The sequence below is a fragment of the Mesorhizobium sp. B3-2-1 genome (assembly GCF_006439515.1).
Lineage (GTDB): Bacteria > Pseudomonadota > Alphaproteobacteria > Rhizobiales > Rhizobiaceae > Mesorhizobium.
Map to the genome: position 1 here is coordinate 1 of NZ_VFTI01000022.1, position 55,032 is coordinate 55,032.

Consider the following 55,032-nt stretch of genomic DNA (forward strand, 5'->3'; position numbering starts at 1 on the left):
CCCGGCGGACAAGAAAACTGTCACCCATGCTATCGGTCCATTCTGTTACCTATCTATCCGGTTCGGACACCGGCACCCTCTCCCCGTATAGTGACGGGGAGAGGGGCGCTGTCACCGTCGGCTTGGCCAATCACCTGCGTCGCAAGAAGGGCGCCGACGATGCGGCCAGCCCCTTCTTCCCGTCACTATACGGGGAGAACTGCCCGGCAGGGCGATGAGCGGCAGCGCCGACTCGGCAATCGAACGCTCCTAACCCAACAACGTCCGCTGCCTTTTTGTCCCGCCCAGCTTGCGCCAGCTGTTGAACCGATGCGTGGCGGCGGCGAACGAGATCTTCATCTGCTGGGCCACCGAATAGCGCGACTTGCCTTCGTCGAACATGCGGTAGCAGCACTCGACGCCTTCCTCGGTCAGTTTGCCGTCCGGCGCCTTGTTGTGCGGGTTGGCGGGGTCGAATTTCTCGACCTGTTGCTCGACCAGGCCTTTCAGGCGTTGCATGTCGGCCTCGATGCTGGCGATGAGATCGAGGACCGGTTTCGGGTCATAGGCGTGCGGAGGCTTCTTGGCCGTCATCAGCTCGTTCCTTTCATGGCTTGGTCCGATATATAGGTGAACATTCACTGCTAATGAAGAGCGATGCCCTGAACCGGGGCTTCAACTATTCTTGACCACGGCCAAGCGGGCGATTGACCATGCACGCCGTAAACCCTAGTTTAGAACAATTCTAAACTAGGGTGATTTCCTCATGCTTTCCCGTGTTTTCGGCTTCGGCCGCCGCCCATTCGAATCGCTTTCCGAAAAGGAGATCCTGGCGCTGGCCATATCGTCGGAGGAAGACGATGGGCGCATCTACCGGGCCTACGCGGACGGACTGGCCGAGAGTTTCCCGCAATCGGCCAAACTGTTCGAGGCCATGGCCGAGGAGGAAGACGGCCATCGCGACTCACTGATCGAACTCTTTCGCAAGCGTTTCGGCGAGCGCATTCCGTTGATCCGCCGTGAACATGTGAAGGGCTATTATGAGCGCAAGCCCGACTGGCTGGTGCGGCCGCTCGGCATCGAGGCCGTGCGCGGCCAGGCCGAGGCGATGGAGCGGCAGGCCTACCTGTTCTACGTCGAGGCCGCCAAGCGCACCACCGATGCCTCGACACGAAAACTGCTCAATGATCTGGCGTTGGTCGAACAAGGCCACGAGACGCTTGCGCAGCGCCTCGAGCACAAGCATGTGCCGGGTGACGTGAAGGATGAAGAGGCCGCCGCCGAGCAGCGCCAGTTCATCCTGACCTATGTGCAGCCGGGCTTGGCCGGATTGATGGATGGATCGGTATCGACACTGGCGCCGATCTTCGCCGCCGCCTTTGCCACGCATGACACGTGGCAGACCTTTCTGGTCGGTCTTGCCGCCTCGATTGGCGCCGGTATTTCGATGGGCTTCACCGAGGTCGCCTCCGACGACGGCAAGCTATCGGGCCGGGGCTCTCCAATAAAGCGCGGCATCACCACCGGGGTCATGACGGCGTCGGGTGGGCTTGGCCACGCATTGCCCTATCTCATCCCGCATTTCTGGACGGCGACCGGCGTCGCCGCCGTGGTGGTGTTCTTCGAATTGTGGGCCATCGCCTTCGTCCAGAACCGCTACATGCAGACCCCGTTCCTGCGCGCCGCCTTCCAGGTGGTTCTGGGTGGCGCCCTGGTGTTCGCGGCGGGTGTGCTCATCGGGAATGCTTAGACAAAGTGGCGAAGGACAGCGCTGCCCCTCATTGTCCTGCCGGACATTTCTCCCCGTATAGAGATGGGGAGAAAGGGCAGCTTCAGCGCGGGCGCTCCTTCCGGCCGCGCTGGTGACTGGCGAAACCATCGATGACAGCGCCCCTCTCCCCGTGACTATACGGGGAGAGGATGCCGGCAGGCAGGTAGGGGCGGCGCCAACATCAACCCCAATGGCCCTCACCCATTCACCGCCCGGCTGTCCGCCGGCGCCTCGTCTCTCTCGGTCAGCCCATAATCCCGCACCACGTGGGCGATCCGCAATCTATAGCCGGCAAAGATACCGCCTCGGCCTGCCTTCTGCGCCTGCCGGTGTTCTTCCGTATTGCGCCAGGCCTTGACCGCCTCCTCGTCACGCCAGAATGACAGCGACAGGACGCGGTTCGGGTCGGCCAGGCTCTGGAAGCGCTCGATCGATATGAAGCCATCGATGCCGTCGAGCAGCGGCCGCAGATCAGCGGCGATGCTCAGATAGGCCTCGCGCCGGCCCTGTGCGGGCTGCACCTCGAAGATGACGGCGATCATACCTTCACCAGAGGCGCATGCGGGCCGGAAGCCAGTTTCAGGAACATGCGGTCCTCCCTGAGGATGAAGCGTTCACGGCGGGCGAACTCGTAGTTTGCCTTGCCGGCGGGGTCGGCGGCAAGCCGGGCGCGATAGGCCTCGTAGGCGGCAAGGTCTTCGATGTTGTAGGCGGCATAGGCCGTCGTGGCCGAGCCCTCGTGCGGCGCGAAATAGCCGATCAGATCGGCGCCACAGCGCGGAATGGCCTGACCCCAGTTGCGGGCATACTCCTCGAAGGCGGCCTTGCCGAACGGGTCGATCTCATAACGGATGAAGCAGGTGATGGTCATCTCGGTCTCTCCTTGAAGAGTGTTTTCACGTCGATGGTTCGAGCGGCGTCGAAACGTCGTGCCGTCCGATCTGCTAAGGCAAATGACCCGATGTCACGCCTGCCAGAAGGATTTCGCGCATTCGCGGCGCACGTCCTGCCGTGTCAGGCCGAGGTCGCGCAGCAGATGGTCGTCGATCTCGCAGAGGTCGCGGCGCTGCAAATGGCGGTCATACCAGCGGGCCAGCAGCCGCGAGCGGACCCAGATGATGAACGGGAACGATTGGCGGCGGGGCAACGGCGCAGGGGCGGAAGCGGTTCGTGCGGTCATCGTCATCTCCTTGATCTGGTCGGAGAATAGTGGTTATCTGACAAGAATGCTTCGATGAGGACCGAACTATGCGTGAAGGACCCGACATTGCCCGCATCGCCAGCCTGGTCGGCGATCCCGCCCGCGCCAACATGCTGAACGCCCTGATGGGCGGCACGGCATTGACCGCGAGCGAACTGGCGCTGGAGGCCGGCGTGTCGTTGCCGACCGCGTCCTCGCATCTGTCCAAACTGATGGAGGGTGGGTTGCTGACCTTGGCCAGCCAGGGCCGGCATCGTTATTACGGGCTGGCCGGCCCGCAAGTGGCCGGCATGATCGAAGCCATCACCGGTGTGGCTGAAGCCGTTGGCCCCAAGCGCGTGCGGCCGGGCCCCCGCGACGGCGCGATGCGCATCGCGCGCGTCTGCTACGATCACCTTGCCGGCGAGCAGGCCGTTGCGATGCTGGATCGCCTAGTCGATAGAAACATACTGGTCCGCGATGACAAGGAGATCAGGCTCGGGCCCTCTGCGGCCTCGCACTTCGCGGCGATCGGCATCGACGTCTACACCAAGCCGCGGCGGCCGGTGTGCCGCGCCTGCCTCGACTGGAGCGTGCGGCGCTCGCACCTCGCAGGCACACTGGGCGCCGCCATCCTCGACAAGATCCTTGCCGAGAAATGGGCGCGCCGCCAGAAGGACAGCCGCGCGGTGATTTTTTCACCGCCGGGCAAGCAGGCGTTCGAGAGGGTGTTTTTGGCCTGAGAGGTCGGCGGCGCTCCTTTAGCGATGCCGGCGGGACAGCGCCCCCTCTGCCCTGCCGAGCATCTCCCCTCAAGGGGGGAGATCGGATGTGACGACAGCTTTCGCCAATTTCCAACATCGGAAAGAAAGTTCCGGCATCGAAACTGCCAATCTCCCCCCTTCAGGGGGAGATGTCCGGCAGGACAGAGGGGGGTGGTGCCCCACGGCGTTGAAGTCGAGTTAGCCCCGCTTCAACACCTTGCCCTTCTTGAAGAAATCCACCCACGGGTCGGCTTCCGAGAGCCGCTTCAGCGTCGTCTTGTCGCCGATCGGAAAGGCGTTTGGCGGCAGGCCGGCCTCGATCTCGGCCCAGGTCACCGGCATCGACACCGTCGCGCCCTTCTTGGCCCGCGACGAGTATGGTGCGACGGTGGTCGCGCCGCTGCCATTGCGCAGATAGTCGACGAAAATTTTTCCGGTGCGCGCCTTCTTCGACAGCGTCGCCGTGTAGCGGTCCGGCGCGCCTTGCTCCAGCGCCCCGGCGAAATCATGGGCGAAAGCTTTGACCTCGGCCCAATCCGCCGATGGTTTCAGCGGCACCATGACATGAAAGCCCTTGCCGCCGGATGTCTTGACGAAATTGGGCAGCGACAGCTCGTCGAGCTTGGCCCTGATGTCGAGCGCCGCCTCGCGGACCGCCTTCACATCGACGCCTTCGTCGGGGTCGAGGTCGAAGACGATCTGGTCCGGCTGTTCAAGCCTGTCGATCGTGCAACCCCAGATGTGGATCTCGACCACGCCGAGCTGGACCAGCGCCGCGATGCCATCGAAATCGCGGATGAACAGGATTTCCTCGCCATCGGTCGGATCCTTGGTCTTCTCGATCTTCGCATGCATGCCGGCCGAGGCATGCTTCTGGAAGAAGCGCTGGCCGCCGACGCCATCCGGCGCCCTGACCAGGCTGAGCGGACGATCAACCACGAATTGCTTCATGCGTGGCCATACCAGCGCGTAATGATCGAGCAGGGCCTGTTTCGAGATCTTTTCGTCTGGCCACAGAAGCTTGTCCGGATGGGATAATTTCACCGTGGTTTTCGCCGTTCCTGCCGTATCGGCGCTGCTTGCCGCCGGCTTGGCCTTGGCCGGGCTCTTCTCTGTCGCTCCCTTGCCTGTCGCCGCCTTGGGCTTTTCCTGCACGACTTCCTCCGCCGGCTTGTCCTCGCGCAGCCCCTGGAACGAGGCATGGCGTATTATACGGTCCGACGTCCAGCTGCGGAACTCCACTTCGCCGACCAGTTCCGGCTTGACCCAGACCAGGCCCTTACCCTTCGGCACGGCTGCATCGAAGGGCGAGGCTTTTGCCTTCAGCGCATCGAGCTTCTTTTTCAGGTCGTTGGCGCCCTTGGTGGAGAAGCCGGTGCCGACCCGGCCGGCATAGTGCAGGCTGCCGCCTTCGAAATAGCCGACCAGCAGCGAGCGCAGGCCGCGTCCGGTCTTGTCCGACGGCAGATAGCCGCCGATGACGATTTCCTGCCGTGCCGTGCATTTCGATTTGACCCATGCCGGACCGCGGCCGCTGCGGTAGGGCGCATCGGCGCGTTTCGAGACGACGCCTTCCAGCCCCATGCGGCACGCATGTTCCAGTATGATCTTGCCGGGTTCGGCAAAATGGTCGGAGAAACGCAGCGCCGCGGTGTCGGCCCTCTCGCCGAGCAGGTCCTGCAAGGCCTGTTTGCGCTCGACAAGCGGTTCGCGGCGCAAATCCTTGCCGTCGAGCCGCATCAGGTCGAAGACATAGTAGAGGAAGCGATTTGTCCGCTTCGCCGACAAATCCTGCTGCAACAGCGCGAAGGACGACACGCCGCTATCGGCCAGCACGACGATCTCGCCGTCGATGATGGCATCGCTGCATTTCAGCCCAGCGAGTTCGGCCGCGATCTCGTCGCCGAATTTTTCCGTCCAGTCGAGACCGGTGCGGGTCAGGAGCCGAACGTCGGTGCCGGCGATCTGCGCCTGCATGCGATAGCCGTCGAACTTCACCTCATGCAGCCAGTCCTGGCCCGACGGTGCATCCCGCTCCAGCGTGGCGAGCTGCGGCTCGATGAAGTCGAGTTTCCTGGCCCCAGCCTTCGCCTTGCCGGCAGCCGGCTTGTTGGAGTGCCAGACTTTGGGTTTCTCGCCCTTGGCCGCCTTGCCTTCGCCGACCTCCTCGATCGTCAGGCCTGATTTCACCGACTTCGGCTCGTCCTCCAGAACATCCTCGCCGGGGCGTGCGGCGGCATCGTCGGACTTGATCAGCAGCCAGTTGTCGCGCTTTTCGCCCGGGCGCGGCCGCAACCGTACCAGATGCCATTTGCCATGCAGCTTGTGGCCCTCGAGCTCGAAATTGATATGGCCCTTCTTCATCATCTTCGCGGGATCGCCCTCCGGCGTCCAGGTGCCTTCGTCCCAGACGAGCACCGAGCCTCCGCCATATTCGCCCTTGGGGATGGTGCCTTCGAAGCCGGCATAGTCGATGGGATGATCCTCGACATGCACGGCGAGCCGCTTTTCGTGCGGGTCGAGGCTAGGACCGCGCGTCACCGCCCAGCTCCACAGCACGCCGTCATGCTCGAGGCGAAAATCGTAATGCAGCCTTGTGGCGGCGTGCTTCTGGATGACGAAGATACCGCCGGCCTTCTTCCCGCGCGCAACCTTGCCGGTCGGCTCGGCGGTCTTCTTGAAGTCTCGCTTCGAATGATACTGTTCGAGGCTGGCCATCTCGTATCCTCAGGCCGATTTGCGCTTCGGCGCAACGCTTTTCGCCTTGGCGCGTTTGGCGGCAGGCTTGGCTTTCGCCGAGGATGACGCTTTCGACGAGCCTGAATCCGACGACAGGCTTTTCTTCAGCGCGTCGAACAGGTTGACCACGTTGGATGGTTTTGGGGCCGCCTTGGCCTTCGGCGCCTTGTGCCCCGCCTTCTTGGCGCGGATCAGTTCGAGCAGGGCATCCTCATATTTGTCCTCGAATTTCGAGGGATCGAACTTCGCCTTCTTCTTGTCGATGATGAGCTCGGCCAGATCGGTCATGTCCTGATCGGTCTTCACCGCCTTGATGTCGCCAAAGACGGTCTCCGGCTGGCGCACCGTGTTGTCGTAGCGCAGCGTCGTCAGCACCATGCCCTTGCCGAGCGGCTCGATGACGACAGGCCGTTCGCGTTGATAGAGCACGATGCGGGCAAGCCCCGCCATCTTCTTGCCCGCCATGGCGTCGCGGATGACGGCGAAGGCCTCTTCCGAAACCTTGTCGGCAGGCGCGACATAGTAGGGCGTGTCGAGATAGATCTGCTCGATCGAGGCTTTGTCGACGAAGCCGTCGAGGCTCATCGTGTGCGAGGATTCGATCTGCACCGCCTCGATCTCTTCCTCCTCTATATGGACGAAATCGCCCTTGTCGATCTCGTAGCCCTTGATCTCGTCGCCGTCCTCGATCGGCTTGCCGGTCTCGGCATCGACGTAGATCCGCTTCACCGTATTGCCGGTCTTGCGGTTGAGGATGCGGAACGAGACCTTCTCGGCATGGGTGACGACATTGGTTAGTTCGATGGCGCAAGTGACCAGCGAGAGCTTCAGATAGCCTTTCCAGGCCGGACGCGGCGCCATAGTGATTTCCTCTTGAGAAGATCAGCTGGAACGGACGACCACCCGGATGGGTTCCAACTCCGTCCGGCCGGGCCGGCGCTCTGCCGCCGGCCCGGCTTTCAGCCCCTATTCGGCGGCGTGCAGGTTGATCTTGCTTTCCGCCATTTCGGTCAGCTTGCGATCTGTCGCTTGCTCTTCTTTGAGGTTCTTGGCCAGCACATTGGCGCAGTCGCTGCGGCCGAGCTGCTTGGCCCAGGCGATCAAGGTGCCGTAGCGGGTCATTTCGTAGTGTTCGACGGCTTGGGCGGAGGCGATCAGCGCGGCGTCGAGAACATCCTTGTCGTCGACGTCGCCGCTGACGTCGTCGGCTTCCTCGAGAATGCCGTCGATGGCCGGGCAATTCACCTGCTTGGCCTTCACGCCAAACAGCTCGAACACCTCTTCCACGCGTTCGACATGGCCCCTGGTCTGTTCGAGGTGTTTTTCGAAGCCGGCCTGCAGCTGCGGGTCTGTTGCCTTGTCGATCATCTTCGGCAGCGCCTTCTCGATCTGCTTCTCGGCATAATAGATGTCGCGCAGCGTGTGCACGAAAAGATCGTCCAGCGTTTTGATGTCCTTCGAAAAGAAGCCCATGATCTCAGCCTTTCCATTGCTCTTGCTTGTGTCGGGAGTTGCGGCCTGCCAGTGGCAATGCCTCCCAGCCGGCAATGCCGGTCCCGGGATCCCAACGTCCGCTGCGCGGGGCGGTTCCGGGCCTAGCGGCCATCCGGCAAGGAAATTCCCAGGGCGGCACGAAAGTTGAAACACAAGCGCGCCAAGGCGACATTCAAACGAAACATATGTGATGCAAAAGTCACACCAGACGAAATGCCGACAAAAGGCACCGAAACACCCCGAATCAGCCGCATTCCGGCCACGAAGCGACGGGTTTTCGACCAGAAATTAACATCACGTTCATCGAGTATTCACGCCTCGATGCTATCGTTCTCGCAATTCGGAAGGGACATCCGAAAATCGGGACAGGGACAGGTAAAATGAACTTCCTCACGCACCTCGTCGGCTATGCCGCCGCCATCCGCGAGTTCGTCGCGCCGACCTATCGGCCCGAGCGCTATTACATGCGCGGCCCCGGTCCGGCCTGCGCCCGTCGCGGCACGTCACTGGGCGCGCACTGACCATGACCTTCGAGAGCCGCCACAACAGCCGCATCTGCAGGCCGGGCGTCGAGACCCGAGCCACTGCCTATCGCGCCGAACGCCCGGTCCTCACTGACGGGCGGCGTGCGACATCGCCGCGTCTTTGACGTCGCCATCGGCTGGCTTAGTGTCCCAGGGACATGAGCAGCCGAGGCCAGCGTGACCGACCATCCCAAGCCGCCTTCCCTACCCTTTGATGCAAGCCATCCGCTGATCGTCTTCGACGGCGTTTGCGTGTTCTGCTCGGGCTTCGTGCACATGGTGGTCCGCCTCGACCGCAAAACGCGCTTCCGCTTCGCCACCGCGCAATCACCGCTCGGCGAGGCACTGTTCCGCAAATACCACCTGCCGACCAACAGCTACGAAACCAATCTCGCCCTTGTCGGCGGCGTCCCCTTCACCCGTCTCGACAGTTTTGTCGCCGTGATGGCCGAGCTTGGCTGGCCTTGGCGCGCGGCCAGGGTGCTGTTGCTTTTGCCGCGCCCGCTGCGCGACTGGCTCTACGATCGCATCGCCAGGAATCGTTATGCCCTGTTCGGCAGGAAGGACAGTTGCGACGTCCCGTCGGCCGAGCTGCGCGGGCGGCTGATCGGCTAGAGCGGTTCAGCGTTTGATAGAATCGCCGAACCGCTCTAACTCTTTGTTTTAACGCAATTCCCTAGGGAAAGCGCTAGCGCTTTTCCCGGGAAAACCGTTACACACTTTTCCTGGAATTGCTGTAATGCATGTCGAGATTTCGGATCCGCTCACCAGCCTGATCGTGCGCTATCGCGGCTGGCTGGAGCCTGTGGCTTCGCACGGCTCGAGCGAGATCGTCTCGCCCGCCGTCTTGCCGAGTTCCAGGCAGCCCTGAACCGTGCACAGCGTCCAGCCGCCGCCGGTCGCGCCGGAGGCGGCGAGCATGACGCGACGCTGGGCGCCCACCCTGGGCGCATAGACCCACCAGCCGTCGCGCAGCACGGCGCCTTCCTGCGGCTCCATGCCGGCCCCCGAGCCCTCGACGCGGGCCTCGACCACTTGCAGGCCGGACGGCGTCACCTTCCAGTCCTCCTCCCAGCGCGTCCGTTCCACCGAATGGATCCAGGACAGTGTGAAAGCTGCGACCGTCAACGTCACCGTCTTGCCGGCGGCGAGGATGCACAGGCTCATGGCGGCGGCGATCCAGGCCGGACATCCGTCGTTCCACGGCTGGCATCTGCCATGCCCCGGCTGGCGCTTGCCGTGCCACGGCTGCGATACCAGTGCGCCGCGATCATCAAGAGGGAAAGCGCAAAGCCCGCTTCATCGGTCATCGGCAGCGCGGCGACCAGCATGAAGGCGGCCAGCGCGGCAAGCAGCCGTTCCCAGGTCAGCAGCCGCGTGCGCAGGAAGCCGATCACCGCCGCGCCCCACAGGCCGATAGCCAGCACCGTCTTGACGACGATATAGGCTACCGCCGGCCAGTAGCCGATTTCGGTTGCCAGAACGCCGCCGTCCTGCAGCATCAACGCCGGCGTGTACACCGCCATGAACGGCACGACGAAGCCGGCGGCGGCGACCTTTATCGCCTCGAACGCGATCTTCAGCCCGCTTTCGCGCGCGATCGGGGCGGCCGCGAAACAGGCCAGCGCCACCGGTGGGGTCAGGTCGGCCAATATGCCGAAGTAGAAGACGAACATGTGGCCGACCAGAAGCGGCACCCCAAGCTGGAGCAGCGCCGGCCCGGCAATCGATGCCGTGATGATGTAGTTGGGGATGGTCGGAATACCCATGCCCAGCACGATGCAGGTGATCATGGTCAGGATCAGCGACAGGAACAGGCTCGACTGGCCGATCGAGACGATGAAGGCGCCGAAGGTGGTCGCCGCACCAGTCAAGGTCATGGTGCCGACGATGACGCCGACGACGGCGCAGGCAATGCCGACTGGAAGCGCGGTGCGGGCACCCTCGGCCAGCGAATCGCGGCAGGCGGCCAGCGTATCGCGCCCGCCCGCGACGAACAGATTGGCGACGATCAGCACCAGCGCCGCGACAAGGATGGCGTTGATGCCGATCTTGAAGAAGCTGGCGGCGACCAGGCCGAGGCCGATCCAGAAGATGACGCGCAGCGCCATCGACGAAAACCCCAGCGCCACCGAGCCGCCCAGGATCAACAGCACCGTCATGGCGAGACCGATGGTGCCGGAATAAAGCGGCGTGTAGCCCGAGAACAGGAGATAGATGAGGACGCCGAGCGGCAGGATCAGGTACCAGCGCTCGCGAAATGCCTTCAGCGGCGACGGCAGGTCGGCGCGCGGCAGGCCGAGCAGGCCATGTTTGCCGGCTTCCAGATGCACCATCCAGAAGGCCGAGGCGAAATAGAGCAGGGCCGGGATGATCGCCGCCTTGACGACCTCGTAATATTGGACGCCGAGCGTCTCGGCCATGATGAAGGCGACGGCGCCCATCACCGGCGGCATGATCTGGCCGCCCATGGACGCGGTCGCCTCGACGCCGCCGGCGAAGGCGGCGCGGTAGCCGAAGCGCTTCATCAGCGGAATGGTGAACTGGCCGGTGGTGACGACATTGGCGACGCCCGATCCCGAAATCGTGCCCATCAGGCCAGAGGCGATGACCGCCACCTTGGCGGCGCCGCCGCGTGCATGGCCGACGAAGCCGAGCGAGACGTCGGTGAACAGCTTGATCATGCCGGCGCGTTCCAGGAACGAGCCGAACAGGATGAACAGGAAGATATAGGTGGCCGACACGTAGATCGGAATGCCGTAGATGCCTTCCGTGCCGTAGGCCATCTGGTCGATGACCTGCGAAAAATCATAGCCGCGATGGTTGAGCGGCCACGGCAGATATTGGCCGAACAGCGCGTAGAGCAGGAAACAGCCCGATATGATCGGCAAGGCCGGCCCCATCATGGCATAGGCGGCGGCGAAGATGGTGACCAGCGCCACGACGCCGAAGACGAGATCGAGCGTGTTGAGGTCGCCGGCGCGGAAAATCAGCGGCTGGTATTCGATGTATTGATAGGCCGCGACCGCCACCCCCGCGAGTGCCAATGCCCAGGCAAATGCCTTGCCGGCGGCGGGCAGGCCGCGCGCCGAAGCGACGAGCGGGAAGGCCAGAAGCATCAGGAAGCCGACATGGACGGCGCGCAGCACCTGGCTAGGCACGGTCAGGACATGGGCGGCCGTTGCGATCTGGAACAGCGAGAAGGCAACCGCGATCCAGAACAGCAGGCGGCCCTCGAGCGTGTCGGCGAAACCGCGTCCGGTCGGATCGTGGAAATCGTCCGTGACGGCCTGCTCGTTATGGCTGTCGGTCATCGGCGCCTCGAAAAGAGAGTTCCATCAACGGGAAGGGGCCGGCCGGCGGCCGGCCCTTGCCGTTCGCAGCGCAATTCGCGCTGCTACAGCAGGCCCTTTTCCTTGTAGTAGCGCTCGGCCCCCGGATGCAGTGGAATCGGCAGTCCCTTGATCGCGTCTTCCAGCTTGATCGATTTGGCCGCGCTGTGCGCGGCGACCATCTGGTCGAGATGCTCGAACAGCTGCTTGGTCATCTGATAGGCCTCGTCGTCCGACAGGTCGGAACGCGTGACCAGGATGTTGGTGATGGCCAGCGTCGGCACGTCTTCCGTCTGGCCCTGATAGGTTCCGGCGGGAATGGTCGCCGCTTTGAACGGCGCGCCGAGCTTCTGCGCGACTTCGGCCGGCACCGCCACCACGGTGATCGGCACCGAGGATGCGAGGTCCTTAATCGAGGCGACGCCGAGGCCGGCCGACTGCAGCGTGGCATCGAGCTGCCGGTTCTTCATCAACTCGACCGATTCGCCGAACGGCAGGTATTCCGTCCGCGACAGGTCCTGGTAGCTCATGCCGAGCGCGCCGAAGATGGCGCGGGCGTTGAGTTCGGTTCCTGATTTCGGCGCGCCGACCGACAGGCTCTTGCCCTTCATGTCGGCGAAGGACTTGATGCCGGCCTCCTGGCTGGCGACGATCTGCACATAGTTGGGATAGATGGCCGCGATCGCGCGCAATTTGTCGAGCTTGTTGGGGAAGCCGGCTTCCTTGTCGCCCTCGGCCGCCGCCTTGACAGAGTCGCCGAGGGCAAAGGCGATCTCCCCCTTGCCCTGCTGCAGCAGGTTCAAATTCTCGACCGAGGCCTTGGTCGCCTGCACCTGGGTGCGCACGCCTGGGATATTCTTGCCATAGATTTCCGACAGCGCCACGCCGAGCGGATAGTAGACGCCCGAAGTGCCGCCGGTCAGCACATTGATGAATTCCTGCGCCATGGCTGAGGCCGCACCAAGGCCAAGTGAAAGCGCCATCGCGCCGACAGCAACGAATTTCGTTCTGAAATTCAACATCTGGTCTCCTCCCTCAATGGTGGCCGCATCACCTCCCTGACACGAACAGAGGCGAGTTTAGACAGCGGAAGAGAAATGCCAACCCGCAATTCCACGCTTTAGACAAATGGTTGAGAGGTCGCGAAGCACATGCCCGCTTGCACAAGGCGCGGCCGGAGACGAAAGTTTTTCCGCAAGCTGTCGAAATCGGTCGCCGACGCGCGACATACGTTCGGCCCGCAACGAAGCGGCCTTCCAAACCACGGGAGAAGACCCATGCGATACATGCTTTTGATCAACAATGACGAAGCCGCGCTGGCGAACACGCCGGTCGAGAAAGCCCAGCAGATGAGCGCGGCCTATGCCGCCTACACCGAAGCGTTGAAGAAGTCCGGCGCGTGGCTGGCCGGCGAAAGGCTGCGTCCGACCCAGGCGACGACCTCGGTGCGGATCGCCGACGGCAAGACCAACGTGATCGACGGTCCCTATGCCGACACCAAGGAGCAGCTTGCCGGCTTCTACATGATCGAGGCGGCCGATATCGACACCGCCATCGACTGGGCGGCGCGTTGTCCGGCGGCCAGCACCGGCACGGTCGAGCTGCGGCCGATCTGGGAAATGGCCGACTATATGCCCAAGAAGTGACGGCGTGATGGACACTCGCCCGGAGATCGCCCGGGCGGCCGCCGAGGCCGCCGCCCGGCAGAGCTATGGCAAGCTGGTCGCCTGGCTCGCCGCGCGCACGCGCGACGTGGCCGCCGCCGAGGACGCGCTGGCCGACGCCTTTGCGGCGGCGCTCGAACGCTGGCCGCGCACCGGCGTGCCGGAAAAGCCGGAAGCCTGGTTGCTCGCCGTGGCAAGGCGGCGGCGTGTCGATGCGGTGCGGCGGCGGCTGACCAGCGAAGCCGGCCGTGACCATCTCAAGCTGATTGCCGAGGAGGCGGAAGCGCGCATGACCGACGAGGACCTGCCCGACGAACGATTGCGGCTGATGTTCGCCTGCGCCCATCCGGCGATCGAACCCGGCGTGCGGGCGCCGCTGATCCTGCAGACCATCCTTGGATTCGATGCCGCGACGATCGCTTCCGCCTTCCTGCTCTCGCCGGCCACGATGGGCCAGCGCCTGGTGCGCGCCAAGAGCCGCATCCGCGAGACTGGCATTCCGTTCCGCGTGCCGGAGCGGACCGAACTCGGGGAAAGGCTGGACGCGGTGCTGGAGGCGATCTACGCCGCTTTCGCGGAAGGCTGGTCCGACCCGGCCGGCACCGAGACGCGGCGCCGTAACCTCGCCACCGAAGGTATCTGGCTCGGCCGGCTGGTGGCCTCGCTGCTGCCGGACGAGCCGGAGGCACTGGGCCTGCTGTCGCTGATGCTGTTCGCCGAGGCGCGGCGCGCCGCGCGGCGCGACCCGGCCGGAGATTATGTGCCGCTTGCCGAGCAGGATCATGCACTCTGGGATCATACCCTGGTCGACGAGGCCGAAGCCTGTCTTCGCGGCGCCGCGACCAAGGGCGTCATCGGCCGCTACCAGCTGGAGGCGGCGGTGCAGTCCGTCCATGCGGCGCGGCGGCTGACCGGCCGCACCGACTGGAGCGCGATCCGCGAGCTCTACGAAGCGCTGTTCTCGATTGTGGGATCGCCGGTCGTGGCGATCAACCGCGCGGTGGCGATCGCCGAGACAGAGGGCGCGGTGGCGGGGCTGGCGGCCCTTTACGTGCTTGGCGACGACAAGCGGCTCAATGACTACCAGCCCTACTGGGCCGCGCGTGCCGGCCTGCTGGCCAGGCTCGGCCAGGGACCGCAGGCGGTCGAAGCCTATGACCGCGCGATCGGCCTCGAGCGCGATCCGGCGGTGCGCCGCTTCCTGCAGGAAAAACGCGCCGCGCTCACACAGTGAGGTGCCGGAGCCCGGGCGCTTTTCGGTCCGTCCGTTCAGGCCGGCCACATCCCGTGCGACGTGTTGAGCGTCTTCAAAATCGGATGCTCCCGCAACCGCGCCCACAGGCGTTCGATATCGGGCCAGGCTGCCCGCGCTCTGTCGATGTCGGGATGCCAGGCCACCAGCATGACGAGATAGATGTCGGCCACCGACATCTTATCGCCAACAAGCCAGTCGCGGCCATGTAAGGCGGCATCGACGACGGCAAAACCGCGGTCCATTTCGGCGACCGCCGCCTGTTTCACCGCCTTGGTACCGTCCGCATCCGCTGTGTAACGATGGGCGTAGTAGAGCCGCAGGATCGCCGGGTAGAGCGCCGAGGACATGAACGCCATCCAGCGCAGGAATTCCGCGCGGGCGGGCGCGTCGGCCGCCGGCGCCAGGCCGGCCTGCGGGTGGCGCTCGGCGAGAAGGATGCAGATCGCCGCCGATTCGGTGATCGAGCATCCGTCCGGCAAGGTCAGCACCGGCACCTGGTTCAACGGGCTGATGGCGAGGAAGGCCGGATCGGGCGCCTCGCTCTTCGGCACGTCGATCTGTTCGAAAGGCGCATCGATCAGCGCCAGCGCCGCCTCGACGACGAAGCCGCCGCTGCCGGGACGCGTATAGAGCTTGTACATGGAATCCTCCCCCGGCCGTCTTCTCGCGGGCCGGAGGTGATATGAACCGGAAGCAGGGGTCGGCTCAAGCGGCGTGCCGGCGGCCACGGGGAGTTTTTCAGCGGGCCAGGCTCACGGTGCAGGACCAGTGAGGCTGGCGGGCCAGCCCCCCCTCTGTCCTGCCGGACATCTCCCCCTCAAGGGGGGAGATCGGATGTCATGAATGCTTTCGCCAATTTTCGACGCTGAAGAACGAGCGCGGGGCTGAAATTGCCAATCTCCCCCTCGAGGGGGAGATGCCCGGCAGGGCAGAGGGGGGCGCTGGCCCGCCGGCGCATGCTATTCCTGGGTATTGAAAACCTAAGCCCCAAGCCCCTCGAACAGGATCGTCGACAAATACCGCTCGGCGAAGTCGGGGATGACCACCACCAGGGTCTTGCCCTTGTTCTCGGGCCGCGAGCCGACGACGATTGCCGCCTGCAGGGCCGCGCCCGACGAGATGCCGACCGGCACGCCTTCGAGGCGGGCGATGAGGCGCGCATTGGCGACGGAATCCTCGTTCGAGACCTTGACGATCTCGTCATAGATCGTGGTGTCGAGGATTTTTGGCGCGAAGCCGGCGCCGATGCCCTGGATCTTGTGCGGGCCGGGCTGGCCGCCCGACAGCACCGGCGAGGCATCCGGCTCGACGGCGACGACATGCAGCGCGGGCTTGCGCTTCTTCAAGACCTGGCCGACGCCGGTGATGGTGCCGCCAGTGCCGATGCCGGCGACGAAGATGTCGATCTCGCCCTGCGTGTCGTTCCAGATTTCCTCCGCTGTCGTCTTGCGGTGGATTTCCGGATTGGCCGGGTTTTCGAACTGCTGCGGAATGATGGCGTTGGGGATCGTCGCGGCCAGTTCGTCGGCCTTGGCGATGGCGCCCTTCATGCCTTTCGGGCCTTCGGTCAGCACCAGCTCGGCGCCGAGCAGCGCCAGCATCTTGCGGCGCTCGACCGACATCGTCTCCGGCATGGTCAGGATCAGCTTGTAGCCCTTGGCGGCGGCGGCGAAGGCAAGCGCGATGCCGGTGTTGCCGGATGTCGGTTCGATCAGCGTGGTCTTGCCGGGGGTAATCTTGCCGGCTGCCTCCAGCGCCTCGATCATCGCCACGCCGATGCGGTCCTTGACCGAGGCGATCGGATTGAAGAATTCGAGCTTGGCGACCAGATTGGCGACGACGCCCTTCTCCTTGGCGAATTTGTCGAGCCGTACCAGGGGCGTATCGCCGATCGTGTCGGTGACGGAATCGTAGATACGGCCGCGGCCGGGCACGCGGGCTGAAGTGACGGGCTTGTTCATTGGTTTCGCTCCCTGGATTTCAGGCAATTGGCAGTAGCCGACAGAATAGGGCTTTCAGCCGCGCAAGATAGGCTGCGGCTCGAAAATATCCGAGTGGGGCGCGTGCTGAAAACGCCTGGCCCCCGGAAAACCATTTCTCGAAACAGCCGGGCCAGGGAATGGTTTGGCCAAAAGGCCTACTGACGAGCAGCGATCGCCGCCGCGGCGCCAACCATGAAGGCACCGGCGGTGCGGTTCAGCACCTTGAGCGCGCGCGGCGACTTCAGGAACCAGCGCGCCTTGGCCGCCAGCGCCAGGTAAGGCACCAGCACGACGAACAGCACGACGACCGTCAGCGCGACGAGAATGCCGTAGTCGGCAAGCGTGATCGTCTTCAGGTCGACGATGGTGGGCGTGATGGCGAGGTAGAAGATCATCGTCTTTGGATTGCCGAGCGTCACGGTCAACCCGGCGATGAAGCTCGACGGCAAGCCGCCCTTGCCCTTCCTGGCTTCGATGGTTTCGGGCGTGATACCAGCGGTCCAGAAGCGCCAGCCGAGGAAAGCGAGATAAGCGACGCCGGCCCATTTGATCGCCAGGAAAACCATGCCGAACTCCTGTGCGACGAAGGCCAGGCCCAGCACCACGGCGGTCAGATAGATGAGATCGCCAAGCATCAGGCCGAAGGACATGGCGAGCGACGAGCGAAAGCCGGAGCCGAGCGCACGTGCGACGAGCGCTGTGACGCCGGGGCCCGGGATGGCGGCGGCGACGCCGAGCGCGGCGCTGTAGGCGAGAAAGCCGGTGAGTGTCATGGATGTGGTCTCGGATGAGGGCGCTTTATCGCATATATCTGAATGGAATTGAATTTACCGAGGAATGGATTCGATTGCACCAGACCTCTGTGAGACCTGATGGGGGGCCAGGGCTGCCAATAGACGGATCAGGACCGTCCGTCACTATAAGTCACGCGCCAGATCGTGCCGTTGCCGTCCTCGGTGACGATCAGCGCCCCGTCCTTGGCCACCGCCACGCCAACCGGCCGGCCCCAGACCTCGCCATTTGAGACGACGAAGCCGGTCATGAAATCCTCGTATTCGCCGGTCGGCTTGCGGTCCTTGAACAGAAGGCGGACGACCTTGTAACCGGTCCTGTTGCCGCGGTTCCAGGAGCCATGCAGGGTCACGAAGGCATCGCCTTGATACTCGGCCGGAAAGCTTTTGCCGTCGTAGAAAGCGATGTTGAGCGGCGCCGAATGCGCCTGCATCAGCACATCGGGAATGTCAGCCTTGCCGGCGAGGTCGGGACGCGCGCCCTTGTGGCGCGGGTCCTCATTGTTGCCGATGTAATACCAGGGCCAGCCATAGAAGGCGCCTTCCCTGACCGTCGTCGCGTATTCGGCCGGCGTATTGTCGCCGAGCGCATCGCGCTCGTTGACGACGCACCACAGCGCACCGGTCGCCGGCTGCACGGTCATGCCCGAACAGTTGCGCAGCCCGGTGGCGACGATGCGTCCATTCCCGCCATCGGGGTCGAAGGCCCGCACCTCGGCCCGGCCCGCCTCGGCACCCCAACTGGCGCCGAGCGGCTTCGACTTGACCCACGCGTCGAGCCCGCCTCTGGGTCTCTTGCCCATGTCCTCGGCGATATTCGAGCCGGAGCCGACGGAGAGGTAAAGTGTCTTGCCGTCGGGCGAGAAGGCGATGTCGCGCGTCCAGTGGTGATTCGCCGGAATGTTGTCGACGATGGTTTGCGGCTCGCCCGAGGCCTTCAGGTCGCCATTGCGGTAGGCAAAGCGTACGATGCTGTCGCTGTTGGCGACATAGACCCATTGCGGGTCATTGCCGGGCGGATAGAAGGCGATGCCGTAGGGCCGGTTGAGGCCGCCGGCGAAGATGCTTTTCTCCGCGGCTTTCGCGCTTCCGTTCGTCAGCCGGTAGACACGGACCTGGTTGGCTTCGCTGTCGGCGACGAACAGGTCGCCGTTCGGCGCGACGCGCACCACACGCGGATTGTCGATGCCGGACGCGACGAGTTCCGCCGAAAAGCCGGGCGGCAGTTGTGGCTTGGCGTCTTGCGGCCTATCCGTCAGGCCGGCGCTGTTCGAAGCGGATTTGGTGACATAGGGCCTCGGCAAGTCTTCCGGCTTGATCAACCGGCGCACGCCGGGCTTGTCCGCGCGCCAGTCGCCGAAGGCTGCCGGGCCTTTGAGCACGGGCTGATCGGCCTGCTGGGCGAGAGCCGCGGTCGTGAGAAACAGTGCGGACATCGCCAGTCCGGCCAATCGCATCACTTCCTCCAGTGGGTCGTGGGAGAAATCAACGATCGGTTTGTCCGTGGGTTCCGTCACGCACGGTGAGCAAACTTCTGGAATCAGGTCCCGGCGGCGTAAAAATCGTCGTCCAGGCGTTTTTCCAGTTCCACGAGATCGGCCGGCAACGGCAGCCCCATGGCGCGCATTTCCCGCAGTTTTTCGCGCAGCTGTTCCTGAATTTCGTGCTGGTCCTCCGGCTGGTTCACCATCTCTTCGAGCAGCAGGCTGATCTGGGCCTTGAATGATTCCAGCGCCATTCTTTTTCTCCTTTGCAGCCGGTCCTTCGGTGTCGCACCAAAGGTGTCGAGATTCGGGTCAGGCCGAGTCGAAAACGGTGGCTTACGAGAACCGGAGCGGAGCGTACTTAAGTACGTGGGCACCGGAAGCGCAGGAAGCCACCGTTTGCAGGCCGGCTTCACCCGAATATCAATACACCTAGCGAAGCATGCGCGATATCAGCTGCGCCGTATAATCAACCATCGGCACGATGCGGGCATAGTTGAGCCGGGTCGGGCCGATGACGCCGAGGGCGCCGACGACGCGGGCGTCCTTGTCGCGATAGGGCGCCACCACCAGCGACGAGCCCGACAGCGAGAACAGCTTGTTTTCCGAACCGATGAAGATGCGCACGCCCGATCCCTCCTCGGCCAGGTCGAGCAATTGGATCAACCCATCCTGCGTCTCCATGTCCTCGAACAGATGGCGCAGCAATTCGATGTCGGCCTGGGCGGTGACGTTTTCGAGCAGATTGGCGCGGCCGCGTACGATGAGTCGTGCCGGCAGCCCGCTTTCGGCGCCCGCCCACACAGCCAGTCCCTTCTCGACGAGGTCCTGCGACAGCGTGTCGAGCGCCGCCCTCGTTTCTTCCTTGATGCGGGCGATCTCGGTCCGAGCCTCGGCCAGCGTGCGGCCGCGAATATGCGCGTTGAGGAAATTCGAAGCCTCGTGCAGTTGCGAAACGGTGATGCCGGCCGGCAGGTCGACGACGCGGTTCTCGACGTCGCCGTTCTGCGACACCAGCACGGCAAGCGCCTTGGTCGGCTCGAGCTGGATGAACTCGATATGCTTCAGCGCCACCTCGTTCTTGGCCGCCAGCACCAGGCCGGCGCCGCGCGACATGCCCGACAGCATCTGGCTGGCCTCGGTCAGCATGTGCTCCAGCGTCGCGCCCGAGCCGGAGGCCCGCACCTGCGCTTCGATGGTGCGGCGCTCCTCGTCGGAGAGGTCGCCGAGCTCCATGAAGGCATCGACGAAGAAGCGCAGGCCGGCCTGCGTCGGCAGGCGCCCGGCCGAAATATGCGGCGCGTAGATCAGCCCGAGATGCTCGAGGTCGCTCATCACGTTGCGGATGGTGGCCGGCGACAGCGAGGACGGCAGGATGCGCGACAGGCTGCGCGAGCCCACGGGCTCGCCGTCCCTCAGATAGGAATCGACGATGCGCCGGAAGATGTCGCGCGAGCGCATGTCGAGCGATTGAAGCGCGGGCGACTGCGACGCGGGATCGACTGCCTTGGTCATTCGGCCAAAAACCTCCGGTTCAAGGATATAGACTTCGGTGGGCCGCGCGCAACCGGTGTCTGTGTCGGATCACCCCGGGTGTCCGTGTCGGATCACCCCGGGGTCCGTGTCGGATCACCCCGGGGTCCGTGTCGGATCACCGGTCCGTTTTCCTTTGCGCGCTGCCCCCCTTGCGTCTAAAAGCCGGCCACGATTCAAAAATGACAAGAAAGCAGGCTGAATGCGCCCCTCCAAACGCCAATTCGACGAAATGCGCGCTATATCCTTCGAGCGCGGCGTCTCCAAGCACGCAGAAGGCTCCTGCCTGGTGAAGTTCGGCGACACCCATGTCCTGTGCACCGCGAGCCTCGAGGAAAAGGTGCCGGGCTGGATGCGCAATTCCGGCAAGGGCTGGGTCACGGCCGAATACGGCATGCTGCCGCGCTCGACCGGCGAGCGCATGCGCCGCGAGGCCTCCGCCGGCAAGCAGGGCGGCCGCACGCTGGAAATCCAGCGCCTGATCGGCCGTTCGCTGCGCGCTGTGGTCGATCTGCAGGCGCTGGGCGAACAGCAGATCACCGTCGACTGCGACGTCATCCAGGCCGATGGCGGCACCCGCACCGCTTCGATCACCGGCGGCTGGGTGGCGCTGTATGATTGCCTGCGCTGGATGGAAGCCCGGCAGATGGCCAGCGTTTCGAAGGTGCTGAAGGACCATGTCGCGGCGATTTCCTGCGGCATCCATGACGGCCAGCCGGTCATCGACCTCGACTATGTCGAGGATTCCTCGGCCGGCACCGACGCCAATTTCGTCATGACCGGCAAGGGCGGCATCGTCGAGATCCAGGGCACCGCCGAAGGCGAACCTTTCTCCGAGGACCAGTTCGCCGCGCTTATGGGCCTGGCCAAGAAGGGCATTTCCCGCCTGGTCAGCCTGCAGCAGATGGCGGTGGCGTAATTTCGAAATGTCGAGCTTGAGCGCCCCTCTCTGTCCTGCCGGACATCTCCCCCACATGGGGGGAGATTGGCAGCTTCGGCGCTCCACTCAATCCTGCAACGCAAATGATTGGCGAAAGCCGCGATGGCCGCTGATCTCCCCCCTCGTGGGGGAGATCCCCGGCAGGGCAGAGGGGGGCGCCTCGTGATACCCTCCGCCATCCTGGAATCGGCCCTCTACGTCACCGACCTCGACGCCGCTGAGCACTTCTACACCGACGTCCTCGGTCTCAAGCCGCTCGGCAAGGTCGACGGCCGCCACCTTTTCTTCCGCTGCGGCACAGGCGTCCTGCTCATCTTCAACCCCGAGGCGACCAAAATTCCGCCCGCACCGGACGCGAAGCTGAAAGTGCCGCCGCACGGCGCTATCGGCGAAGGCCATCTGTGCTTTGCCGCCAGCGCCGCTGAAATCGACGGCTGGAAAGCCCATCTTCAGGCGAAGAAAATCGCTATCGAAAGCGAATTCGAATGGCCGCAAGGCGGTCGTTCGATCTATATACGCGACCCCTCGGGCAATTCGATCGAGTTCGCCGAGCCAAGAATCTGGGGCCTTTGATGCATTCACTCGATGGCAAGAAGATCGTCGTCGCTAGCCACAATGAAGGCAAGCTGCGCGAATTCGCCGACCTGATGGGTCCGTTCGGCTTCGAGGCGAAATCGGCCAAGGCGTATGGCCTGCCCGAACCGGACGAAACCGGCACCACCTTCGAGGAAAACGCCTACATCAAGGCCTTCGCCGCCGCGAAGGCGACCGGCCTGCCGGCGCTGTCGGACGATTCCGGCCTCTGCGTCGACGCGCTCGACGGCGCGCCCGGCGTCTATACCGCGAACTGGGCCGAGACGCCGGACGGATCGCGCGATTTCGCCATGGCCATGCAGCGCACCGAAGTGGCGCTGCAGGAAGTCGGCGCGGCCACGCCCGAACGGCGCACGGGCCGCTTCGTCGCCGTCATCTGCCTCGCCTTTCCCGACGGCGAGGCCGAATATTATCGGGGCGAGGCCGAGGGCACGCTGGTCTGGCCGCCGCGCGGCGAGCTCGGTTTCGGCTACGATCCGGTGTTCCTGCCCAATGGCTTCGACAAAACCTTCGGCGAGATGAGCGCGAAGGAAAAGCACGGCTGGAAACCCGGCCAGGCGACGGCGCTGTCGCACCGCGCCCGCGCCTTCCAGAAATTCGCCCAAGCGAGATTGGGACAGGCATGAGCATGCTGCTCGACCGCAGTCCCGGCTTCGGCGTCTACGTGCATTGGCCGTTCTGCGCGGCCAAGTGCCCCTATTGCGACTTCAACAGCCATGTCCGCCACCAGCCGGTCGACCAGGAGCGCTTCGCCGCCGCCTTCGAGGCCGAGTTGGCGACGATGCGCCAGCGCACCGGGCCGCGCGAAGTGACCAGCATCTTCCTTGGCGGCGGCACGCCGTCGCTGATGAAGCCGGAAACGGTGGCCAGGATTCTGGACGCGGTGGCCAGGAACTGGACGGTGCCTGACGGCATCGAGGTGACGCTCGAGGCCAACCCGTCTTCGGTCGAGGCGGAGCGTTTCCGCGGCTATAGGGCGGCGGGGGTCAACCGCGTCTCGCTCGGCGTGCAGGCGCTGAACGACAAGGATTTGCGCTTTCTCGGCCGGCTGCACAATGTCGAGGAAGCCTTGCACGCCATCGGGCTCGCGCGCGAAATCTTTCCGCGCCTGTCCTTCGACCTGATCTATGCGCGCCCCGGGCAGACGCCACAGGATTGGCAGGCGGAGCTCGAACAGGCGATCGGCCATGCCGCCGACCACCTGTCGCTCTACCAGCTGACCATCGAGGAAGGCACGCCCTTCCATGCGCTGCACGCGGCGAAGAAATTCATCATTCCAGACAACGATCACGCCGCCGACCTCTACGCGTTGACGCAGGAAATCACGTCGGCGCACGGCCTGCCGGCCTACGAGATTTCCAACCACGCGCGGCCGGGCGCCGAGAGCCGGCACAATCTGACCTACTGGCGCTACGGCGAATATATCGGCGTCGGCCCCGGCGCGCATGGCCGCTTCGTCGAGAACGGCCATCGGGTGGTGACGATCGCCGAACGGATGCCGGAAACCTGGGCCAATCTGGTCGAGGCCAAGGGCCATGGCATCACCGGCGGCGAGCTCCTCACGCGCTCGGAAGAGGCGGACGAGTTCCTGCTGATGGGGCTGCGCCTCGCCGAAGGCATCGACCTCTCGCGCTACGAGGCGTTTTCCGGACGCGGCCTGTCGAGCGCGCGGCTGTCGGTGCTGCAGGGGGAGGGGCTGGTGGCGCCGATCGGCAATGCGCGCCTGCGCGCCACGCCCGCCGGCATGATCGTGCTCGACGCCGTGGTGGCGGATCTGGCGCGCTAACTAGATCCCAAGTCGTCGGCCGGAAATTGGCAATTTCTCTGATTGAGGAAGGCTGATAGATATCTGGCTTGCCTAGCTGATGGCCATAACGCTGTTTCGAACAAGGGTGCGCCATGAAATTCGTGATCCATGAGACGTTCCGCACTGTAAACACGGATGATGTCTTCGAATTTGGATTAACCGAAATTTCGAAACCGCAGGACGACGAAGATCTCTATCGAGCCGATGCCGTAATCATTAGAAACCAGAAGGTTATCTCTAGGACAAAACCATCCGGCATGAGTGAATTCGATGTGATCCGGAGTTTTCTTACCTATGTCGGCATAAATCTGAGGGCGTTGCCGCGCGATTACGCGATAGAGTTCGAGCTCTACGGGCTAACCCCGGATCAATATATTCCGCTAACCAAGTCGATACGAGAAATGTTTGATGAGTAATTCCAATGTCACAGCTGCGAAGACGCTGAGCTAGGAAGCCGAGAACCTTTGAAAAACGTCCTCTTCGTCTGCAGCCAGAACCGCTTGCGCAGCCCGACCGCCGAGCAGGTGTTTTCCACGCGGCGCGACATCGAAGTCACCTCGGCCGGCACCAATCACGATGCCGAAAAGCCGCTGACGCATGAGCTGGTCGCCTGGGCCGATATCATCTTTGTCATGGAGAAAATCCACCGCACGAAATTGCAGAAGAAATTCAAGGCCGGCCTGAAGGCGGCCAAGGTGATCTGCCTCGACATAGCGGACGACTACGAGTTCATGGACCCGGAGCTGATAGCGCTTCTGAAGGCCCGCGTTTCACGATATCTGGACTGAGCGCCCGGCCCGGCGTTCACCTCTCCGCCTTCGGCGGCCGCCTCGCCGATCCGAGCCAGATCAGGCGTCGTGTTTGTGGCGGTGCTTTCCGCGCTCCTTCTCGGCCTGGGACTCTACGGAGCGCACCGGCTTGGCGTTGTCCTTGTCGCGGCGGCCGCGATGCTGGTCGCCCAAAGAGGGTAAGGGTGCGCCGTTGCGGGCGCTTTTTGTTTCAAGACGGGTGATGAAGATATCGAAGCGATTGGGCATCGTCCGGTCAGTGCTCCGTCGTGCTGTCGGTTTCGTTGTCGGAAAGCCTGACGTTTGTCGGCAAGGCGCTCGCGGCCTGCTTGGTCAGGCTGGTGTCGTTCCGGGCTGGCAGCCGCTTGTCCTGGCGTGCGGCCATCCGGCTGCGGCCGGCATAATAGGGCTCGAAAGCGTCCTGTATCGTCAGGCTGTCCATCCTGCCCTCCCTTCGGAATCAGGGGCTAAATCTGCCAAGACCGGTTTCGTTCCCTACTGTGGCGAAGGAATGGCGATTGCCTTACATCGGTGTGAGTTTTGCAAGCCGGCGCCAGCCATGCCAAACAGGATTTGGCAGGCCAAACAGGCCTGAACGGAGACGGCATCGGTGACTGGCGAGACGGGCAGGCGCAGCTATGTGGTCGGGCAGACCGAGATCGCCGCCCGTCCGCTCGATCCGGCGCTCTATCTGGTGGCGACGCCGATCGGCAACCTGGCCGACATCACGTTGCGCGCGCTGGAGACGCTGGCCGCCGCCGACATCGTCGCCTGCGAGGATACGCGCGTGTCGCGCGTGCTGCTCGACCGCTACGGCATTCGCCGCCGCACATCAGCCTATCATGAACACAATGCCGGCGAGGCCGGGCCGAAACTGATCGCGGCACTCGAAGCCGGCCAGAGCGTGGCGCTGATTTCGGATGCCGGCACGCCGCTGGTCTCCGATCCCGGCTACCGGCTGGTCGGCGAGGCGCTCGACCATGGCATTCGCGTCGTACCGATTCCCGGGCCCTCGGCGCCGCTTGCCGCGCTCACCGCATCCGGCCTGCCGTCCGACGCCTTCCTGTTCGCCGGGTTTTTGCCGGTCAAGGTTGGCCAGCGGCTGTCGCGGCTGGAAGCGTTGAAAGCCGTGCCGGCGACGCTGATCTTCTTCGAATCGCCGCGCCGGCTGGCCGAGTCGCTCGGCGCCATGGTCGAAGCGCTCGGCGGCGAACGCCAAGCCGCCATCGGCCGGGAATTGACCAAGACCTTCGAGGAGATGCGCACCGGTACGCTGCGGGCGCTCGCCGACCATTATGCGGCGGCCGATACGCCGAAGGGCGAGATCGTCGTCTGCATCGGCCCCGCCGAGGCCAAGGCCAACGAACCCGAAGACATCGACCGTCTGCTTTTGTCGCTCGCCGCCGAAATGCCGGCCTCCAAGGCGGCGGCGGAGGCCGCGAAAATGACCGGCGGCCAGAAACAGGCGCTGTATCGGCGGCTGCTGGAACTCAGGGACAGGCCATGACCCCAAAAAGTGGAGCGCGGTTTTCTCGGACAAACGGTTTCGTTTGTCCAGAGATCATGGTCGAGCAAAGTTCCGGAGCCGGCGGTGGCTGAGCGCCCGAGCGCCAGCCGCCAGAAGGCCTACCGGCGCGGCCATCGCGGCGAATGGCTGGCGGCTGCCGCGCTGATGCTGAAGGGCTACCGCATCCTGGCGCGCCGCCATCGCACGCGTTTTGGCGAGATCGACCTGATCGCACGGCGTGGCGACCTCGTCCTGTTCGTCGAGGTCAAGGCGCGCCGCACGCTGATCGAAGCCATGGAAGCGATCGGCCACGAATCGGAGCGCCGCATCGAGGGTGCGGCCGACATCTGGCTGTCGCGCCAGCCGGACTATGGCAGGCTGTCGATGCGCTTCGACATGGTTGCCGTGCTGCCCTGGCGGTGGCCGGTGCATGTCCCGAATGCGTTTTATGGGAGGAGCTAGATTACAAAAGGCGGTGCCGCCCCTCATCGCCCTGCCGGGCACTTCTCCCCGTATAGTGACGGGGAGAAGGGAGCGGCCGCAGCGACTGCGCCCTTCTTGCAACCGTTGTAATTGGCGAAATCGCAGATGACAGCGCCCCTCTCCCCGTCCCTATACGGGGAGAGGATGCCGGCAGGAAGGTGAGGGGCAGCGCAAACTTCTGATAACGCGCCTATTCAAACCGACGCGATTGCCCTTGCAATCACCCCCAAACCATCAGCGCCACCAACCCGACAATCCCCACCACCAGCCGCCACCAGCCGAACAGCGAGTAGCCGTTGCGCGAGACGTAATCGAGCAGGAAGCGGACCACGAACAGCGCCGTGACGAAGGCGGCGACGAAGCCGATGGCGATGATCGGCAGGTCGGCAGAAGTCAGCACGTTGCGGTTCTTGAACAGATCGAAGGCGAAGGCGCCGACCATGGTCGGGATGGCGAGGAAGAAGGAAAATTCCGCCGCCGCCCGCTTGTCGACGCCCAGAAGCAGCGCGCCGACGATGGTCGACCCGGAGCGGGACGTGCCGGGGATCAGCGACAGGCACTGGAAAAGCCCGATCTGCAGGTAAAGCCTGGTCGGAAACCGCTCGACGTCGCGATAGACCGGCTTGAGGTTCATGCGATCGACCACCAGCAGCACCACGCCGCCGATGATCAGCATGATGCAGATCAGTCGCGGCGATTCGAACAGCACCGTCTTGATGAAGTCGTGCGCCAGCGCGCCGATGATCGCGGCCGGCAGGAAGGCGATGAGGATGCCGATGACGAAGTGCCGCGTCAGCCGGTCATGCGGCAGGTCGAGCAGCATCTGCCACAGGCGCCGGAAATAGACGCTGAGGATGGCCAGGATGGCGCCGAGCTGGATCAGGATCTCGAAGGCCTTGCCGGTCGACTGGAAGCCGAGGAAATGGCCCGCGAGCAGGATATGGCCGGTCGAGGACACCGGGATGAATTCGGTCAGTCCCTCCAGCAGGCCGAGCAGCAGGGCTTCGACGATGGTCTGGCTTTCCATTTCTACCTCGGCATTGGCGTGACGGCTAACGGAATGGCTTGCTTGTCATGGCGCCGAAGTCCCCCTATAGGTCGCAACACCCCTGACGGCCCGCTAACCGGGCGGCCAAGACTTACCGGTGCGCCTTGCGATTCGCCAGTGTGGCAATCCGGAATTCGCCACACCTGGGACGAGCGCGATGCGCGAATTCCGGATTCTGAACCAGTGCGCTTTATCATCGCGGAACCATGCTGACGCTTTTCCACCATCCCATGTTCGCCACCTGCCGCTTCGTCCGCCTCGCCTTTGGCGAGTATGGCGAGGAGCTGGCGCTGATCGAGGAAAAGCCGTGGACGCGCCGCAAGGAGTTCTTGGCGCTGAATCCGGCCGGCACGCTGCCGATCCTGCTGGCCGAGGGTGACGTGCCGATCATCGGTGCGACGGTCATCTCGGAATATCTCGACGAGACGCGCGGCGTGCTGAAGCGCGACAAGCGGCTGTTCGCCGAGGACCCGATGCAGCGCGCCGAAATCCGCCGGCTGATCGACTGGTATCTCAACAAGGCCGAAGGCGAAGTCACCCGCCACCTCGTGCGCGAGCGCGTGCTGAAGCCGGTGATGCCGGAAACCGCTGGCGGCGGTTCGCCCGATTCGGGCGCCATCCGCGCCGCGCGCGCCAACATCCGCCAGCACATGAAATACACCAACTGGCTGGCCGGCACCCGTCATTGGCTGGCCGGCGGCAGGGTCACCTATGCAGATCTGGCGGCCGCCGCGACGCTGTCGGTGCTCGACTATCTCGGCGAGATCGACTGGCGCGAACACCCCGCCGCGCGCGAATGGTACACGCGGGTGAAGTCGCGGCCTTCGTTCCGGCCGCTCTTGACCGACCGCGTGCGCGGCCTGTCGCCGGTATCGCACTATGCGGATCTCGACTTCTGACGCGGCAAAACTGCGTGCGCTGATCGACGCGGAAGCGCGGCGCGCCGGGTTCGATGCCGTCGCCGTCACCGCTCCCGATGCGATTCCCCTGGCGCCAGCACGGCTTGCCGAATTCGTCGCCGACGGCTTTCATGGCTCCATGGATTGGATCGCCGAGACGCTCCAGCGCCGCAGCGAGCCTTCGACGCTGTGGCCCGACGTGCGCTCGATCATAGTGCTGGCGATGAATTATGGGCCGGACCATGACCCCCGCGATGTGCTGGCCAGGCGCGACCGTGGCGCGATCTCGGTCTACGCGAAGAACCGCGACTACCACGAGGTGATGAAAGGCCGGCTGAAGGAAATCGCCGGCAAGATCGTCGCACGCGCCGGCGGCGACGTGAAGGTGTTCGTCGATACCGCGCCCGTCATGGAAAAGCCGCTGGCGGAAGCAGCAGGCCTGGGCTGGCAAGGCAAGCACACCAATCTGGTCAGCCGCGAACACGGCTCCTGGCTGTTCCTCGGCACCATCTTCACCACGGCCGAGCTCGCACCCGACCGGGCCGAGATCGACCATTGCGGCTCCTGCCGCGCCTGCCTCGACGCGTGTCCAACCGACGCATTCCCCGCCCCCTATAGGCTCGATGCGCGGCGCTGCATCTCCTATCTCACCATCGAGAACAAGGGACCGATCCCGCATGAATTCCGCGAGGCTATCGGCAACCGCATTTATGGCTGCGACGACTGCCTGGCCGCTTGCCCGTGGAACAAGTTCGCAAGTGCGGCTTCGGAGGCCAAGCTCGCCGCGCGCGACGATTTGCGCGAGCCTGCGCTCGCCGACCTTTTGGCCCTCGACGATGCTGGCTTCCGCGCCTTCTTCTCCGGCTCGCCGATCAAGCGCATCGGCCGCGACCGCTTTGTCCGCAACGTGCTTATCGCCGCCGGCAATTCCGGCGAGGCCGCCCTTGCCGGCATCGTCCGGGACCTGCTCGGCGACGCCTCGCCGCTGGTGCGGGGCGCGGCAATATGGGCGCTGGCGCGGCTGGTGCCGGAAACCGAATATGCCGAACGGGCCGCGAACGGCCTGAAGAGCGAGAGCGATGGCGCCGTCCGCGAGGAATGGCGCCTGGCGCGGCCAAACAGGACGCATGCATGAGCGAAAAGCAGGTCTTCATCTTCGGCGCCGGCTATTCGGGTAAGGCCTTTGCCCGCGCCAATACGGGAGCCGCCACGATCGTCGGCACGACACGCGTTGAAGAAAAATTCGATGCGCTGCGGCAGGCCGGCATCGACCCACTGCAGTTCGATGGGAGGTTGACGGGCGACATCGGCGATGCGCTGGAGAAAACCACCCATCTGGTGATTTCGATCGCCCCGGAAGAAACCGGCGATCCCGTGCTGAATGCCGCCCGGGAAGCAATCGCGGGGATGCCTGACCTGAAGTGGATCGGCTATCTCTCGACCGTCGGCGTCTATGGCGATCATGGCGGTGCCTGGGTCGATGAAACGGCCGCGTGCCGGCCGGTTTCGAAGCGTTCGGTGATGCGGGTCGAGGCCGAGCAGGCCTGGCTGAAGCTCGGCCGGGACATTGACCGGCCGGTGGCGATCCTGCGGCTGTCGGGCATCTACGGTCCGGGCCGCAACGCGCTGGTCAACCTGGAAAACGGCACGGCCAGACGCCTGGTCAAGCCGGACCAGGTGTTCAACCGCATCCATTGCGACGACATATCGGGCGCGCTGTGGCATCTGATCGGCGGCAATACGGGCGGCATCTTCAATGTCACCGACGATGAGCCGGCGCCGCCGCAGGATGTCGTCGCCTATGCCGCTTCGCTGATGGGGGTTGAGCCGCCGCCCGAAATTCCGTTCGAGAACGCGCAACTTTCGCCCATGGCGCGGTCCTTCTATGGCGAGAACAAGCGGGTCGCCAATGCGGCGATCAAGGCGGCGGGCTATCGTTTTCGCTTTCCCGACTATCGCGCCGCCTTCGACCATATGTGGGCAAGCGGCGACTGGCGCGACGGCGCGCCGCGCAGTCCGATGAAGGGATAAGCAATTCCAGGAAAAGTGTGAAACGGTTTTCCGTCCGGAATTGCCCCAAAAGCTAGAGCGATCGAAGCGTCGCATGTTGCGTGCTATGATTCGGGCTTGGGGTTTGTGGATCCGGTTTCATGAAGACAGCGACGTCTCTCGGAAAAAAATCACTGTTCGCCGCCGCGCTTGGTCTGTTCGCATTGACCGGTCTCGCCCCACAACCGGCAGCGGCCGAGGAACGGGCAAAAGACCTGTTCGGCGCCGAGAAACTGCCGACGGCTACCGCCCCTCAATCCTTCGGCTTCTATTCCAAGGGCTGCTTTGCCGGCGGCGTCGCCATTCCCATGGATGGGCCGACCTGGCAGGTGATGCGGCCATCGCGCAACCGTCGCTGGGGTCATCCGGCGATGATCGCGCTGATCGAGAAACTGTCGCGCGACGCGGCCGCCGACGGCTGGCCGGGTCTGCTGATCGGCGACATCGCGCAGCCGCGCGGCGGGCCGATGCTGACCGGCCATGCCTCGCACCAGATCGGGCTCGACGCCGACATCTGGCTGACGCCGATGCCCGACCGCACGATGACCAGGGCGCAGCGCGAGACCATGAGCGCCACGCTGATGGTCGACGAGAAGACGCATCTGGTGAAGGACGCGCTATGGACGCCGCAGCACACGGCGTTGCTGAAGCGCGCGGCGAGCTATCCGCAGGTCGAGCGCATCTTGGTCAATCCGGGCATCAAGAAAAAGCTCTGCGACACCGTCAAGGGTGACCGCTCCTGGCTGCGCAAGATCAGGCCGTTCTGGGGCCACGACTATCATTTCCACATGCGCATCGGCTGCCAGCCGGGCTCGCCCAACTGCAAGGCGCAGGAGGCGACACCGGATGACGACGGCTGCGGCAAGCCGCTGGCCTGGTGGTTCACCGAAGAGCCGTGGCGGCCCAACAAGAACCCCGATGCGCCCAAGGCCCGCGACCTGATGACGATGGCCAACCTGCCCAGGGAATGCCGCGCCGTGCTCGACGCGCCGGGGCCTGCCTCGGCCGAGGCCGCGACCTATCATGGCGACGCGGTGCCGATCGCGGTGGCGGCGCCCGAACCCGAAGCGCCGGCGCTGCCTGCTGTGACGGCCAGCAGCACGGCCGGCCTGCCAAGCGCTGTGAACGCTTTCATGGCGACACCGGAGGTCGGCGTGCCGGTGCCACGGCCACGGCCCGGCAATTGACGATTGATTGCCGAGGTCGGCGCCGCCCCTCATCGCCCTGGCCGCAGCCTCGGCGCCCTCTTTGCCACGTCAGCGATTGGCAAAACCATCGATGGCAGCCCCCTCTCCCCGTCACTATACGGGGAGAGGATGCCGGCAGGCAGGTGAGGGGCGGCGCCGACGGCGCAAGGATCGGATTCAAATTCGAAGCGATTGTCCTGGAACTGAAAGCAAGCGGCTTTCCCTTTGCAAGGCCATGCGCTAGTCAACGGGAAAACAGCGGCACGTAGCCCGGACGGGGAACGGACGAGAGCATGCCAAGCACAGCCGATGACGAGACTTTGCTGCGATTTCCGATCCTGATCGGCGATATCGGCGGCACCAATGCGCGCTTTTCGATCGTGCTCGACGCCAACTCCGAGGCCGGCGAGCCGACCATCGTCCAGACCGCCAATTACAACACCATCGACGAGGCGATCCAGGCGGCCGTGCTCGACCGCTCCTCGGTCCGTCCCAATTCGGCGGTGCTGGCGGTGGCCGGGCCGGTGGACGGCGACGAGATCGAGCTCACCAACTGCCCGTGGGTCGTCAAGCCTAGGCAGATGTTCGCCAGTCTCGGCTTGAGCGACATCGTCGTGCTCAACGATTTCGAGGCGCAGGCGCTGGCCGTCGTCGCGCTTGGCGAAGAGCATATGGAAAAGATCGGCGGCGGCACGCCGGAGCCCAATGCCGGCCGCGTCGTGCTGGGTCCGGGAACCGGTCTCGGCGTCGCCGGGCTGGTCCATGCGCTGCATCACTGGATACCGGTGCCCGGCGAAGGCGGCCATATGGATATCGGGCCGCGCACGCCGCGCGATTTCGAGGTGTTCCCGCATATCGAGAAGCTCGAGGGTCGCATTTCGGGCGAACAGATCCTGTGCGGACGCGGCCTCGTCAACGTCTACCGGGCGGTGGCCAAGGCGGACGGCAAGCCGTCGCCCTTCACCACGCCGGCCGAGGTCACCGCTGCGGCGCTGGCCAAGACCGATCCTGTGGCGCAGGAAGCGCTGGAGACCTTCGTCACCTGCCTCGGCCGCACCGCGGGTGACCTTGCGCTGGTGTTCATGAGCCGGGGCGGCGTGTACCTCACCGGGGGCATCGCGCAAAAGATCGTGCCGGCATTGAAGGAGGGCAATTTCCGCGCCGCCTTCGAGGACAAGGCGCCGCACAGCGCGCTGATGCGCACCATGCCGGTCTATGTCATCACCCATCCGCTGGCGGCGCTCCTCGGCCTTGCCGCCTATGCCAGGAACCCCTCGCTGTTCGGCGTCCAGACGGCGGGCCGGCGCTGGCGCGACGAAGTTAGTCACCCCAAGGCATAGGCAAGCCTGCTGCTTGGCGTTAATAGGGGTGCCGAAATGCCCGCCACGGGCAGCGGAAACCGACAAAGCCTTCTGATTTGACACTTCAAATTCCAAACAAACAAAAAGCCCGGCCTGGCGAGGTCACAGCGGTGCTGCGCCGCATTCTCGCTGAGAACAGCCATGACTATCGCTGGACCTATGTCATGGTCATCACCTGTTCGCTGATCGTTTCGGGCACGACCGCCTTCACGGCCTGGATCATGGCCCCGATGGTCAACCAGATCTTCTACGAACGGCGTGGCGACGCGATCGTGTGGATCTGCGCCGGCTTCATGGCGGCCTTCCTGCTGCGCGGCTTCGCCGGCTATGGCCAGGCGGTGGCGCTGGCCAAGATCGGCAACAATCTGGTGGCGCGCTACCAGAAGCGCATCTTCGATCACCTGATGAAGCTCGGCGTCGGCTTCTTCAACGACACACGTTCCGGCCGGCTGGCAGCGCAGGTCAACGAAAACGTCGGCGGCATCCGCGACCTGCTGTCGTTGACGCTGACCTCGATCACCCGCGACGCCGTGACGCTGATCGGGCTTCTCGGCGTCATGGTCTACCAGGATCCGGTTCTGTCGCTCAGTTCGCTGCTGATCGGGCCGCCGCTGATCTGGGCCGTCGTCTACCTCACCCGTCGCGTGCGGCGCATAACCCGCGAATCCGTGCTGATCAATTCGCGGTTGATCGGCGCCGTGCAGGAAGCCACGCAAGGGATCGCCATCGTCAAGGCCTTCACCATGGAGGACGAGTTGGCGGGCCGCATCGGCAAGCTCGCCAGCGACGCCGAACAGCGCTCCAACAAGATTGCCCGCGTCTCCGAACGGCTGGCGCCGATTTCCGATATGCTGGCCGGCCTCGCCGTCACCTCCGTCATCGCCTATTCCGGTTACCGGGCGCTCGTTCTCGGGCAGCCGCCGGGCGCGGTCTTTTCCTTCATCACCGCGCTGATCCTGGCCTATGACCCGGCACGGCGCCTGGCGCGCATGCAGGTCGGCATGGAGCGGGCGCTGGTCAATGCACGCATGATCTACGAACTGCTCGACCTCGAGCCGAAGCAGGGCGACGCCCCGGATGCCACGCAGGCGCATTTCACCACGGGCGAAGTGCGCTTCGACAACGTATCCTTCCGTTATGTCGAGGAGGCACCGGTCCTGCAGGGTCTGAGCTTTGTCGCCGCCGCCGGCAAGATGACCGCCGTCATCGGCGCATCCGGCGCCGGCAAGACGACGCTGGTGGCGCTGTTGCAGCGCTTCTACGACGTCGAGAGCGGCACGATCACGATCGACGGCCAGGATATCTCGAAGGTCACCAAACAGTCGCTGCGCGGCTCGATCGCCTATGTCTCGCAGGCCCCCTACCTGTTCGAAGGCACCATCCGCGACAACATCCGCTATGGCCGCCCCTCGGCCACCGATGCCGAGATCGAACAGGCCGCGCGACTGGCCGCGGCCGACGAATTCATTCGCCAGCAGCCGCAAGGCTATGACACGCCGGTCGGCGAGAATGGCGCCACGCTGTCCGGCGGCCAGCGCCAGCGCGTATCGATCGCCCGCGCCATCGTGCGCCAGGCGCCGATCCTGCTGCTCGACGAGGCGACATCGGCGCTCGACAACGAGGCCGAAGCCCGGGTCCAGCAGGCGCTCACCAAGGTCATGGAAGGGCGCACCACCATCGTCATCGCGCACCGCCTCTCGACCGTGGTCAATGCCGACCACATCATCGTGCTGGAACAGGGCCATCTGGTCGAGGAGGGTACGCACGCCTCGCTGATGGCCGACCCGCACAGCGTCTATGCCCGTTTCCACCGGATACAGGGCGTCAAGGGCCTGGGGCTTGTCGACGACAGCGCGCCGGTCGAGACTTCGGTTCAGGATTTGGAAACCCAGAACGTCGCCGGGAGCACGGCATGAGCGAAACATCGGCAACATCGGGCGAGCCGACCAGCGATATGGGCCTTGTGGTGGTGGGCGCGGCCGGCCGCATGGGCCAGACGCTGATCCGTGCCATCCACGCCATTCCGGGCGCCCGCGTCATCGGCGCAGTCGAGCGCGCGGATTCGCCTCACCTGGGCAAGGATGCAGGCGAACTGGCCGGCGTCGGCCGCATGGATGTGGCGATCGGCAGCGATCCTTTACCAGTCTTCGCCAGGGCCGATGGCGTGCTCGATTTCACCACTCCGGCCTCCACGGTAGAGTTCGCCGGCTACGCGGCGCAGGCGCGCATCGTCCATGTCATCGGCACGACCGGCTGTTCGGCCGACGACAATGCGAAAATCGCCGCCGCCGCGCGCCACGCGACCATCGTCAAGTCGGGCAATATGAGCCTCGGCGTCAACCTGCTGGCGGTGCTGGTCGAGCAGGCGGCGCGCGCGCTCGATGCCGATGATTTCGACATCGAGATCCTCGAAATGCACCACAGGCACAAGGTCGACGCGCCTTCGGGCACGGCGCTTCTGCTCGGCGAAGCCGCCGCCGCCGGGCGCGGCATCGCACTGGCCGGCAACGAAGTGCGTTCACGCGACGGCCATACGGGTGTGCGAAAAACCGGCTCGATCGGCTTCGCCGCCCTGCGCGGCGGCTCGGTCGTCGGCGACCACAGCGTGATCCTGGCCGGCACCGGCGAGCGCATCACGCTGTCCCACCATGCCGAGGACCGCGCCATCTTCGCCCGCGGCGCCGTCAAGGCCGCACTGTGGGCGCGCGGCAGGAAGCCGGGACTGTATTCGATGCGCGACGTGCTCGGGCTTGCCTGAAACGACCCTGAACCATCTTCGTTCCTAGGCAAGTCCGGACGGAAAACCGCTACACACTTTCCTTGAACGCTCAGACCCCAGAGGAGCAAAAATGTCGAGAACTCTCGTGCTCGTTCGCCACGGCCAGAGCGAATGGAATTTGAAGAACCTGTTCACCGGCTGGCGTGACGTCGACCTGACCGAGCAGGGCCACGCCGAGGCCAAGGCCGCCGGGCAGAAGCTCGAGGCGCGCGGCCTGAAATTCGACATCGCCTTCACCTCGGCGCTGGTCCGGGCGCAGAAAACCTGCCAGCACATTCTCGACGCGGTCGGCCAGAGCGACCTGAAGACCATTCGCGACCAGGCGCTCAACGAGCGCGACTATGGCGACCTCTCCGGTCTCAACAAGGACGACGCACGCCAGAAATGGGGCGAGGAGCAGGTGCATGTCTGGCGCCGCTCCTATGACGTGTCGCCGCCCGGCGGCGAAAGCCTGAAGGACACCGGCGCCCGCGTCTGGCCCTACTACCTGCACGATCTACAGCCGCACGTGCTGCGCGGCGGCACGGTGCTGGTCGCCGCCCACGGCAACTCGCTGCGCGCGCTGATCATGGCGCTGGACGGCAAGTCGGGCGAGGAGATCGTCAAGCTGGAGCTCGGCACCGGCGTGCCTGTGATCTACCAGCTCAATGCCGATTCGACCGTGGCCTCGAAGGAAGTGCTGGAAGGCTGAGCTTCTGTTATTTCTGCCAATTGTGACATTGGAGCCGCCCCTCATTGCCCTGCCGGGCATTTCTCCCCGTATAGTGACGGGGAGAAAGAAGCCGACCGCGACGCTGGCGCTCTTTTTGCAACGCCGATAATTGGCGAATCGTCGGTGAGAGCGCCCCTCTCCCCGTCCCTATACGGGGAGAGGATGCCGGCAGGCAGGTGAGGGGCAGCGCCGACGCCCGAAACTGAGTCGGCGAGTGGCGGCCTTCGAAAAAAGCGCGTTGACAGCAATCGCTTGCCCGCTTATTGAGCCCGCACCAGCCCAGATGGCGGAATTGGTAGACGCGCACGGTTCAGGTCCGTGTTCCGCAAGGAGTGGAGGTTCGAGTCCTCTTCTGGGCACCATTTTTTCCCGACTACCAACGGGATCAATTAGATAGGCCAATTCAATTCGTTGAGTTCACGCTCGTGGGTGTGTTTCTGGCTTGTCCGACCCATGAAGCGTATTGGCTCCCTCAAGCACTGTTTCGCCCGGCGAGCCCCCCTGATGTCAAAGGCCGCACGGCGGGCCCCAAGCGCGCATCCCGTTGGGCCAAGCGATTGTCTCGTCCACGCGGCATCAGCACGAGCCCACGCCCCGCTGCTTATTGTCCTCGGCGTCGCGCAGGCTGGTGCTGATCTAACGGCTTGTTTCGGCACTATAAAGCTGCTGCAATCGACCGACTGGCGATAGGGGGCACGGATGCTCAAGTGGGGAGCGATCTTGGGGGTTATCGGGTTCCTTGCCGGCTTCGTAGGGCCGATTGTCCTTACGCTCGAGGCAAACCAGGGGCCGCTGCTCGGAATATTCATAACCGGGCCACTCGGCTTTCTTGTCGGCCTGGTTGTCGGTCTCGTGTTGAAGCTGCGGCCGCATCGTTACTAGAGCATGATGTCGAAAAGTGCGAAGCGGTTTTCGGACAACATCATGCTCTATCTCTTTTTGATTTAGAGACGGATTCAGATTTCAGGTCGACTCGACCTGAAATCATCCGGCTCTAGCCTCTCGGCCCTGACTTCCGCGATCTAGTAGCTTCGCCAATTGCCGACCTCCGTGCGCTTTCGGAAGGCGGCTGACCGATCCGTCCCGGCCGGTGCCGCAGCCTATTACCGCGGCCATCATTTGATCGTCGCATGCGCCGGTTCGGCTACCGCTCAGTGCCTCATCTCCCGGCGCCTCCCGAAAGGACGCATCGTGTCCGGCCCGGCGCGACCAAAAAGGACCACTGTCCCGACAAAGCTTTGACATGATCGCGCGTAGTTTAGAAACATTCAAAACTGGATGCTTCGCATGAATCCCACCTACACAAGCGCGCAAAAGGCCATGCACTGGGCCGTGTTCGTGCTGGTTATCGGTCTTTATGGCTTGACCTATGTTGAGGAGCTTTTTCCCCGCGGCGACCCCGGCCGTGCGCTCGTCTGGTGGCTTCATATTTCGTTTGGGATGCTGTTGTTCGTGCTGATCGTTGTCCGCATCGGCCTGCGCCTGACATTGGGAACCCCGGGGCTGCCGCGGCAAATGTCAGAGCTGGAACGCTGGACGGCCAAGGTCGCGCATCTGGTGCTTTACGCACTGCTCGTGGCCATACCGGTTCTTGGCATCGTGTTGACGTGGTACAGGGGCGATGCGTTGAGCTTCTTTGGCCTCTTCACCGTCCCGGCGCCGGTTTCTCCCGACCGCGACGCGGCCCGATTCGTAAGGGAGCTGCACAGCCTCTGCGCCAATCTGATCCTCATCCTTGCCGGACTGCATGCGGCGGCGGCGCTGTGGCATCATTTCATCCGCAAGGACGATGTGCTCAAGCGTATGTTGCCGGAAGCGGCTGGCTCCTGAGAGGCAGCGGCAGCCCAAGGCGATCATTCCTCTGGGCGGCGAACCCTGAGTTTCGAAATTCTCAAGTGGGCCGGCCCTGGTCATCCCGGAGCGACGGCGTGGTGACTGGCCCAACCTCCCCTCCCGGCTAGTCCGCGAACAAACCGCTTCAAACCGCGCTCCCGCTTCGCTACGCTCGCTGCCATGTCTCAATCCAGCACCGCGATCTTCGGCGCCCGCCGCGACCAGGCGTTTCCAACGCTGGCCGAGGCGGACATCGATCGCATGCGCCGATTCGGCGAGGCCAGCGCCTATGCCGCCGGCGAGCACATTTTCGAGGCCGGCGATGTGTCCCCGGGGCTGATCGTCGTCCTGTCGGGCAAGGTCGACATCACCCAGGATGGCAAATTTGGCCGGCGCGAGACGCTCGTCACGCATGGTCCCGGCAGCTTCGTCGGTGAACTGGCGCAGCTTTCGGCCCGTCCCTCGCTGGTCAATGCGCAGGCGGCCGAGGCGGTCGAAGCGTTCGTCATCTCCTCGCAGAGGCTGCGCGACCTGATGGTGCAGGAGGCCAATCTCGGCGAGCGCATCATGCGGGCGCTGATTTTGCGCCGCGTCGGGCTGCTCGAGAGCGGCACGATCGGCCCCATCATCGTCGGACCGGCCGACAATGGCGACGTCCTTCGCCTGCAGGGCTTTCTCGCCCGCAGCGGCCAGCCCCACCGCGTGCTCGATTCAAAAACCGATCCTTGTGCAAAAACCCTGTTCGAGCACTTCCATGTCGATCCGCACCATTTGCCGGTCGTACTTTGCCCGAATGGCAGGCTGCTGCTCAATCCCGCGGAGAAAGACCTCGCCCGCTGCATCGGCCTGCTGCGGCCGGTCGACGCCAGCAAGGTCTATGACGTCGCCATCGTCGGCTCCGGACCGGCCGGGCTGGCGGCGGCGGTCTATGCGGCGTCCGAAGGGCTGTCGACCATCGTGCTCGATTGCCGGGCCTTCGGCGGCCAGGCCGGCGCTTCCGCGCGCATCGAGAATTATCTCGGCTTCCCCACGGGCATTACCGGCATGGCGCTGATGGCACGCGCCTACAACCAGGCGCAGAAATTCGGCGTCGAGATGGTCATCCCCGACGAGGTGAAGCTGCTCGGCGCCGCCACCGACGGCGCGCGCTACAAGCTTGCGGTCGGCGACGGCGAGAGGGTGCGCACGCGCTCGGTGGTGATCGCCAGCGGCGCGCGCTATCGCCGCCTCGATGTCGCCAACCTCGCCGAGTTCGAGGGCACATGCGTGCATTATTGGGCCTCGCCCATCGAAGCACGGCTTTGCGGCGGCCAGGAAGTGGCGCTGGTCGGCGCCGGCAATTCGGCCGGCCAGGCGGCCGTCTTCCTGGCCAGCCATGTCGGGAAAGTGGCGCTGCTGGCGCGTGGCGGCAGTCTCGAAGCCTCGATGTCGCGTTACCTCGTCGAGCGCATCAGGGCGCAGCCGAACATCGAGGTGCTGACCGGCACCGAGATCGAGGCGCTGGACGGCGAGGAAGGCAATCTTGCCACGGTCCGCTGGCGCGACCGCTCGACCGGCGCCTCGACGACGCGGCCGATCCGCCATCTCTTCCTGTTCATCGGCGCCGACCCGAATACCGATTGGCTCGTCCAATCCGACGTGGCGCTGGACGCCAGGGGTTTCATCCGCACCGGCTCGGACACAGCATCGGCGCATGGCGTGATGGAGACGAGCCGCAGCGGCGTGTTCGCCATCGGCGACGTGCGCTCCGGCTCGGTCAAACGCGTCGCGGCTGCCGTCGGCGAAGGCGCCCAGGTGGTGGCGGCGTTGCATGCATTTCTTGCGCGGGAAGGCAGCCGTGCCGACGCCGCTCAACCTGTCGGGAGAGTGTGATGGCTGACGAGTGCAGACACGCGGCTGGCATCAAGGACGTGACGCCGAGCGCGCTCGGCTGCGAGGAGTGCCTGAAGAGCGGCTCCTGGTGGGTGCATCTGCGGCTCTGCCGCACCTGCGGTCATGTCGGCTGCTGCGACGACTCACCCAACCGCCACGCGACCAAACATTTTCATGCCACCAGCCATCCCGTGATCGAGGGCTATGATCCGCCGGAAGGCTGGGGCTGGTGTTATGTCGACGAGATCTTTCTCGACCTCGGCGACCGCACGACCCCGCAGCGCGGCCCGATCCCCCGCTTCTACTGAGCTATCGAGCAGCCCGGAGAAAAGCGGGTTCGGCCTGATTTATCGTACCGACCCGGTAACGGTCCTGTCGACATCCGGAACGGATTTGCGATCGTTGCCGGCAAGGGCGGCGATGAGCAGCAGGCTGGCCACGACCGGAACGAACAGCACGGCGATACGGGCCTGTATATGAAGAATGGCGCGCCATTCGCTGCTGCGCTTGTCGGGGCTGTCGCTCATCATACTCACTTTGCCATGGACCCCCCGAGGTCACATAGCCGTCAACGGTTAAGCAACTCCTTCCGACTTCGTTAACGCAGGCGTTCAAGCCTGAAATCAGCCCAACCCGATCCGCCTGGCGCCCTGCCGGAACAACACTTCGGCGTCGGGCTCGAAGCGGAAAGTGCCGATGAAATCGTCGGCGCGGTAGTCCGGCAACGTCTTGCGGATGGCGGCGGCAAAGCCGCGCGCCTCGTCGAGCCGTCCTGCCAGCGCCAGGCAATGTGCCGCGATCGCCAGGATGATGGTGTGCGCGTTCGGCCGCGCCGCCGCCTTCAGTGCCCATACGGCAGCCTCCTCGAACTGGCCGAGCCGGACATGCGCCATGGCCCGCGCCCCCAGCATGCCGAACAGCAGCGGATCGAAGGGGCTGAGATGGCGCGAATGGTCGGAGGAGCCGATTGCTGCCCGCGGGTCGCCCGACTGCGAATGGACGAAGGACAGCGCGTAATGGCCGAGCGCGAAATTGGGGCTGAGTTTCACCGCCTGTTCCAGTTCGCCTAGTGAGCCCTCCTGTTCGCCGCGCAGCCACAGCGCCCGCCCCATTGCCCAGTGCGCGGCCGGATTGTGGTCGTCGACCAGCAGGCTCTGGCCGGCGCTCTCGAAGGCCAGCGCGCTTTCCCGGTCGCGGTCGCCCCAGCGCTGGAAGGCGTTCTGCCAATGGGTGAAGGACAGGCCGGCATAGGCGCGGGCGAAGGTCGGATCGAGCTGCAAGGCCCTGGTGAAGAAATGCCGCGCCGTTTCGTTCTCGGCCTGGGTGAAGCGGTACATGTGCCAGAGGCCGCGATGATAGGCCTCCCAGGCATTGAGCGAGTTGGGTGCCTTCAGCAGGGCGCGGTTGCGCTCGACCGTCTCGATCTCCACCGAGATCGACGACACGATGCTGTCGCCGATGTCGTCGAGCACGGCAAAAATGTCGTCCGGACGGCGCTCGAAGGTCTCGGCCCAGACGATCCTGGCGGTACGCACCTCGACGAGTTCGACGCTGACGATCAGGCGACTGGCCATGCTGCGCACCGTGCCGGTGGCGACATAGTCGACTTTCAGCCGGCGGCCTGCCTCCTCGGGCGCGATGCCCTTGTCGGCCAGCGCGAACACCGATCCGCGCGCGATGACGAAGAAATCCCGCAGCTTGGCGAGGCGGGTGATGATGTCGTGGGTGAGGCCGTCGGCCAGCCCGCCGCGCAGGCCGGATTCATCGACGAACGGCATCACCGCCAGCGAAGCATGGCTCGGCTCGACCGGACCAGGGTCGGGTCGACCAAGGTCGAGCAGGTCTGGCGATGACGTCAATTGCGATGCCGTGGACTGGCAGGCCGGCTGCGCCTGCGGGTCACGGATCATGCGCCATGCTGCCCGCAGCGGCGCGAAATCCAGGTCTTCCGACTGGAACAATTGTGCCGCCACCGCCAGATGCCTCTCGGCCGCGGCGATCTCGCCGCGCCGGGCGAGGCTCGCCAGCAGCGTCGTATGCGCGCGCTCGTCGAAAGGCGCGAGTTCCACCCACCTGTCGAGATGCGCGATGCCCTCGTCGCAGTCCGCGGGCAGGCTCGCGACGAGCCGTTCCAACACCGCTGCATGGACGGACCGGAAGCGGCGGCGCTGGCCGATCAGCCAGCTGTTGAAGTGCGGATTGCGTTCGAGCTCCAGCCCGTCGAGAAAATCGCCGGCGAAGAGTTTTGCCAGGGTTCGCAACCGCTCCGCATCGAGCGTGTCGATCCCGTGCGCGGCGGCACGGCTGATCTCCAGGGCATCGACAAGGCAGCCGCCGAGATCGAGCGCGACCGTATCGTCCTGCGTGCGGACATGGCGCCGGTCCGGCGTGTCGAGAGCGCCGCGCAACTTGCTCAGGCACCAGCGCAGCTCACCTCGCGGATCGTTGGGCACATCCCACAGAAGTTCGCACAGGCGGCTGCGCCCCACCGGGTGCGGCGCCAGCACGAGATAGGCCAGCAGCGCCCGCAGCTTGCGCGACGCCGGCAGCGCCATCGGCGCGCCGTTGCGCGTGACCGTCAGCGGTCCGAGCAGCCGCACGGACAGGCACGGCATGCCGCCGTCCTGCCTCGATGGTGCGGTTTCCACGTCCGTTTCCACGCCTGCTCCCACGCTGGCCTGTCGGCCCTTGCTTTATCACCAAACACGACACGGCGCATCCGGCGGCAAATTTCGCGCCGGCCGCGGTCAATGCCGCATCGCCGGCATGTCAGCCCTAGCGCGACAAGGTCTCGAAACCTCGCCGCCCAGGCCGGCGGTTTGTAACCGGCCTGTGAAGATGAACACGATGGAGGAGATCAACGATGTTGAACAAACAAAGAATCAGGACCACCGCCGGGCGCGGCCACCTGTTCGACAGCATTCTGGACACGGTCGGCGACACGCCGGCGGTGCGCATCAACAATCTCGCACCGGCCCATGCGACCATCTACGTCAAGGCCGAGTTCTTCAATCCGGGCGCCTCGGTGAAGGACCGGCTGGCGCTCAACATCATCGAGGAGGGCGAGCGCAGCGGCGCGCTGAAGCCGGGCCAGACCGTGGTCGAGGCGACCAGCGGCAACACCGGGATCGGCCTCGCCATGGTCTGCGCGCAAAAGAACTATCCGCTGGTCGTCACCATGGCCGACAGCTTTTCGGTCGAGCGCCGCAAGCTGATGCGCATGCTCGGCGCCAAGGTGGTGCTGACGCCACGCGCCGAAAAGGGTTTCGGCATGTACAAGAAGGCGGTCGAGCTGGCCGAGGCCAATGGCTGGTTCCTTGCCCGCCAGTTCGAGACGGCCGCCAATGCCGCCATCCACGAGGCGACGACCGCGCGCGAAATCATCAATGATTTCGCCGGATCGCGGCTCGACTGCTTCGTCACCGGCTATGGCACCGGCGGCACCGTCGTCGGCGTTGCGCGCGTCTTGCGCCGTGAACGGCCCGACACCCGCATCGTGCTCTCCGAGCCGGCCAATGCGCAACTGATCGGCAGCGGCAAGGCGCAGCAGCGCGGGGCCGATGGCGCCCCCGCCGCCAGCCATCCGGCCTTCGAGCCGCACCCGATCCAGGGCTGGACGCCGGATTTCATCCCCAACGTCCTGCAGGAGGCGATCGATGCCAGCCTCTATGACGAGGTGGTGCCGATCGCCGGGCCCGAGGGCATCAAATGTGCCAGGGCTTTGGCCCAGAAGGAAGGTATTTTCACCGGCATTTCCGGCGGCGCCACCTTCGCCGTTGCGCGGCAGGTCGCAGAGAAGGCGCCCGCGGGATCGGTAATCCTGTGCATGCTGCCCGACACTGGCGAGCGCTACATGTCGACGCCGCTGTTCGACGGCATCGAGGCCGAGATGGACGCCGACGAGCTGGCGCTGTCGCGCTCGACGCCTGGCTGCCAATTCCCGGCGGCTTGACGGAGGCAGTCATGGACATCGCGCAGGAAACCCTCGGCGTCGCAACCGAAGAAACGCTTGACCCCGCCGACTGGGCTGATGTCCAGGCCCTGTCGCGCCGGGTCGTCGACGATGCCGTCGATTATTTGCGCGACGTGCGCGACCGCCCGGTATGGCGGGAAATGCCCGTGGACGTGCGAGCGTTTTTCGCGGCACCCCTGCCGCGTGCGCCGGCGCCGCTGGCCGATGTCTACGGCGAGGTCTCCCGCACGGTGATGTCCTATCCAATGGGCAACATCCATCCGCGCTTCTGGTCCTGGTACATGGGGTCGAGCAACTTCACCGGCGCGCTCGGCGATTTCCTCGCGGCGATCCAGGGCTCCAACCTCGGCGGCGGCAACCACGCCGCCGGGCTGATGGACAGCCAGGTGGTGAACTGGTGCAAGGAGATGCTGGGCTTTCCGGCCTCCGCCAGCGGAACGCTGGTTAGCGGCGGCTCGATGGCCAACATCATCGGGCTGACCGTGGCGCGCAACGTCAAGGCCGGCATCGACGTGCGCGAGCACGGCGTTGCCGCCATCGAGAAGCCGCTGCGCTTCTACGGCTCGGACCAGATCCATTCCTGCCACCGCAAGGCGATGGAAGCGCTTGGGCTCGGCAACCGTGCGCTGCGCCGCATCCCGACGGATGCCGGGCTGCGCATCGACATAGCGGCCCTGCGCGCGGCGATCGCCGAGGACCGGGCTGCCGGCTTCACGCCGGCCTGCGTTATCGGCAATGCCGGTACGGTGAACACCGGGGCGATCGATGATCTCAGGGCGCTTGCCAAACTCGCTCACGAGGAAGGCATGTGGTTCCATGTCGATGGTTGCATCGGCGCGCTGATTGCGATCGCGCCGCAAAACGCCCACCGCGTTGCCGGCATCGAATGGGCCGATTCGATCGCGCTCGATCCGCACAAATGGCTGCATGCACCCTTCGAGGTCGGCTGCGCGCTGGTCAGGGATGCCGCAGCGCACCGCCGGACCTTCGCGGTGACGCCGGAATATCTGGAATCGATGCCGCGCGGCCTCGCCTCCGGCGAATGGCTGCACGATTACGGCCTGCAGACGTCGCGCGGCTTTCGCGCGCTGAAAGTGTGGATGGCGCTGAAGGAACATGGCGTCGAAAAATTCGGCCGCCTGATCGACCAGAACATCGCGCAGGTCTCCTATCTGGCCGGCCTGATCGAGGCCGAGCCTTCGCTGGAGCTGGCGGCGGCGCCGACCATCAACATCGTCTGCTTCCGCTACCAGCCCAGTTTGGCGGGCGAAGCACCGAAGGCGCTCAACACCGAGATCATGCTGCGGCTGCAGGAGCAAGGCATCGCCGCACTCTCCGACACCACCGTGCATGGCGAGCACTGGCTGCGCGTGGCGATCACCAACCATCGCACCCGACGCGACGACCTCGATCTGCTGGTGCGCGAAGTGGTGAGGCTGGGGCGTGAGATCACTGCGCAGGGCCCGCTGTCTTCCTAGTTGCCGGCGAGCGTGCCAGTCTGCCCGCGATGATTCGAGGGAGGTCGGCGGTGACGCTGTTTCGCATGGTTGCGCTGGCGGCACTGGTCCTGACCAATTCGGCGGAGGCCGCCGACATGGCGTTTTTCGTCAAGAACCTGCGCAAGGAGGCGGTCGCGGTCGAGCTGTTCAGCCGCGACCGCGAGACCGTCTGGCCGGGCAGCGACAAGGTGTTCCTCGTCGATCCGGGCTCACAGAAATCGGTGCCGATCTCCTGCAATCAGGGCGAACGCATCTGCTATGGCGCCTGGGTCGACGGCAATGACAAGATTTCCGCTGGCGTCGGGCCAGACAACGACCAGCCCTGCGATACCTGCTGTTTCATCTGCGTGGAGCACACGACCGAGACGATCGACCTGGTGCCGTAAGACAAGGTGGGCCATAAGCGCGTCGGGCCCAAATTAAGTCAGGGATCCAGTCACCAGCCCCACTTCCGCGATTCAGCACGGCATGCGATGGTTGCGGCGCGGCCAGATGGGCCGCTTATTCAGGGGGTTACCATGTTCTACGCCTATGCGCGCCGCTCGCTGGCCGCGCTTTCTCTCGCCATGTTGCTGGTGCCGTCGGCCCATGCCGGCGACGTCACCTTCGCCGTCAAGAACAGCCATCCCAATGCCATGCGCCTCGAGCTCTACAGCCAGGACCGCGACTATGTCTGGCCGGGCAATGGCAAGGATTTCTATCTCGACGACGGCGAGACCAAGCAGCTGCCGATTTCCTGCAATGAAGGCGAATCGATCTGCTACGGCGCTTGGGTCGATGGCGATGAGGGCACCTATTGGGGCGTCGGCCCCGGCAACAAGGAAAAATGCGAGGATTGCTGCTACACCTGCAGCGGCGGCGAGACCGAGGAGATCGAGCTGGTCCCCTGACCGGTTTGCCAGCTTGACGGTTTTCCTGCTGGGAGCCATAGCCTACCCAAACACCTAAGGCACGCCGCGTCACTCAGGCGGCGTGCTCCAGGCAAACAGGGAGCACGCCAATGGCCGGCATGGTCGAAAGCGACAAGATCGACGTCGGATTTTCCGGCAAACGCTGCATCCACTCGCGCAATTGCGTGCTCGGCGACCCGCATGTCTTCGTGCCCAACGCGCCGGGCCAATGGATCCATCCCGAGGCGGCCAGCGTCGAAAAGATCGTCGCGCTGGCCGAGAACTGCCCCTCGGGCGCCATCACCTATGTCCGCAAGGATGGCGGCCCGCAGGAAAAACCGCCTGTGGTCAACACCGTGCGGCTGCGCGAAAACGGCCCGCTGGCGGTGCATGCCGAGATCGTGCTTGGCGACGAGACGTTTTTCCGCGCCACGCTCTGCCGCTGCGGCGCCTCGCAGAACAAGCCGTTCTGCGACAACAGCCATATCAAGGCCGGCTTTGCCGCTACCGGCGAACCGGCGCTGAAGGACGCGCCCGCGCTGGAGACCCGCAACGGCCCGCTGAAGGCGACGCCGACCGCGAACGGCCCGCTCAAACTCGAAGGCAATGTCGAGATCGTCACCGGCACCGGCCACACGGTCGACCGCACCACGAAGGTCTTCCTGTGCCGCTGCGGCCACTCGGCCAACAAGCCGTTCTGCGATGGGTCGCATAAGAAGGTCGGATTCGTCGGGTAAGGCGGCGCCAAAGCTGCCAATCTCCCCCCTCGTGGGGGAGATGTCCGGCAGGACAGAGGGGGGCGCCGTAGAGCGCCGACTTCAATAGCGAGGATCGCAATGCCTCATACGCCATTGCCCCCAAGACATCGCGCGAACGCCAGATCGATGCGCAAGGTCATGACATCCGCCGAATTGAAGCTCTGGAACGAGCTTCGTGCGCACCGCCTGATGGGGCTTGGTTTCCGCCGACAATTCCCAATCGCTGGTTATATTGTCGACTTCGCTTGCCCGGATAAGAAACTTGTCGTCGAAGTCGACGGGTCCCAGCATGCGGACTCAGTCACCGGCGACGAAGCCAGGACATTGCCCCTGGAGCAAGACGGTTGGACTGTCCTGCGGTTCTGGAACGACGACGTCATTCGCAGCATCGATAATGTCTGCCAGCATATTGTGATCGAGGCCGGGCTTGGCTGATGGTGCCGTGATTGCGGCGAGGTCGGCGGGACAGCGCCCCCCTCTGTCCTGCCGGACATCTCCCCCACGAGGGGGGAGATCGATCTCTCATCCCACCGTGGCCCATGTCACATAGCTTTATCGGCCGGTCGGTATCGGCTAAGGGGCGGGGCAGCAGAACTCCTCGGATCCACCCAATGACCGCCAAATCCAAGCCCGCCCCTCTCTTCCTCGGCATCGACACCGGCGGCACCTACACCGATGCCGCGCTGTGGTCCGAGACCGAGGGCCCACAAGAGGGGCCGAACAAGGGCAAGGTGCTGGCCAAGGCCAAGGCGCTGACCACGCGGCATGATCTGGCCGTCGGCATTTCGGGCGCCGTCGATGCGGTGCTGAAGGCTGGCACCAATCCGGCCGACATCAAGCTGGTCTCGATGTCGACGACGCTTGCCACCAATGCGCTGGTCGAGGGCCAGGGCGGCCGGGTGGCGCTGGTCATGATCGGCTTCTCCGAGGCCGATCTTGCCCGCGATGGGCTGAAGACGGCGCTCGGCACCGACCCGGTGGTGTTTTGTCCGGGCGGTCATGATGTGCACGGCAATGCGGCAAAGCTCGACCTGTCCGGACTGGAGGCGATGCTGCCGGAACTCGGCGTTTCGGTGTCCGGCTTTGCCGTCTGCGCCTATTTCGCCACCCGCAATCCCGCGCATGAGATCGCCGCCCGCGAACTGATCCGCGACAGGACCGGTCTGCCGGTCACATCGAGCCATGAGCTGTCGGCCAAGCTCGGCGGCCCGCGCCGGGCGCTCACCACGCTGCTCAATGCCAGGCTGATCTCGATGATCGACCGGCTGGTGGCGGCGACCGAGGGGTTCCTTCAGGCGCGCAACATCGCCGCTCCCTTGATGGTGGTGCGCGGCGATGGCGCGCTGGTTTCGGCGGCGTTTGCCCGCCAGCGGCCGATCGAGACGATCCTCTCGGGTCCCGCCGCCAGCCTGGTCGGCGCCCGCCACATGACCGGGCTCGACAATGCGGTGGTGTCCGACATTGGCGGCACCACCACCGACGTCGCCGTGCTCGATGGCGGCCGGCCGCGGCTCGATCCGGAAGGCGCCACCGTCGGCGGCTTCCGCACCATGGTCGAGGCGGTCGCCATGCGCACGTTCGGCCTTGGCGGCGATTCCGAGGTGACGCTGGAGGATGGCGCGCTCAACCCGAAGATACTGCTCGGGCCGCGCCGCCTGGTGCCGCTGGCGCTGGCCGGCATGGCGCATGGCGAGGCGGTGACAGCGGAGCTCGAACGCCAGTTGCGCGCCCCCAACACCGGCCGCATGGATGGCCGCTTCGCGGTCCGCACCGGCGTGCCGGACCGGCTCGCCGCGGGGCTGACCGCCCCCGAGACAAAGCTCTATGAGGCGATCGGCGCGACGCCGCTCGCCCTCGACAGGCTGCTGACCTCGAACGCCCAGAACGCCACGCTGAACCGGCTGGTCTCGCGAGGGCTGGTGCATATCTCAGGCTTCACCCCGTCCGACGCCGCGCATGTGCTCGGCAAGCAGGCGAACTGGGATGCCGCCGCCGCCCGCCTCGGCGCAGAACTGTTCGCCCGCAGGCGCGATGGCCGTGGCCAGGCCATCGCTGCCTCGCCGGAAGCGATCTCGGAGCGGGTGCTGGTGACGCTGACGCGCTGGTCGGCCGAATACATCCTGGAAACCGCCTTTGCCGAGGACGGGCTCGATGGCGCGGCGACCGTGGCGCACGCGCTGGTCCAGCGCGCCGTCGACGCCCACCCCGGCATCGCCCGCCTCAGCGTCGCGCTCGACCGGCCGGTCATCGGGCTCGGCGCGTCGGCCCCCCTGCACTATGCCGGCCTGGCGCCCTTGGTCGGCAATGAGTGCTTGGTGCCCCGGGATACCGATGTCGCCAACGCGCTCGGCGCCGTCGTCGGCCAGGTCAGGGTGTCCGCCGAGGCCCGCGTCAGCCAGCCCAAGGAAGGCCTGTTCCGGCTTGCCTCGGGTGAGACGGTGCGCGATTTCCTCGACGAGGCGGCGGCGATCGCGGCCGCCGAGGCCGACGTGCGCGCCATCGTCGCCCAGCGTGCCCTTGATGCCGGCACCGACAGCGCCGAGATCGACGTTGCGACCGAGTTTCGTGTCTCGACCGTCGAAGCGCAGCGCATGTTCATCGAAGCGCATGTCGTGGCGGTTGCCTCGGGCAGGCCGAGGATCGCGGTTTGAGGAAGAAGAGCGATCTCCCCCCTCGTGGGGGAGATGGCCGGCAGGCCAGAGGGGGGCGCTGTCCCGCCAGCATCTCCGTTCTCCCTTTGCTCCAACTTTTTGGTGGGGATGACATATCCACGGCAAGATGGGCAGCGTCGGCGATCCTTCGCGCCCCCCTCTGCCCTGCCGGGCATCTCCCCCACGAGGGGGGAGATTGGCTAACCGCCAAAATGCCCCACCTTCATCCTAAGCCGAATTGACCCCGCAACCCCAAACATGCCAAACGCCCGCAAAGCCTTTCATCTGGAGTAGCCTGATGACCGATCGCATCGAGATCGCCGGATTGCGCATTGCCCGCGAGCTGCATGGCTTCGTCGTCGACGAAGCGCTACCCGGCACCGGCATCGAAGCGGCGCGCTTCTGGGACGGGTTCTCAGTCATCGTCCATGATCTCGCGCCCAAGAACCGGGCGCTGCTGGCAAAACGCGACGCCATGCAGGCAAAGCTCGACGGCTGGTACCGCGACAATGGCGCGCCCATCGACATGAACGCCTACAAGGCGTTCCTAAAGGAGATCGGCTATCTCGTTCCGGAAGGGCCGGCCTTCAGCGTCTCGACCGACAATGTCGATCCGGAAATCGCCGTCGTCGCCGGGCCGCAGCTCGTCGTGCCGGTGATGAACGCGCGCTATGCGCTGAATGCCGCCAATGCCCGCTGGGGCTCGCTCTATGACGCGCTCTATGGCACCGACGCCATCCCCGAAACGGACGGCGCTGAGAAGGGCAAGGGCTTCAACCCGGCGCGCGGTACCAAGGTCATCGCCTGGGCCAAGGACTTTCTCGACCAGTCGGTGCCGCTGACCACGGGCAAATGGGCCGGCGTCAACGGGTTGTCCGTCGCGAACGGCGCGCTGAAGGTCGGCGAAGGCGCTGGCTCGACGACGCTGGCCGACCCCAGGCAATTCGTCGGCTATCGCGGCGACGCCGCCAACCCGCAAGCCGTGCTCCTGGTGAAAAACGGGCTGCATGTCGAGATCCTGATCGACCGCGCCAACCAGATCGGCCGCACCGATCCGGCAGGCATTGCCGACGTCATCCTGGAATCGGCGCTGACCACCATCCAGGACTGCGAGGATTCGGTCGCGGCGGTGGACGCTGAGGATAAGGTCGTCGTCTACCGCAACTGGCTCGGCCTGATGAAGGGCGACCTGGCCGAAGAGATCAGCAAGGGCGGCAAGAGTTTCGTCCGCAAGCTCAACCCCGATCGCGTCTACACCGCGCCTGCCGGCGGCACGCTGACCGTGCCTGGCCGCTCATTGATGCTGGTGCGCAATGTCGGCCACCTCATGACCAATCCGGCGATCCTGGGCCGCGACGGCAGCGAGGTGCCGGAAGGCATCATGGACGCCGCGATGACGGCGCTGATCGCACTGCACGACGTCGGGCCGAAGGGGCGGCGGATGAACTCCCGCGCCGGCTCGATGTATGTGGTGAAGCCGAAGATGCACGGGCCGGAGGAGGTCGCCTTCGCGGTCGAGATCTTCGACCGTGTCGAAGCTTTGCTCGGCATGGCCCGGAACACCATCAAGATGGGCATCATGGACGAGGAGCGGCGCACCACGATCAACCTCAAGGAGGCGATCCGCGCGGCACGCGAGCGCGTGGTGTTCATCAACACCGGCTTCCTCGACCGCACCGGCGACGAGATCCACACCTCGATGGAAGCCGGCCCGATGATCCGCAAGGGCGACATGAAGCAGGCCGCCTGGATTTCCGCCTACGAAGCCTGGAATGTCGACACCGGTCTCGAATGCGGGCTCGCCGGCCATGGCCAGATCGGCAAGGGCATGTGGGCGATGCCCGATTTGATGGCGGCCATGCTGGTCGAGAAGATCGCGCACCCCAAGGCCGGCGCCAACACCGCCTGGGTGCCGTCGCCGACGGCGGCGACGCTGCACGCCACGCACTATCACAAGGTCGACGTGCATGCCGTCCAAGCGGCGCTGAAGAGCCGGCCGAAGGCCAGGCTCGACGACATATTGTCGGTGCCGGTGGCCGTGCGGCCGAACTGGACGCCCGACGAGATCCAGCGCGAGCTCGACAACAATGCGCAAGGCATTCTGGGCTATGTCGTGCGCTGGATCGACCAGGGCGTCGGCTGCTCCAAGGTTCCTGACATCAACGATGTCGGCCTGATGGAAGACCGCGCCACGCTGCGCATCTCCTCGCAGCACATCGCCAACTGGCTGCGCCACAAGGTCTGCTCGGAAATCCAGGTCAGGGATTCACTGCAGCGCATGGCCGCAATCGTCGACCTGCAGAATGTCGGCGATCCGCTCTACCGGCCGATGGCGCCGGATTTCGACAGCTCGATCGCCTTCCAGGCCGCCTGCGACCTGGTGTTCGAGGGGACGAGCCAGCCGAACGGCTATACGGAGCCGGTGCTGCATAAGCGGCGGCTGGAGCTGAAGGCGCGGGAGAGGCAGGGATCAGCCTGAAAGTCCTCACACGCCTTTGATCGCGCACGACAGGAATACGTCAGTATGCCTGACATGCGCCGGGATTTCGCGGAAAGGCGCGCAGGGGCTGAAGCCGAACGCCTCATACACAGCAACGGCACTTTTCATGTAAAAACTCGTATGGATTAGCACCGTGCGAGCTGGACCCTTCTCGATTTCCGCCAGCACGGCACCCATTAGTGCGCGGCCTATACCCTGCCCGCGGGAGGATGCGTCGACAAAGAACTTGTGAAGCTCCACCGTGTCGTCGCCGAACTGGTCGAAGGCGAGGCAACCCGCCGGCAGGGTTCCCGACCGAGCAACGAACGCCACGGCATTCGGCGCGCCGAATTGCGATGCCAGTTGAAGGCCGCTGGTTTCCGGCTGGAAGAGCGCCCTTACATCCTCCTCCGAGACGCCAAGAGGTGCGGACGCGTCGACATCCCATTGCGCAAGCCTGCGGCAGAGCATGGCCATGATCACGAAATCTTCGGCGCTGCGCGCCGGTGAAACTGAAATCATCCACGCCCCCGATTAGCCCCGCGCCATCATAGCAGGCACCCTTCGGCGCGAAACGCACATCGTCGAGTGCATTCGAGGGTGGCGTCTACGCCGCCTGTGCCACGCGCTCCGCACTCATCCGATAAGAAATCGCCTCGGCCAGATGGATGCGCCCAACCGTCTCGCTGGCGTCGAGATCGGCCAGCGTGCGGGCCACTTTCAACACCCGGTGGTAGGCCCTTGCGGAAAAGGCAAGTTTTTCGCTAGCGTCCTTGAGCAGCGACAGGCCGGCGGCGTCCGGCATGGCGATCGCCTCGATGACCGCGGGAGAGCAATGCGCGTTGGTGGTGGCGCTGTTGACGCCGAGCCGTTCGAAGCGCTCGCGCTGGAGGCTGCGCGCGCGGCCGACGCGGAGTGCAACTTCGGCGCTCTTCTCCGCCCGGTCGGGCCGGATCAGGTCGCTGGCCGAGACCGCCGGCGCTTCGATCCTGAGATCGATGCGGTCGAGCAGCGGGCCTGAGATGCGTGCCTGATAGTCGGTGCGGCAGCGCTCGCCGCGCAGGCAGCGATAGCCCGGCTCGCCGGCCATGCCGCAGCGGCACGGGTTCATCGCCGCCACCAGCTGGATGCGTGCCGGATAGGTGACGCGGTGGTTGGCGCGCGCGATCATGCAGTCGCCGGTCTCGAGCGGCTGGCGCAGCGCATCGAGCGTCTGCGGCGTGAATTCGGGGAACTCGTCGAGGAACAGCACGCCGTGATGTGCGAGCGACACCTCGCCCGGCCGCGCGCGTATGCCGCCGCCCACCATTGCCGCCATCGAGGCCGAATGATGCGGGGCGCGGAATGGCCGCCGGTCGGTCAGCTTGCCTTCGCCGAGCTCGCCAGCCACCGAGGCGATCATCGAAACCTCGAGTAATTCCTTCGGCGCCAGCGGCGGCAGGATCGACGGCAAACGCTGCGCAAGCATCGATTTGCCGGAACCGGGCGGACCGATCATCAGGAGATTGTGGCCGCCGGCGGCCGCCACTTCCAGCGCCCGCTTCGCCGTCTCCTGGCCCTTGATGTCGGCAAGGTCGGGCAGGTCGCGCGCCGAGGCGTGGATGCCGGCTTCCGGGCGCGACAGCACCTGCGTGCCGCGGAAATGGTTGGCGATGGCAATCAGGCTGCGCGGCGCCAGAATGTCGAATTCCCGCCCCGCCCAGGCCGCTTCCGGTCCGCAGGCGAACGGGCAGATCAGGCCCTTGCCCTGGGCATTGGCGCCGATCGCGGCGGGCAAGGCGCCGGCGACCGCGGTAATGGTGCCGTCGAGCGACAGTTCGCCGAGCACGACATAGCCGGCCAGCATGTCGCCCGGAATAGCGCCGAGAGCCGCCATCAGCCCGAGTGCGATCGGCAGATCGTAATGGCTACCTTCCTTGGGCAGGTCGGCGGGCGCCAGATTGATCGTTACTTTCTTCGACGGCATCGACAGGCCCGACGCATGCAGGGCCGCCTGGACCCGTTCGCGGCTCTCGGCCACCGCCTTGTCCGGCAGGCCGACGATGTGCATGTTGACTTTGCCGGGCGCGATCATCACCTGCACGTCGACCGGCACGGCCTCGATGCCCTGGAAAGCGACCGTACGAACCCGCGCCACCATTTTCTGCCCCCGATGCCGGCTCGCCGCGGGCCTTGTGAACAGGCCGCGAGCGACGTCAACGCAAGACAACCACAGATTTCAGGCCTAGGCAAGAACAATACAAGAACAAAAAGGAGGGATTTCGTGGAAAAGGCTAGCCCTCCCCACGCCCTCGGTTTGTCCCCCACGCAAGGGTTCCACTGGCCCCCCGATCAAACCCGGAACATCTCCGGAACCTGTAACCGCCCCGGTTGCACAGCGCTTGTATGCGGTTGCAGAAAGCGGAACATGGTTAAGACAAAATGAAAACAG

General features: G+C 64.9%; 56 protein-coding genes and 1 tRNA gene. 34 read left to right on the plus strand and 23 right to left on the minus strand.

What is annotated here, in order from left to right:
- Positions 1 to 249 precede the first annotated feature (249 nt).
- The gene (locus FJW08_RS21460; protein ID WP_140812189.1) at positions 250 to 573 is read right to left on the minus strand and encodes a hypothetical protein; all 324 of its coding nucleotides are present in this window, start codon (positions 571 to 573) and stop codon (positions 250 to 252) included.
- A 172-nt stretch (positions 574 to 745) separates the two neighbouring features.
- On the opposite strand from FJW08_RS21460, the gene mbfA reads away from it, so the two are divergent.
- Positions 746 to 1,729: an iron exporter MbfA gene (gene mbfA / locus FJW08_RS21465; RefSeq protein ID WP_140812190.1), complete on the plus strand. Its 984-nt coding sequence runs from the start codon at positions 746 to 748 to the stop codon at positions 1,727 to 1,729.
- A gap of 218 nt (positions 1,730 to 1,947) precedes the next feature.
- On the opposite strand, the gene FJW08_RS21475 is transcribed toward mbfA, so the two are convergent.
- The 3 genes from FJW08_RS21475 to FJW08_RS21485 form a co-directional block, all read right to left on the minus strand.
- Positions 1,948 to 2,292 carry an antibiotic biosynthesis monooxygenase gene (locus FJW08_RS21475; protein ID WP_140765067.1) on the minus strand — a complete coding sequence of 115 codons (345 nt, stop codon included), beginning with the start codon at positions 2,290 to 2,292 and terminating at the stop codon, positions 1,948 to 1,950.
- Positions 2,289 to 2,621 carry an NIPSNAP family protein gene (locus tag FJW08_RS21480; protein WP_140812191.1) on the minus strand — a complete coding sequence of 111 codons (333 nt, stop codon included), beginning with the start codon at positions 2,619 to 2,621 and terminating at the stop codon, positions 2,289 to 2,291. Before FJW08_RS21480 ends, FJW08_RS21475 begins: the two co-directional genes overlap by 4 nt.
- 93 nt (positions 2,622 to 2,714) lie before the next feature.
- Positions 2,715 to 2,930, minus strand: a complete 216-nt coding sequence (locus FJW08_RS21485; protein ID WP_140765063.1) for a DUF1127 domain-containing protein — start codon at positions 2,928 to 2,930, stop codon at positions 2,715 to 2,717.
- A gap of 68 nt (positions 2,931 to 2,998) precedes the next feature.
- Here FJW08_RS21485 and FJW08_RS21490 point away from each other — a divergent pair, with 68 nt between their 5' ends.
- Entirely contained in the window at positions 2,999 to 3,673 is a 675-nt protein-coding gene (locus tag FJW08_RS21490) for a winged helix-turn-helix domain-containing protein (protein WP_140765061.1), read from the plus strand.
- 219 nt (positions 3,674 to 3,892) lie between these two features.
- On the opposite strand, the gene ligD is transcribed toward FJW08_RS21490, so the two are convergent.
- From ligD to FJW08_RS21505, 3 genes are all read right to left on the minus strand, one after another.
- Complete coding sequence (gene ligD / locus FJW08_RS21495; RefSeq protein ID WP_140812192.1) at positions 3,893 to 6,412, minus strand: DNA ligase D; 2,520 nt, start codon at positions 6,410 to 6,412, stop codon at positions 3,893 to 3,895.
- Between the two features lie 9 nt (positions 6,413 to 6,421).
- Positions 6,422 to 7,294: a Ku protein gene (locus FJW08_RS21500; RefSeq protein ID WP_140812193.1), complete on the minus strand. Its 873-nt coding sequence runs from the start codon at positions 7,292 to 7,294 to the stop codon at positions 6,422 to 6,424.
- A gap of 105 nt (positions 7,295 to 7,399) precedes the next feature.
- On the minus strand, positions 7,400 to 7,906 hold the full coding sequence (locus FJW08_RS21505; RefSeq protein WP_140765055.1) for a ferritin-like domain-containing protein: 507 nt from the start codon (positions 7,904 to 7,906) through the stop codon (positions 7,400 to 7,402).
- Positions 7,907 to 8,307: 401 nt separating this feature from the next.
- Between FJW08_RS21505 and FJW08_RS21510 the strand changes: the two genes are divergently transcribed.
- Both FJW08_RS21510 and FJW08_RS21515 read left to right on the plus strand, forming a co-directional pair.
- Positions 8,308 to 8,448, plus strand: coding sequence for a hypothetical protein (locus FJW08_RS21510; protein WP_140812194.1), 141 nt, complete (start codon positions 8,308 to 8,310; stop codon positions 8,446 to 8,448).
- A gap of 180 nt (positions 8,449 to 8,628) precedes the next feature.
- Positions 8,629 to 9,066 carry a DCC1-like thiol-disulfide oxidoreductase family protein gene (locus FJW08_RS21515; protein WP_140812195.1) on the plus strand — a complete coding sequence of 146 codons (438 nt, stop codon included), beginning with the start codon at positions 8,629 to 8,631 and terminating at the stop codon, positions 9,064 to 9,066.
- A 168-nt stretch (positions 9,067 to 9,234) separates the two neighbouring features.
- On the opposite strand, the gene FJW08_RS21520 is transcribed toward FJW08_RS21515, so the two are convergent.
- From FJW08_RS21520 to FJW08_RS21530, 3 genes are all read right to left on the minus strand, one after another.
- Positions 9,235 to 9,618 carry a DUF1850 domain-containing protein gene (locus FJW08_RS21520; protein ID WP_140812196.1) on the minus strand — a complete coding sequence of 128 codons (384 nt, stop codon included), beginning with the start codon at positions 9,616 to 9,618 and terminating at the stop codon, positions 9,235 to 9,237.
- Positions 9,615 to 11,765, minus strand: coding sequence for a TRAP transporter permease (locus FJW08_RS21525; RefSeq protein ID WP_140812197.1), 2,151 nt, complete (start codon positions 11,763 to 11,765; stop codon positions 9,615 to 9,617). Before FJW08_RS21525 ends, FJW08_RS21520 begins: the two co-directional genes overlap by 4 nt.
- Positions 11,766 to 11,848: 83 nt before the next feature.
- On the minus strand, positions 11,849 to 12,805 hold the full coding sequence (locus FJW08_RS21530) for a TAXI family TRAP transporter solute-binding subunit (protein WP_140812198.1): 957 nt from the start codon (positions 12,803 to 12,805) through the stop codon (positions 11,849 to 11,851).
- Positions 12,806 to 13,060: 255 nt separating this feature from the next.
- Here FJW08_RS21530 and FJW08_RS21535 point away from each other — a divergent pair, with 255 nt between their 5' ends.
- On the plus strand, positions 13,061 to 13,429 hold the full coding sequence (locus tag FJW08_RS21535) for a YciI family protein (protein WP_027142565.1): 369 nt from the start codon (positions 13,061 to 13,063) through the stop codon (positions 13,427 to 13,429).
- A gap of 7 nt (positions 13,430 to 13,436) precedes the next feature.
- On the plus strand, positions 13,437 to 14,681 hold the full coding sequence (locus FJW08_RS21540; protein ID WP_140812261.1) for an RNA polymerase sigma factor: 1,245 nt from the start codon (positions 13,437 to 13,439) through the stop codon (positions 14,679 to 14,681).
- Between the two features lie 35 nt (positions 14,682 to 14,716).
- On the opposite strand, the gene FJW08_RS21545 is transcribed toward FJW08_RS21540, so the two are convergent.
- From FJW08_RS21545 to hrcA, 6 genes are all read right to left on the minus strand, one after another.
- Positions 14,717 to 15,343: a glutathione S-transferase family protein gene (locus FJW08_RS21545; RefSeq protein ID WP_140812199.1), complete on the minus strand. Its 627-nt coding sequence runs from the start codon at positions 15,341 to 15,343 to the stop codon at positions 14,717 to 14,719.
- A gap of 339 nt (positions 15,344 to 15,682) precedes the next feature.
- Complete coding sequence (cysK, locus tag FJW08_RS21555; protein WP_140765034.1) at positions 15,683 to 16,663, minus strand: cysteine synthase A; 981 nt, start codon at positions 16,661 to 16,663, stop codon at positions 15,683 to 15,685.
- Between the two features lie 176 nt (positions 16,664 to 16,839).
- Positions 16,840 to 17,457: a LysE family translocator gene (locus tag FJW08_RS21560; RefSeq protein ID WP_140812200.1), complete on the minus strand. Its 618-nt coding sequence runs from the start codon at positions 17,455 to 17,457 to the stop codon at positions 16,840 to 16,842.
- 128 nt (positions 17,458 to 17,585) lie between these two features.
- Positions 17,586 to 18,932, minus strand: a complete 1,347-nt coding sequence (locus FJW08_RS21565; protein ID WP_181183003.1) for a sorbosone dehydrogenase family protein — start codon at positions 18,930 to 18,932, stop codon at positions 17,586 to 17,588.
- Between the two features lie 83 nt (positions 18,933 to 19,015).
- Positions 19,016 to 19,213 carry a hypothetical protein gene (locus FJW08_RS21570; RefSeq protein WP_015314792.1) on the minus strand — a complete coding sequence of 66 codons (198 nt, stop codon included), beginning with the start codon at positions 19,211 to 19,213 and terminating at the stop codon, positions 19,016 to 19,018.
- A 178-nt stretch (positions 19,214 to 19,391) separates the two neighbouring features.
- Entirely contained in the window at positions 19,392 to 20,474 is a 1,083-nt protein-coding gene (hrcA, locus tag FJW08_RS21575) for a heat-inducible transcriptional repressor HrcA (protein WP_140765029.1), read from the minus strand.
- 220 nt (positions 20,475 to 20,694) lie between these two features.
- Between hrcA and rph the strand changes: the two genes are divergently transcribed.
- From rph to FJW08_RS21610, 6 genes are all read left to right on the plus strand, one after another.
- Positions 20,695 to 21,411 carry a ribonuclease PH gene (gene rph, locus FJW08_RS21580; RefSeq protein ID WP_140765026.1) on the plus strand — a complete coding sequence of 239 codons (717 nt, stop codon included), beginning with the start codon at positions 20,695 to 20,697 and terminating at the stop codon, positions 21,409 to 21,411.
- 183 nt (positions 21,412 to 21,594) lie between these two features.
- A complete protein-coding gene (locus FJW08_RS21590) occupies positions 21,595 to 22,005 on the plus strand; it encodes a VOC family protein (RefSeq protein WP_140812264.1) in 411 nt (136 codons plus the stop codon).
- Positions 22,005 to 22,652 (plus strand): RdgB/HAM1 family non-canonical purine NTP pyrophosphatase, encoded by a 648-nt coding sequence (gene rdgB / locus FJW08_RS21595; RefSeq protein WP_140812202.1) that lies wholly within the window; start codon positions 22,005 to 22,007, stop codon positions 22,650 to 22,652. The genes FJW08_RS21590 and rdgB overlap by 1 nt, the downstream gene beginning before the upstream one ends.
- Positions 22,649 to 23,812, plus strand: coding sequence for a radical SAM family heme chaperone HemW (gene hemW, locus FJW08_RS21600; RefSeq protein WP_140812203.1), 1,164 nt, complete (start codon positions 22,649 to 22,651; stop codon positions 23,810 to 23,812). The genes rdgB and hemW overlap by 4 nt, the downstream gene beginning before the upstream one ends.
- Positions 23,813 to 23,925: 113 nt before the next feature.
- Positions 23,926 to 24,249: a hypothetical protein gene (locus FJW08_RS21605; RefSeq protein WP_140812204.1), complete on the plus strand. Its 324-nt coding sequence runs from the start codon at positions 23,926 to 23,928 to the stop codon at positions 24,247 to 24,249.
- 48 nt (positions 24,250 to 24,297) lie between these two features.
- Positions 24,298 to 24,621 carry a low molecular weight protein tyrosine phosphatase family protein gene (locus tag FJW08_RS21610; protein WP_140765011.1) on the plus strand — a complete coding sequence of 108 codons (324 nt, stop codon included), beginning with the start codon at positions 24,298 to 24,300 and terminating at the stop codon, positions 24,619 to 24,621.
- A 60-nt stretch (positions 24,622 to 24,681) separates the two neighbouring features.
- Here FJW08_RS21610 and FJW08_RS21615 read toward each other — a convergent pair whose 3' ends face one another.
- A complete protein-coding gene (locus FJW08_RS21615; protein ID WP_140812205.1) occupies positions 24,682 to 24,870 on the minus strand; it encodes a hypothetical protein in 189 nt (62 codons plus the stop codon).
- Between the two features lie 7 nt (positions 24,871 to 24,877).
- Positions 24,878 to 25,063 (minus strand): hypothetical protein, encoded by a 186-nt coding sequence (locus FJW08_RS21620; RefSeq protein WP_140812206.1) that lies wholly within the window; start codon positions 25,061 to 25,063, stop codon positions 24,878 to 24,880.
- A 168-nt stretch (positions 25,064 to 25,231) separates the two neighbouring features.
- On the opposite strand from FJW08_RS21620, the gene rsmI reads away from it, so the two are divergent.
- Both rsmI and FJW08_RS21630 read left to right on the plus strand, forming a co-directional pair.
- Complete coding sequence (gene rsmI / locus FJW08_RS21625) at positions 25,232 to 26,128, plus strand: 16S rRNA (cytidine(1402)-2'-O)-methyltransferase (protein WP_140812207.1); 897 nt, start codon at positions 25,232 to 25,234, stop codon at positions 26,126 to 26,128.
- Positions 26,129 to 26,212: 84 nt separating this feature from the next.
- The gene (locus FJW08_RS21630; protein WP_015314716.1) at positions 26,213 to 26,590 is read left to right on the plus strand and encodes a YraN family protein; all 378 of its coding nucleotides are present in this window, start codon (positions 26,213 to 26,215) and stop codon (positions 26,588 to 26,590) included.
- A gap of 241 nt (positions 26,591 to 26,831) precedes the next feature.
- On the opposite strand, the gene FJW08_RS21640 is transcribed toward FJW08_RS21630, so the two are convergent.
- Positions 26,832 to 27,638, minus strand: a complete 807-nt coding sequence (locus FJW08_RS21640) for an undecaprenyl-diphosphate phosphatase (RefSeq protein WP_140764999.1) — start codon at positions 27,636 to 27,638, stop codon at positions 26,832 to 26,834.
- A gap of 227 nt (positions 27,639 to 27,865) precedes the next feature.
- Between FJW08_RS21640 and FJW08_RS21645 the strand changes: the two genes are divergently transcribed.
- The 12 genes from FJW08_RS21645 to FJW08_RS21710 all read left to right on the plus strand — a co-directional run bounded on the left by FJW08_RS21645 (position 27,866) and on the right by FJW08_RS21710 (position 40,659).
- A complete protein-coding gene (locus tag FJW08_RS21645; RefSeq protein ID WP_140764996.1) occupies positions 27,866 to 28,558 on the plus strand; it encodes a glutathione S-transferase family protein in 693 nt (230 codons plus the stop codon).
- Complete coding sequence (gene queG / locus FJW08_RS21650; RefSeq protein WP_140812208.1) at positions 28,539 to 29,693, plus strand: tRNA epoxyqueuosine(34) reductase QueG; 1,155 nt, start codon at positions 28,539 to 28,541, stop codon at positions 29,691 to 29,693. Before FJW08_RS21645 ends, queG begins: the two co-directional genes overlap by 20 nt.
- Positions 29,690 to 30,589 (plus strand): SDR family oxidoreductase, encoded by a 900-nt coding sequence (locus tag FJW08_RS21655; protein ID WP_140812209.1) that lies wholly within the window; start codon positions 29,690 to 29,692, stop codon positions 30,587 to 30,589. The genes queG and FJW08_RS21655 overlap by 4 nt, the downstream gene beginning before the upstream one ends.
- A 119-nt stretch (positions 30,590 to 30,708) precedes the next feature.
- Positions 30,709 to 31,794 carry a penicillin-insensitive murein endopeptidase gene (gene mepA, locus FJW08_RS21660; RefSeq protein ID WP_140812210.1) on the plus strand — a complete coding sequence of 362 codons (1,086 nt, stop codon included), beginning with the start codon at positions 30,709 to 30,711 and terminating at the stop codon, positions 31,792 to 31,794.
- Positions 31,795 to 32,087: 293 nt separating this feature from the next.
- Complete coding sequence (locus FJW08_RS21665) at positions 32,088 to 33,134, plus strand: glucokinase (protein WP_140812211.1); 1,047 nt, start codon at positions 32,088 to 32,090, stop codon at positions 33,132 to 33,134.
- A 77-nt stretch (positions 33,135 to 33,211) separates the two neighbouring features.
- The gene (locus tag FJW08_RS21670; protein WP_140812212.1) at positions 33,212 to 35,071 is read left to right on the plus strand and encodes an ABC transporter ATP-binding protein; all 1,860 of its coding nucleotides are present in this window, start codon (positions 33,212 to 33,214) and stop codon (positions 35,069 to 35,071) included.
- Entirely contained in the window at positions 35,068 to 35,913 is an 846-nt protein-coding gene (gene dapB / locus FJW08_RS21675; RefSeq protein WP_140812213.1) for a 4-hydroxy-tetrahydrodipicolinate reductase, read from the plus strand. The genes FJW08_RS21670 and dapB overlap by 4 nt, the downstream gene beginning before the upstream one ends.
- A 91-nt stretch (positions 35,914 to 36,004) precedes the next feature.
- Positions 36,005 to 36,625, plus strand: a complete 621-nt coding sequence (locus tag FJW08_RS21680; protein WP_140764976.1) for a 2,3-bisphosphoglycerate-dependent phosphoglycerate mutase — start codon at positions 36,005 to 36,007, stop codon at positions 36,623 to 36,625.
- A 298-nt stretch (positions 36,626 to 36,923) separates the two neighbouring features.
- Positions 36,924 to 37,008: transfer RNA gene (locus tag FJW08_RS21690), tRNA-Leu, on the plus strand.
- A gap of 925 nt (positions 37,009 to 37,933) precedes the next feature.
- Complete coding sequence (locus FJW08_RS21700; RefSeq protein WP_140812215.1) at positions 37,934 to 38,476, plus strand: cytochrome b; 543 nt, start codon at positions 37,934 to 37,936, stop codon at positions 38,474 to 38,476.
- A 183-nt stretch (positions 38,477 to 38,659) separates the two neighbouring features.
- Positions 38,660 to 40,351 (plus strand): FAD-dependent oxidoreductase, encoded by a 1,692-nt coding sequence (locus tag FJW08_RS21705; RefSeq protein WP_140812216.1) that lies wholly within the window; start codon positions 38,660 to 38,662, stop codon positions 40,349 to 40,351.
- Positions 40,351 to 40,659: a UBP-type zinc finger domain-containing protein gene (locus tag FJW08_RS21710; RefSeq protein ID WP_140812217.1), complete on the plus strand. Its 309-nt coding sequence runs from the start codon at positions 40,351 to 40,353 to the stop codon at positions 40,657 to 40,659. The genes FJW08_RS21705 and FJW08_RS21710 overlap by 1 nt, the downstream gene beginning before the upstream one ends.
- Positions 40,660 to 40,698: 39 nt before the next feature.
- Here FJW08_RS21710 and FJW08_RS21715 read toward each other — a convergent pair whose 3' ends face one another.
- Positions 40,699 to 40,881, minus strand: a complete 183-nt coding sequence (locus FJW08_RS21715; protein ID WP_140760428.1) for a hypothetical protein — start codon at positions 40,879 to 40,881, stop codon at positions 40,699 to 40,701.
- Positions 40,882 to 40,974: 93 nt separating this feature from the next.
- Positions 40,975 to 42,966, minus strand: a complete 1,992-nt coding sequence (locus FJW08_RS21720; RefSeq protein WP_140812265.1) for a BTAD domain-containing putative transcriptional regulator — start codon at positions 42,964 to 42,966, stop codon at positions 40,975 to 40,977.
- Positions 42,967 to 43,214: 248 nt separating this feature from the next.
- Here FJW08_RS21720 and FJW08_RS21725 point away from each other — a divergent pair, with 248 nt between their 5' ends.
- The 8 genes from FJW08_RS21725 to FJW08_RS21765 all read left to right on the plus strand — a co-directional run bounded on the left by FJW08_RS21725 (position 43,215) and on the right by FJW08_RS21765 (position 52,601).
- On the plus strand, positions 43,215 to 44,303 hold the full coding sequence (locus FJW08_RS21725) for a pyridoxal-phosphate dependent enzyme (protein WP_140812218.1): 1,089 nt from the start codon (positions 43,215 to 43,217) through the stop codon (positions 44,301 to 44,303).
- Between the two features lie 11 nt (positions 44,304 to 44,314).
- A complete protein-coding gene (locus FJW08_RS21730) occupies positions 44,315 to 45,802 on the plus strand; it encodes an aspartate aminotransferase family protein (protein WP_140812219.1) in 1,488 nt (495 codons plus the stop codon).
- 50 nt (positions 45,803 to 45,852) lie between these two features.
- Positions 45,853 to 46,209: a hypothetical protein gene (locus FJW08_RS21735; protein WP_140760298.1), complete on the plus strand. Its 357-nt coding sequence runs from the start codon at positions 45,853 to 45,855 to the stop codon at positions 46,207 to 46,209.
- A 132-nt stretch (positions 46,210 to 46,341) separates the two neighbouring features.
- Positions 46,342 to 46,713 carry a hypothetical protein gene (locus FJW08_RS21740; protein ID WP_140812220.1) on the plus strand — a complete coding sequence of 124 codons (372 nt, stop codon included), beginning with the start codon at positions 46,342 to 46,344 and terminating at the stop codon, positions 46,711 to 46,713.
- 110 nt (positions 46,714 to 46,823) lie between these two features.
- Positions 46,824 to 47,450, plus strand: coding sequence for a CDGSH iron-sulfur domain-containing protein (locus FJW08_RS21745; RefSeq protein WP_140812221.1), 627 nt, complete (start codon positions 46,824 to 46,826; stop codon positions 47,448 to 47,450).
- 99 nt (positions 47,451 to 47,549) lie between these two features.
- Positions 47,550 to 47,906 (plus strand): DUF559 domain-containing protein, encoded by a 357-nt coding sequence (locus FJW08_RS21750; protein WP_140812222.1) that lies wholly within the window; start codon positions 47,550 to 47,552, stop codon positions 47,904 to 47,906.
- A gap of 176 nt (positions 47,907 to 48,082) precedes the next feature.
- On the plus strand, positions 48,083 to 50,122 hold the full coding sequence (locus FJW08_RS21755) for a hydantoinase/oxoprolinase family protein (RefSeq protein WP_140812223.1): 2,040 nt from the start codon (positions 48,083 to 48,085) through the stop codon (positions 50,120 to 50,122).
- Between the two features lie 298 nt (positions 50,123 to 50,420).
- Entirely contained in the window at positions 50,421 to 52,601 is a 2,181-nt protein-coding gene (locus FJW08_RS21765) for a malate synthase G (RefSeq protein WP_140812224.1), read from the plus strand.
- 6 nt (positions 52,602 to 52,607) lie between these two features.
- Here the strand turns inward: FJW08_RS21765 and FJW08_RS21770 are convergent, their stop codons facing one another.
- Together FJW08_RS21770 and FJW08_RS21775 are read right to left on the minus strand one after the other, a co-directional pair.
- Complete coding sequence (locus tag FJW08_RS21770) at positions 52,608 to 53,078, minus strand: GNAT family N-acetyltransferase (RefSeq protein WP_246682489.1); 471 nt, start codon at positions 53,076 to 53,078, stop codon at positions 52,608 to 52,610.
- 130 nt (positions 53,079 to 53,208) lie between these two features.
- The gene (locus FJW08_RS21775; protein ID WP_140812225.1) at positions 53,209 to 54,741 is read right to left on the minus strand and encodes a YifB family Mg chelatase-like AAA ATPase; all 1,533 of its coding nucleotides are present in this window, start codon (positions 54,739 to 54,741) and stop codon (positions 53,209 to 53,211) included.
- Between the last annotated feature and the right edge of the window lie 291 nt (positions 54,742 to 55,032).

Excerpts from the sequence above, each read along its gene's own strand:
- FJW08_RS21460 (WP_140812189.1), bottom strand. The coding sequence starts at position 573 with ATGACGGCCAAGAAGCCTCCGCACGCCTATGACCCGAAACCGGTCCTC.
- mbfA (WP_140812190.1), top strand. The coding sequence starts at position 746 with ATGCTTTCCCGTGTTTTCGGCTTCGGCCGCCGCCCATTCGAATCGCTT.
- FJW08_RS21475 (WP_140765067.1), bottom strand. The coding sequence starts at position 2,292 with ATGATCGCCGTCATCTTCGAGGTGCAGCCCGCACAGGGCCGGCGCGAG.
- FJW08_RS21480 (WP_140812191.1), bottom strand. The coding sequence starts at position 2,621 with ATGACCATCACCTGCTTCATCCGTTATGAGATCGACCCGTTCGGCAAG.
- FJW08_RS21485 (WP_140765063.1), bottom strand. The coding sequence starts at position 2,930 with ATGACCGCACGAACCGCTTCCGCCCCTGCGCCGTTGCCCCGCCGCCAA.
- FJW08_RS21490 (WP_140765061.1), top strand. The coding sequence starts at position 2,999 with ATGCGTGAAGGACCCGACATTGCCCGCATCGCCAGCCTGGTCGGCGAT.
- ligD (WP_140812192.1), bottom strand. The coding sequence starts at position 6,412 with ATGGCCAGCCTCGAACAGTATCATTCGAAGCGAGACTTCAAGAAGACC.
- FJW08_RS21500 (WP_140812193.1), bottom strand. The coding sequence starts at position 7,294 with ATGGCGCCGCGTCCGGCCTGGAAAGGCTATCTGAAGCTCTCGCTGGTC.
- FJW08_RS21505 (WP_140765055.1), bottom strand. The coding sequence starts at position 7,906 with ATGGGCTTCTTTTCGAAGGACATCAAAACGCTGGACGATCTTTTCGTG.
- FJW08_RS21510 (WP_140812194.1), top strand. The coding sequence starts at position 8,308 with ATGAACTTCCTCACGCACCTCGTCGGCTATGCCGCCGCCATCCGCGAG.
- FJW08_RS21520 (WP_140812196.1), bottom strand. The coding sequence starts at position 9,618 with ATGAGCCTGTGCATCCTCGCCGCCGGCAAGACGGTGACGTTGACGGTC.
- FJW08_RS21525 (WP_140812197.1), bottom strand. The coding sequence starts at position 11,765 with ATGACCGACAGCCATAACGAGCAGGCCGTCACGGACGATTTCCACGAT.
- FJW08_RS21530 (WP_140812198.1), bottom strand. The coding sequence starts at position 12,805 with ATGTTGAATTTCAGAACGAAATTCGTTGCTGTCGGCGCGATGGCGCTT.
- FJW08_RS21535 (WP_027142565.1), top strand. The coding sequence starts at position 13,061 with ATGCGATACATGCTTTTGATCAACAATGACGAAGCCGCGCTGGCGAAC.
- FJW08_RS21540 (WP_140812261.1), top strand. The coding sequence starts at position 13,437 with ATGGACACTCGCCCGGAGATCGCCCGGGCGGCCGCCGAGGCCGCCGCC.
- FJW08_RS21545 (WP_140812199.1), bottom strand. The coding sequence starts at position 15,343 with ATGTACAAGCTCTATACGCGTCCCGGCAGCGGCGGCTTCGTCGTCGAG.
- cysK (WP_140765034.1), bottom strand. The coding sequence starts at position 16,663 with ATGAACAAGCCCGTCACTTCAGCCCGCGTGCCCGGCCGCGGCCGTATC.
- FJW08_RS21560 (WP_140812200.1), bottom strand. The coding sequence starts at position 17,457 with ATGACACTCACCGGCTTTCTCGCCTACAGCGCCGCGCTCGGCGTCGCC.
- FJW08_RS21565 (WP_181183003.1), bottom strand. The coding sequence starts at position 18,932 with ATGCGATTGGCCGGACTGGCGATGTCCGCACTGTTTCTCACGACCGCG.
- FJW08_RS21570 (WP_015314792.1), bottom strand. The coding sequence starts at position 19,213 with ATGGCGCTGGAATCATTCAAGGCCCAGATCAGCCTGCTGCTCGAAGAG.
- hrcA (WP_140765029.1), bottom strand. The coding sequence starts at position 20,474 with ATGACCAAGGCAGTCGATCCCGCGTCGCAGTCGCCCGCGCTTCAATCG.
- rph (WP_140765026.1), top strand. The coding sequence starts at position 20,695 with ATGCGCCCCTCCAAACGCCAATTCGACGAAATGCGCGCTATATCCTTC.
- rdgB (WP_140812202.1), top strand. The coding sequence starts at position 22,005 with ATGCATTCACTCGATGGCAAGAAGATCGTCGTCGCTAGCCACAATGAA.
- hemW (WP_140812203.1), top strand. The coding sequence starts at position 22,649 with ATGAGCATGCTGCTCGACCGCAGTCCCGGCTTCGGCGTCTACGTGCAT.
- FJW08_RS21605 (WP_140812204.1), top strand. The coding sequence starts at position 23,926 with ATGAAATTCGTGATCCATGAGACGTTCCGCACTGTAAACACGGATGAT.
- FJW08_RS21615 (WP_140812205.1), bottom strand. The coding sequence starts at position 24,870 with ATGCCCAATCGCTTCGATATCTTCATCACCCGTCTTGAAACAAAAAGC.
- FJW08_RS21620 (WP_140812206.1), bottom strand. The coding sequence starts at position 25,063 with ATGGACAGCCTGACGATACAGGACGCTTTCGAGCCCTATTATGCCGGC.
- FJW08_RS21640 (WP_140764999.1), bottom strand. The coding sequence starts at position 27,638 with ATGGAAAGCCAGACCATCGTCGAAGCCCTGCTGCTCGGCCTGCTGGAG.
- FJW08_RS21645 (WP_140764996.1), top strand. The coding sequence starts at position 27,866 with ATGCTGACGCTTTTCCACCATCCCATGTTCGCCACCTGCCGCTTCGTC.
- queG (WP_140812208.1), top strand. The coding sequence starts at position 28,539 with ATGCGGATCTCGACTTCTGACGCGGCAAAACTGCGTGCGCTGATCGAC.
- FJW08_RS21655 (WP_140812209.1), top strand. The coding sequence starts at position 29,690 with ATGAGCGAAAAGCAGGTCTTCATCTTCGGCGCCGGCTATTCGGGTAAG.
- mepA (WP_140812210.1), top strand. The coding sequence starts at position 30,709 with ATGAAGACAGCGACGTCTCTCGGAAAAAAATCACTGTTCGCCGCCGCG.
- FJW08_RS21665 (WP_140812211.1), top strand. The coding sequence starts at position 32,088 with ATGCCAAGCACAGCCGATGACGAGACTTTGCTGCGATTTCCGATCCTG.
- dapB (WP_140812213.1), top strand. The coding sequence starts at position 35,068 with ATGAGCGAAACATCGGCAACATCGGGCGAGCCGACCAGCGATATGGGC.
- FJW08_RS21680 (WP_140764976.1), top strand. The coding sequence starts at position 36,005 with ATGTCGAGAACTCTCGTGCTCGTTCGCCACGGCCAGAGCGAATGGAAT.
- FJW08_RS21700 (WP_140812215.1), top strand. The coding sequence starts at position 37,934 with ATGAATCCCACCTACACAAGCGCGCAAAAGGCCATGCACTGGGCCGTG.
- FJW08_RS21705 (WP_140812216.1), top strand. The coding sequence starts at position 38,660 with ATGTCTCAATCCAGCACCGCGATCTTCGGCGCCCGCCGCGACCAGGCG.
- FJW08_RS21710 (WP_140812217.1), top strand. The coding sequence starts at position 40,351 with ATGGCTGACGAGTGCAGACACGCGGCTGGCATCAAGGACGTGACGCCG.
- FJW08_RS21715 (WP_140760428.1), bottom strand. The coding sequence starts at position 40,881 with ATGATGAGCGACAGCCCCGACAAGCGCAGCAGCGAATGGCGCGCCATT.
- FJW08_RS21720 (WP_140812265.1), bottom strand. The coding sequence starts at position 42,966 with ATGCCGTGCCTGTCCGTGCGGCTGCTCGGACCGCTGACGGTCACGCGC.
- FJW08_RS21725 (WP_140812218.1), top strand. The coding sequence starts at position 43,215 with ATGTTGAACAAACAAAGAATCAGGACCACCGCCGGGCGCGGCCACCTG.
- FJW08_RS21730 (WP_140812219.1), top strand. The coding sequence starts at position 44,315 with ATGGACATCGCGCAGGAAACCCTCGGCGTCGCAACCGAAGAAACGCTT.
- FJW08_RS21740 (WP_140812220.1), top strand. The coding sequence starts at position 46,342 with ATGTTCTACGCCTATGCGCGCCGCTCGCTGGCCGCGCTTTCTCTCGCC.
- FJW08_RS21745 (WP_140812221.1), top strand. The coding sequence starts at position 46,824 with ATGGCCGGCATGGTCGAAAGCGACAAGATCGACGTCGGATTTTCCGGC.
- FJW08_RS21750 (WP_140812222.1), top strand. The coding sequence starts at position 47,550 with ATGCCTCATACGCCATTGCCCCCAAGACATCGCGCGAACGCCAGATCG.
- FJW08_RS21755 (WP_140812223.1), top strand. The coding sequence starts at position 48,083 with ATGACCGCCAAATCCAAGCCCGCCCCTCTCTTCCTCGGCATCGACACC.
- FJW08_RS21765 (WP_140812224.1), top strand. The coding sequence starts at position 50,421 with ATGACCGATCGCATCGAGATCGCCGGATTGCGCATTGCCCGCGAGCTG.
- FJW08_RS21770 (WP_246682489.1), bottom strand. The coding sequence starts at position 53,078 with ATGGCCATGCTCTGCCGCAGGCTTGCGCAATGGGATGTCGACGCGTCC.
- FJW08_RS21775 (WP_140812225.1), bottom strand. The coding sequence starts at position 54,741 with ATGGTGGCGCGGGTTCGTACGGTCGCTTTCCAGGGCATCGAGGCCGTG.